We start from the raw sequence: 57,494 nt of genomic DNA, 5'->3' as shown, positions 1-57,494 counted from the left end.
ATGGACGCTTGGCTTGTGGGGAGCGGCGTCTGACACGCAGAGCGTTTTGCTTTGCCGGGTCAGCGCCAGGACATATGTGATATCGCGCTTCAAGCCAGCCACAGCAAGCGCCGGCGCGCAACGGGGCAGGGATGTCGAAGAGCAACAACGTCTACAAGGACGCTTACAACAGGGGTCTGCGGCTGCTCGATGAGACGCAGAGCCTGCCGTCGGAGCCGGAGCTGGGCACTTTGCTTGGCGTCAGCCGTACCACCGTGCGCACCATTCTGGCGCGCATGGAAGAGACCGGGCTGATCGCGTGGAACAAACGCAGCAAGACAGTGCTCAGGGCGCCGAAGCCGGATGATTTCTTCCCCGAGGAGGAGACAGACACACTGGCCCAGATCATCGAGCGGTCGTTTATGCGCAGGTTGCTGGCCGGCGGCGCCGAGGCCGGCATGCAGATCAACGAGCTCGAACTGGCGCGCGAGATCGGCGTCGGCACCACCAGCGTGCGCGAGTTCCTGATCCGCTTCTCCCGCTTCGGACTGATCGAGAAGCGGCGCAACAGCCACTGGGTGCTGAAAGGATTTACCCGTGCCTTTGCGCTCGAACTCACTGAAATCCGCGAAATGTTCGAGATACGCTCGGCGGCGGCCTTTGCCGCCTTGCCTGGGGATAGTCCGGTCTGGGCGGATCTCGACCGGCTGGAAGACGAGCACCGGCTTCTGGCCAGCGAAATCGCCATCCGCTTCAACGAATTCTCGGAGCTAGACGAGCGCTTCCACCGGCTGATCCACCGGGCGTCGCACAACCGCTTCATCGTCGATTTCTACGACGTCATCGCCATGATCTTTCACTACCACTACCAGTGGAACAAGGCGCAGGAGCGCGAACGCAACGAAGTCGCGGTTGGCGAGCATCTCGCCTACATCGCGGCGCTGAAATCGCGCGATCTCGGCAAGGTCGACGCCGCCTGCCGCAAGCATCTGAAGTCGGCACGCCACACGCTGTTGACGTCGATCCCGGAAATCGGCGGCCGCCCGGCTTCCTGAGCGCGACGTCCGAAGGGACGTTATGCGCACAAGATCTCTGCCTCATGCGTTATCCCAAACCGCTGCGCACTTTTGTGCGACATGGATCGAACGCGCCGCGTTGCCGCAGCGATGATTTGGCGATTTTCCGCCGACATGCCGCGTGCTAGATATCCACGCGTTGCTGCGTGAAGAGGCAGGTCTTTGGACTTCCGGCGTAAGAGATGGAGCATGACGGCCGCCTTTGTCGCGGCCTGTGTGCTGCTGCTCCAGTCGACGCTCGGCGTGTTTGCCTTCGGCATTGCGCCGGATGCCTCGCAACTCGACGCTTTCGGCAATGTCATCTGCAGCCATGAGGGAGCGGTCAAGCTTCCCGGCGGCGATCCGCACCAGCAGCATATGCCGGCGTGCTGCATGCTCGGCTGCAGCATGGCCTCCGTCGCCTATGCGCCGCCGGCAGGCGTCGGCCTGGCGCCGGTCAGCCAGTACTTGGAAACAGTCGCTTTTGCCCCGCCGGCAGTCAGGCATCCCGACGTCACGCGCGAGCGCTCTCCGGCCAATCCGCGCGCGCCGCCGCTTGCGGGCTGAAAACCGCCGCTCGCTTTGCGTAACCTGCGCAGGCGATAATCATCCAATGACAAACACGTTCGCAGCCCGACAACGGCGCGACCTTATATTCATGGAGCCTACCCATGTTCCGTTTTCTTCGTGCCGGCGCGTTGCACCGCAGCACCCGTTTATTCAGCACTATCGAGCAGCGTCTCGGCAGCGCCCTGTTCGCCTTTGCACTGTTGTTCGTCGGCTCCCATTCCGTCCTTGCGCATGAATTCAAGGCCGGTGACATCGAGATCGAGCATCCCTGGTCGCGCGCCACGCCGGCCGGCGCCAAGGTTGCCGGCGGCTATTTCACCATCGTCAACAAGGGCAGCGCGCCAGACCGGCTGCTATCGATTTCCTCCGACATTTCGGGCAAGGCCGAACTGCATGAAATGGGGGTGAAGGATGGCGTCATGACCATGCGCCCGGTCAGTGCTGGCCTGGATATCCCGGCGGGCGGCAAGGTCACGCTGGGTCCCGGCGCCTACCACGTGATGTTCATGGATTTGAAGCAGCCGCCTAAAGAAGGCCAGATGTTTGCCGCCACGCTGACTTTCGAGAAGGCCGGAACCGTGACCGTCGAGTTTGCCGTGCAAGCCATAGGCAGCGCGCCACCCCTCGAAGACAACGACTGACCAATCAATTTGCCAACCGATTTTTCGAGAGGGACCATCATGAACAAGTATCTTTTGCCGGCCGCTGCATTTCTTGTCCTGGGGACGAGCGCTGCCTTCGGCCATATCACGCTCGAAACCCAGGAAGCGCCGGTCGGTTCGACCTACAAGGCCGTGCTGCGGGTGCCGCATGGCTGCGACGGCAAGGCGACGATTGCCGTGCGCGTGCAGATCCCGGAAGGGGTGATCGGAGTGAAGCCGATGCCGAAGCCGGGCTGGACGCTGCAGGTCAAGAAAGGCAAGTACGAGAAATCCTACCAGCTCTATGGCGAGGCGGTGACCTCGGGCGTCAAGGAAGTCGACTGGAGCGGCGGCAGCCTGCCGGATGAATTTTATGACGAGTTCGTCTTCCGCGGCACGTTGGCCGCCGATCTGCCGGCCGGGCAAAAACTCTATTTTCCGGTGGTGCAGGAATGCGATGGCGCCACCGCGCGTTGGATAGAGATTCCGGCGGCTGGTCAGGATGAGGATGCGCTGGAAGATCCGGCGCCCGGCCTCAACCTGCTGCCGAAGAAATGATGCATTGGCGGCGCGCTGCTTCGAAGCGGCGCGCCACTGTTTTGGTGGATGGCATGAACGTGGCCTGTTTCCAGCGGATAGAACGGACAGCCGGCAGGTGCTTCGGCTTGCTGGCCGCGATCCTGCTGCTTGCCGTCCTTGCCACGCCAAACCAGGCCTTTGCCCATGCGGCGCTGATCAAGGCCGAGCCTGCCGACGGCGCGGTTCTGGAGCGAGCGCCGACGCAATTTTCGCTGACCTTCAGCGAGCCTGTGTCGCCGCTGGTGCTGACCTTGGTGCGGCCCGACGGTACGCCTGTCGCTTTGACCTCGTTTCGGTTGAGCGACCAAACGGTTGAGATCGACAATCCACAAAAGCTCGGGCCGGGCACCCAAGTCTTGAGCTGGCGGGTGATTTCCGCCGATGGCCATCCGGTCGGCGGCTCGGTGCTGTTTTCCGTTGGCGCGCCAAGTGCGGCGCCGGCGGTGGGGGAAGCTGTCGATATAGATTTGCGGTCAGCGATCTGGACCGGCAAGGTTCTTCTCTACATCGGGCTTTTCCTCGGCATTGGCGGCGCCTTCGCGCTGACATGGCTGGCGCAAGGCCAGCGCTCAGGCCAGCGCTTCGTCATTGCCGCCATCCTGTGCGGGCTGGTCGCAGCACCCCTGTCGCTCGGGTTCCAGGGGCTGGACGCGCTGGGCGCGCCACTCGCCCGGCTGGCGCAACCGGTGGTCTGGCGGACGGCGCTTGGCACCAGCTTCGGCTGGACGGTGCTGATTTCGCTGGCGGCGCTCGGGCTTGGCCTGCTGTCGTTGGTCGGATCGCGTGCTGGCGCCAGGCCGTTGGCGCTCGCCGGGCTGGCCGGTGTGGGTGCAGCCCTTGCCGCCAGCGGCCATGCCAGTGCAGCCGAACCGCAATGGCTGACGCGGCCTATGGTGTTCCTGCATGGCGCCGGCATCGCTTTCTGGGCTGGAGCATTGCTGCCGCTCGGCCTGGCGTTGAGCAGCCAATCGGTGGAAACCGGGGCGTTCCTGCGGCGGTTTTCGCGCGCGATCATGCCCGTGGTGGTAGTGCTTGCCGCCGCCGGTGTGGTGCTCGCCATCATCCAGGTGCAGACACCGGCGGCACTGGTCAACACCGCCTATGGCCGGCTGCTGCTGATCAAGCTGGCGCTGCTGGTGTTTCTGTTCACGCTGGCGGCGGTCAATCGATGGCGGCTCACCGCCTTGGCCGAGGCCGGAGCGACGGAAGTGCGGCGACGGCTTAGCCGCTCGATCTCAGTCGAAATGCTGATCGTGCTCCTGATCTTCGGCGTTGCCGCCGGCTGGCGCTTCACGCCGCCGCCACGGGCCCTGGCAATCGCCGCGGCACAACCGACGTCGACCCATATCCACACTATGAAGGCGATGGCCGACATCGACATCACGCCCGGCCATACCGGGGAGGTCACCGCCTCCATCGTCATCATGGATGGCGATTTCGGCCCGCTCGACGCCAAGGAAGTGACGCTGGTGCTGTCCAAGCCCGATTCGGGGATCGAGCCGATCAAGCGTCCGGCGACCAAGCCAGGCGACGGCACCTGGCGGGTCGATAATCTCGTCATTCCGATTCCAGGCCGCTGGACGGCGCGGCTCGATATTCTGGTTTCGGATTTCGAAGTGATAAAGATCGAAGCGCCGATCGATATCCGCGCCGAGTGATATTCAGCCCGCCCGCGAAGGACGCTCAGCCGAGTTCCTGGGCTAACCCGATGAGATGCCCTTCCGGCCCGCGGATGTAGCAGAGCCGATACACGTCCTGGTAACGGACGACTTCACCGACCAGCTGCGCGCCACGCTTGCGGAGCCTTTCAAGCGTGTCGTCGATGTCGTCCACGGTAAACATGACGCGCAGGTAGCCCAGGGCATTGACCGGGGCGTTGCGGTGATCGGCAACGACAGGCGGCGTGAGGAAGCGGGAGAGCTCGAGCCGGCTATGACCGTCCGGTGTGCGCATCATGGCAATCTCGACGTGCTGATCGCCGAGCCCGGTGACACGTCCGGCCCACTCGCCTTCGATCGTCGCCCGCCCTTCCAGTTCGAGGCCGAGCTCGCGAAAGAAAGCAACTGTCTCGTCGAGGTCCTCGACGACGATTTCGACATTGTCCATCCGTTTGACTGCCATATGTCCAACCTATCGCCATATGTTCGATCGGCAAGGCGTCGCCTGGTCACCAACTGACCCTTCCTGACTCGGTCTGACACAACGCAGACGCAACACAATTCGGCGAGGCGGTTGACGTGGCGCGAAAGGCCCGTCAATCATCTCGCCGAAAAATGGGCATCCCGAAAAACGCGGCCTCAACAAAATCCGAAAGCAGGGAAGAAACGATGGAAAAAGCCGAAATAGGCCTGATCGGCCTTGGCACAATGGGCTCCAACCTCGCGCTCAACATTGCCGAGCACGGGCACCGCATCGCCGTCTTCAACCGCACCAAGGCGCGCACCGATGCCTTCCTCGAAGGCGCCGGTTCGCTCAGGGACATGGTGGTGCCCTGCTACAGCCTGGAGGAACTGGCAGCTGCGATCAAGCCGCCGCGCCCGGTCATCATCATGGTGCTGGCCGGCAAGCCGGTCGACGAACAGATCGAAGCGCTGCGCGGCGTGTTGTCTGACAACGATATCGTCATCGATGCCGGCAACGCCAATTTCCGCGATACGATGCGGCGCTTTTCGGAACTGTCGGGCTCAGGTCTCACCTTCATCGGCATGGGCGTATCCGGCGGCGAGGAAGGCGCGCGCCATGGACCGTCGATCATGGTCGGCGGCACCGAAGACTCGTGGAAGCGCGTCGAACGCGTGCTGACCGCGATCTCGGCCAAGTTCAAGGATGAACCGTGCGCTGCCTGGCTCGGCACAGACGGCGCCGGGCATTTCGTGAAAACCATCCACAACGGCATCGAATATGCCGACATGCAGATGATCGCCGAGATCTACGGTATCCTGCGTGACGGTCTCGGCATGGGGCCGAAGGAGATCGGCAAGGTCTTTGAGAACTGGAACAAGGGCCGGCTCGATTCGTATCTGATCGAGATCACCGCCAGGGTGCTGGCCGCCGACGATGCAAAGACCGGCAAGCCGGTGGTCGACATCATCCTCGACCGTGCCGGCCAGAAGGGCACCGGCAAATGGTCTGTCATCGAGGCGCAGCAGCTCGGCATTCCGGCGACGGCCATCGAGGCGGCGGTGGCGGCCCGCGTGCTGTCCTCGATCAAGGATGAGCGGCAGGCGGCCGAAAAAGCCTATGGCAATATCGGCGTCACCAAGATCTCCGGCGACAAGGCGGCATTTCTGAAAGATCTGGAGCTGGCGCTGCTCGCCGGCAAGATCGCCGCCTATGCACAAGGTTTCGCGGTGATGAGCGCCGCCTCGAAGGAGTTCAACTGGAACTTGCCGATGCCGACCATCGCCAAGATTTGGCGTGCCGGCTGTATCATCCGCTCGCAGATGCTCGACACCATGGCGGAAGCCTTCGGCTCGGGCGGCGCGTCCACCAACCTTTTGATGGCGCCGGCTTTCACCACCATGATGCAGGAGGCGCATCCGTCGCTTAGGCGCACCGTTGCCAAGGCATCGGAAGCAGGCTCGCCGGTGCCTGCACTGGCGTCGGCACTTGCCTATTTCGACAGCTACCGCCAGGGCCGCGGCACCTCGAACCTGATCCAGGCGCAGCGCGACTTCTTCGGCGCGCATGGCTTCGAGCGCATCGGCGAGCAGGGCGCTTTCCATGGGCCATGGGGCAGCGGCGCTGCCGGCTAGGGTCAGGTGAGGCGGACCTCTCAGGTCGTGCCAGTCAGCCCTGATACGCGACGACGTCGCCTGGCTTGACCACAGTCTGCAAAGAGCCAGGTGCCGCGCCGCCTATCCAGCCCAGCACGGCGCGGGCAAGCTCGGTGCCGGCGAGGCGGAAATCTTCGTTGACGATCAGCAACTCCCGGCGGAACAGATGCAGCAGTTCCGACGATTGCTTGGACACGACATCGACGTCGCGGCCGAGTTTCAGGCCGGCATCCTCGATGCCGGCGACGATGGCCAGCGTTGCTGCGGCGGCGCTGCTGACGAAACCGTCCGGCCTGACGTCGCGGCGCATCAACTGCGCGGTCCGCGTCCTGATCTGATCGATCGACTGGTCGATCGAAACAGCGTTGAACGGCACTTCGCTGGCGTCGACCTCGCTCAGTGCGTCGGCAAAGCCATTGACCGTGTGGTCGTAATAGGTGAGCCCGACCGGCGGCGCTACCAGCGCCAGCCGGCGCCGGCCGACGCTGGCCAGATGGCGCACCGCTTCGGCGGCGAAGGCGTAATTGTCGAAGTCGTGATAGGGGTGGACAAGCCCCATATCGGTGCGGCCATGCGTGGCAAAGGGTATGCCACGCTCCAGCATGTAGCGGGCGCGCGGATCGTTGGGCTGCGTGCGTGAGATGATGACGCCATCGGCCGAGCCGGACTCGACCAGATACTTTACCGGGTCCAGCGGATCCTGCGAGCGCGAGTAGGGCGTGACGATCAGGTGATAGGGTGTGTCGGCAATGACCTCCGAGACGCCGTAGATGATGTCCGAGACAAAGCTCATGATCTCGCGCTCGGTATTGAGCACGAGGCTGATAACATTGGTCTTGCCGGTCCGCAGGCGCACGCCGGCGCGGTTCGGCCGGTAGCCGATCTGCCTGGCGACGAGTTGAACCCGCCGCCTGGTCTCGGCGCCGATCTCGGGTGCATCCTTGAGCGCGCGCGAGACGGTGGTGACGCCGAGCCCGGTCATGAAGGCAAGCGTTTTCAGCGTCGGCCGCTCATGCGCCGACGCCTCGTCGTCCTTCTCCGTCTGGTCCCTGTCCATTCGTCCCGCCCCGTCAGGCGCATAGCAGCCGCCGGACCAGCCGACAATCGCTTCGATGACGATGTGGCACGGTTCTTCGCCGTCAGGCCTCAATATACTGAAACGTTACAGATTTCCAACATCGCAGCGCGTGGGTCTCTCAAGCCATGGTTTTGGCAGGGTTTTGGCGGCTAGAAACGTTGCGCGACAATCAGGTTCGAGACGGTTTTCTTGCGCTGCAGCATGATTTTGCAGCGCAGCACCCGGTTTTGCGCGGAGTTTGCCGGTTTGCACGCAACGAATTTGTTCGCGCCTCGAAAAAACATTCGAGCGCGTTTATCTCAGGGGTTGCACGCACCGCATAATTGCCGTATCGAAAATCTGTAACGTTTCAGATTCTGGGAGGAACCGAAATGCGCTATAGACTTTTGACCGCTGCCCTTGCCGCGACGGCCGCGCTTCAGCTTGCCGGCCCGGCGGCCGCCACCGACCTGGAAGTCACCCATTGGTGGACGTCGGGCGGCGAGGCGGCGGCGGTTGCGGAATTCGCGAAGGCTTTTGACGCGACCGGCAATCACTGGGTCGACGGCGCCATTGCCGGATCCGGCGGCACGGCACGGCCGATCATGATCAGCCGCATCACCGGCGGCGATCCGATGGGCGCCACCCAGTTCAATCACGGCCGGCAGGCCGAAGAACTGGTGCAGGCCGGCCTGATGCGCGACCTCACCGATGTCGCCACCAAGGGCAAGTGGACGGAAATCGTGCGGCCGAAGAGCCTGCTCGACAGCTGCACCATCGACGGCAAGATCTATTGCGTGCCGGTCAACATCCACTCCTGGCAGTGGTTGTGGCTGTCGAACGAAGCCTTCGAGAAGGCCGGCGTGCCGCTGCCGAAGGACTGGAATGAATTCGTGGCGGCAGCGCCCGCCCTGGAAAAGGCGGGCATCATCCCGCTCGCTGTCGGCGGACAGGCCTGGCAATCTTCCGGCGCCTTCGACGTGCTGCTGGCGGCGGTCGGCGGCACCGACGCGTTCCTCAAGGTCTACAAGGACAAGGATGCCAAGTTCGCCGCCGGGCCCGAGATCGCCAAGGTCTTCAAGGCCGCCGACGATGCCCGCAAGATGGCGAAGAACACCAATGTGCAGGACTGGAACCAGGCAACCAATCTCGTCATCACCGGCAAGGCCGGTGGCCAGATCATGGGTGACTGGGCGCAAGGCGAGTTCCAGGTTGCCGGCAAGGTCGCCGGCAAGGACTATGCCTGCCTGCCGGGCCTCGGTCTGAACGAAGTTATCGCCACCGGCGGCGACGCCTTCTATTTCCCGCTGCTCAAGGATGCCGACAAGTCCAAGGCGCAGGAGGTGTTGGCAGAGACGCTGCTCGACCCCAAGACTCAGGTCGCCTTCAATCTCAAGAAGGGCTCGCTGCCGGTGCGCGGTGACGTCGATCTCAATGCGGCGAACGACTGCATGAAGAAGGGTCTGGCCATCCTCGCCAAGGGCGCCGTCATCCCGTGGACGGACCAACTGCTTTCGCAGGATACCCAGAAGCAGAAGGAAGATCTCTTCGCCGAATTCTTCGCCAAGCCGGACCTGACCATCGAAGACGCGCAGAAGCGCTTCGCCGACCTCATCGCTTCGGCAGACTGACGTTGGAGGCAATACACCTCGCTCCCGGCCTTGCGAAAGCAGGGCCGGGATCGCACCGCCCTTACCCAGCCGGCTGACGAGATGAGCAAGAGCGAACGCCCCAACCCGCTGTTCCGCAACATCAATGCGAAGGTCGCCTCGATCCCGATGATCCTCACCGCGTCGGTGGTTTTCGTCGGCGGCACCGTCTGGACGGTGTTCTATTCCTTTACCAATTCGAAGCTGCTGCCACGGCTGAATTTCGCCGGGCTCGACCAGTATTACCGGCTGTGGGCGACGCCGCGCTGGCTGATCTCGATCGAGAACCTTTTGATCTACGGCGCGATCTCGCTCGTGTTCTCACTGGTCATCGGCTTCCTGCTTGCAGCGCTTCTCGACCAGAAGATCCGTTTCGAGGACACGTTCCGCACCATCTTCCTCTATCCGTTCGCGCTTTCCTTCATCGTCACCGGCCTGGTCTGGCAGTGGCTGCTCAATCCGGATTTCGGCATCCAGCATGTGGTGCGGGACCTCGGCTGGACGAGCTTCAACTTCGACCCGCTCTACAATTCCAGCATCGTCATCTACGGCATTTCGATTGCGGCGCTGTGGCAAGGCACCGGGCTCATCATGTGCCTGATGCTGGCCGGCCTGCGCGGCATCGACGAGGACATCTGGAAGGCAGCGCGGGTAGACGGGATCCCGATGTGGAAGACCTATCTGTTCATCGTCATCCCGATGATGCGGCCGGTTTTCATCACCACGCTGGTCATCATCGCGTCGGGCATCGTCAAGGTCTACGACCTCGTTGTCGCCCAGACCAGCGGCGGCCCCGGAATCGCCTCCGAAGTGCCGGCCAAATATGTCTATGACTACATGTTCTTCGCACAGAATCTTGGCCAGGGCTTTGCCGCCTCGACCATGATGCTGCTCTCGGTGGTGATCGTCGTCGTGCCGTGGGCCTACCTTGAATTTGGAGGCAGGAAGCGTGGCTGACCCGGCCGTCCCTTTGCCCGCCAGCGCGGGTGCCGCCGAGCGCGAAGCCTCCGGGCCGCGCGGGCCGAAGCCGCGGCATGTCTTCTCGCGCCGCAATATCTTCCTCTATGGCACGCTGATCGTGGTGGCGGTCTACTATCTGCTGCCGCTCTACGTGATGGTGGTCACCTCGCTTAAGGGCATGCCCGAGATACGGATGGGCAATATCTTCTCGCCGCCGCTCGAAATCACGTTCGAACCGTGGGTGAAGGCGTGGGCGACCGCCTGCACCGGCCTCAATTGCGACGGGCTTTCGCGCGGCTTCTGGAATTCGGTGCGCATCACTGTGCCGTCAGTGCTGCTGTCGATCGCGATCGCCTCGGTGAACGGCTATGCGCTGGCCAACTGGCGCTTCAAGGGCGCCGACACATTCTTCGTCATCCTGATCGTCGGCGCCTTCATCCCTTATCAGGTGATGATCTATCCGATCGTCATCATCCTGCGCGAGATCGGCCTCTACGGCAGCCTCAGCGGCCTGGTGATCGTCCATTCCATCTTCGGCATGCCGATCCTCACGCTTTTGTTCCGCAACTATTTTGCCTCGATGCCGGAAGAGCTGTTCAGGGCGGCACGGGTCGACGGCGCCGGCTTCTGGGGCATCTTCCTGCGGATCATGGCGCCGATGTCGCTGCCGATCTTCGTAGTCGCCATCATCCTGCAGGTGACCGGCATCTGGAACGACTTCCTGTTCGGCGTCGTCTACACCCGCCCCGACACCTATCCGATGACGGTGCAGCTCAACAACATCGTCAATTCGGTGCAAGGCGTGAAGGAGTACAACGTCAACATGGCCGCCACCATCCTGACCGGGCTCGTGCCGCTCATCGTCTACTTCATTTCCGGCAAGCTTTTCGTGCGCGGCATCGCCGCCGGTGCGGTGAAAGGGTGATGGCGATGATGGCAGCCAACGGCACCAGCGTTTCGATCCAGGACCTGTCCCTGAATTTCGGCTCTGTATCGGTGCTGCAGACCCTCAATCTCGAGGTCGCCGAGGGCGAGTTCATCGTGCTGCTCGGTCCTTCGGGCTGCGGCAAGTCGACCTTGCTCAACTGCATCGCCGGGCTGCTCGATATTTCCGAAGGCCGCATCTTCATCAAGGGCAAGAACGTCACCTGGGAGGAGCCCAAGGATCGCGGCATCGGCATGGTGTTCCAGTCCTATGCGCTTTATCCGCAAATGACGGTGGAGAAGAACCTGTCGTTCGGCCTGCGCGTTGCCGGCGTGCCCAGGGATGAGATCGCCAAGCGCATCGCACGCGCCGCCGAGATCCTGCAGATCGAGCCGCTTTTGCAGCGCAAGCCCGCGGCCTTGTCCGGCGGCCAACGCCAGCGCGTGGCGATCGGGCGGGCGCTGGTGCGCGACGTCGATGTCTTCCTGTTCGACGAGCCACTATCCAATCTCGACGCCAAGCTGCGCTCGGAACTGCGCGTCGAAATCAAGCTTCTGCATCGCAAGCTGCAGAACACCATGATCTACGTCACCCACGACCAGATCGAGGCGATGACGCTGGCCGACCGTATCGCGGTCATGCGCGGCGGCGTCATCCAGCAGCTCGACGCGCCGCAGACGATCTACAACCGGCCGGTCAACCGTTTTGTCGCGGGCTTCCTCGGCTCGCCGGCGATGAATTTCCTCGAAGGGGAGCTGGAAGCCGGTGCTGCTCCGGCGTTCAGGACCGACGGTGTTTCGGTGCCGCTCGACCGCTATACCTTTGACGGCACGGAGCGCCCGGCCGGCGCTTGCGTGCTGGGCATACGGCCTGAACACATCGCTTTCGGTGACGCTGCAAAGTCGATGCCGTTTTCCGCCGGCGGTTCGGTCGAGATCGTTGAGCCGATGGGTTCCGACACGCTGGTGTGGACCAAGCTTGCCGGCCGCAACTTCTCCTTCCGCGTCGAAGCGGAACGGACGCTGCGCAGCGGCGATCCGATCCAGTTCGGTTTCGATCCGGCGCGCGCCTCGCTGTTCGACGCTGCGACCGGCAATCGCCTGTGACCCTCTAGAATCATCCGCAAACCATCCTCCCAAGAACGATCCCCCTAAAACGATCTCGCGAAACGATCCCCCGAAAACATCCCCAAGCCTTAACCACCCAAGAAACGGACAGAGACGATGAACTGGTCATTCCAACTCTACAGCGCCCGCAATTTCCAGCCGTGGGACGGCATCCTGAAAATGCTCGGCAAGCTCGGCTACAAGGAAGTCGAAGGTTTCGGCGGCGTCTATGACGACCCCACGGCGTTCCGCGCCGAACTCGACAAGAACGGGCTTTCGATGCCGACCGGACATTTCTCGATCGATGCGCTGGAGAATGATTTCGACGGCGTACGCAAAACAGCCGACGCACTCGGCATCACGCTCGTTATCTGTCCCTATCTGCTGGCCGAGCAGCGGCCGGCCGACGCTGCCGGCTGGCGCGGCTTTGGCGAGCGTCTGGCCAAGGTCGGCGAGATCGCAAAAAAAGCCGGCTACGGCTTTGCCTGGCACAACCATGATTTCGAGTTCAAGACACTCGCCGACGGCTCGGTGCCGCAGGATCACATCCTGTCGGCTGCGCCCGACATCGGCTGGGAGATGGACGTCGCCTGGGTAGTCCGCGGCGGCGTTGATCCGCTGCCGTGGATCGAAAAGCACGGCAAGCGCATCAGCGCCGTCCATGTCAAGGACATGGCCAAGTCAGGCGAAGGCCTTGACGAGGACGGCTGGGCGGATGTCGGCCACGGCACCATCGACTGGGCCGGCCTGATCAAGACACTTCGGGCGAAGAGCGCGGCCAAATATTACGTCATGGAACAGGACAACCCCAACGACATCGAGCGCTTCGCCAGCCGCTCGCTCGCATCCGTCAAGGCTTACTAGGAACAATCATCATGGCAAAGAAACTGGGTATCGGCGTCATCGGCTGCGGCAACATCTCGAAAGCGTATTTCTCGCTGGCGCCTCTGTTTCGCGGCATCGAGATGCGCGCCTGCGCCGACATCAACATGGACGCGGCAAAGGCACGGGCGAAGGAGTTCAAGCTGCGCGCCGAGACCGTCGAAGAACTGCTCAAGGATGACGAGATCGACATCATCGTCAACCTCACCATCCCGGCGGTGCACTACGGGGTGTCGAAGCAGATCCTCGATGCCGGCAAGCACGTCTATTCGGAAAAGCCGTTCGTGCTGTCGGTCAAGGAAGGGCTCGACCTCAAGAGCCGGGCCGAGAAGAAAGGGCTGCGCATCGGTTCGGCTCCGGACACTTTCCTCGGCGGCGCGCACCAGCTGGTGCGCAACCTCATCGACACCGGCGCGCTCGGCAAGATCACCAGCGGCACCTGTCATGTGATGGGCCACGGCATGGAGCACTGGCACCCCAATCCCGATTTCTTCTTCCAGCCGGGCGCCGGGCCGGTGCTCGACATCGGGCCCTACTACATCACCAACCTGATCCAGCTGATCGGGCCGGTGAAGCAGGTGGCGGCCTTCGCGACAACGCCTGCCAAGGAGCGCACGATCTCGTCGAAACCGCGCGCGGGCGAGAAAATCCCGGTCAACACGCCGACAACGATCCACGGCCTGCTGGAGTTCGAGAACGGCGCCGTGATCACGCTCAACACCAGCTGGGACGTCTGGGCGCATGGTCACGCGCCGATGGAACTCTATGGTGAGACGGGCACGGTGTTCGTGCCGGATCCGAATTTCTTCGGTGGCGACGTGCGCATAACCAAGGCGGCAAAACCGGTGAAGAAACTGCCGAAATGGCAGCATCCGTTCGGCGTGCCCAACGAAATGCACGGCCAGGGCATGATGGCCAACTACCGCACCGCAGGCCTTGCCGACATGGCGCTGGCGATCGCCGAGGGCCGGCCGCATCGTTGCTCGATGGAGCTCGCGCTGCATGCCGTCGACGTCATGACCGGCCTGTTGCGGTCGGGCGAGACCGGCAAGTTCGTCGCCATGCAGACCAGCTGCGAGCGGCCAGCTGCACTCGGCGTCAAGGACGCAAAAGGACTGTTGGCGAAGCAGAAATGAGGTAGAAGGGTGTCGGCGCGCTCGCGCCGACACCCTTACAATCCAGGATCTGTACCCATGCGCTGGCAGCCGGCTGAAAACCGCTATGAGAAAATGCTCTACAACAGGTGCGGGCGATCCGGCCTGAAACTGCCGGCGATCTCGCTCGGCCTGTGGCACAATTTCGGCAACGACACGCCACACAAGACCAAGCAGGCGATCGCGCGCAAGGCCTTCGATATCGGCATCACCCATTTCGATCTTGCCAACAATTACGGCCCGCCGCCGGGCTCGGCCGAGATCGCCTTCGGCGAGATATTGCGCACCGACTTCGCCAGTTATCGCGACGAGCTGATCATCTCGACCAAGGCCGGCTATGAGATGTGGGCAGGGCCTTACGGCGAATGGGGCAGCCGCAAATATGTGCTGGCGAGCCTCGACCAGAGCCTGAAGCGGATGGGGCTCGACTATGTCGACATCTTCTATTCGCACCGCTTCGATCCGGATACGCCGCTTGAGGAAACGATGGGCGCGCTCGACCATGCGGTGCGTTCTGGCAAGGCGCTCTATGCCGGCATCTCGTCCTACAATTCGCAGCGCACGCGCGAGGCGGCCGACATATTGAAGCAGCTCGGTACGCCCTGCATCATCCATCAGCCGAGCTATTCGATGCTCAACCGCTGGGTCGAAGAGGACGGACTGCTCGATACGCTGGAAGGGCTCGGTGTCGGATCGATCGTGTTCTCGCCGCTGGCGCAAGGCATGCTGACCGACAAATATCTCGGCGGCATCCCCGAGGGTAGCCGCGCCAGCCAAGGCAAGTCGCTGCGGCCCGCCTTCATCAACGAAAAGACCATCGCTAACATCCAGGCGCTGAACGCGATCGCCGGCAAGCGTGGCCAGACGCTGGCGCAGATGGCGCTGACCTGGGTGCTGCGCAAGGGCCGGGTCACCTCGGCGCTGATCGGCGCCAGCCGGCCCGAACAGGTCGAGGACTGCGTCGGCGCGCTCAAGGTGCTCGAGTTCAGCGATGCCGAGCTCGCCGAAATCGACACTTACGCACGCGAGTCCGACATCAATCTGTGGGCGGCGTCGGCCGAGCGCAAAGGCCCGCCGCGGAAGTAAGCGGAACAGCCGGCACCGGACATGAATCAAAACGGCGGGAAAGATCCCGCCGTTTTGCGTTTATCAAGCTTCGGGCCCGTTCAGGGCTTCTTGGCCGTGCCGAGACCGGCCTTGGGCGCCGCCGCGGCTGCCGGAGCCGGGGTCTTCATCTTGGCTTCGATCCAACCCGTATAGTTGGCCAATCGCGTGTAGATGCCATAGGCATTCTTGTGGCCGCAAGCGGCGGTGCCGTCGGACGGACCTTCGCCCCAGGAGACGACGCCGACCTGGACCGGACCGTTGGCGCCGGTCATGAACAGCGGACCGCCGCTGTCGCCGTTGCAGGCGTCGCGTTCGCCGCTGTCGGTGCCGGCGCAGATCATGTTCTTGGTCAGCGGATCCGACATATCGGCGGCGATCGCATTGGCGGCGGCATCGATGCCCTTTTCCGAATAACGCATCCGGTGGGAGAGATCGCCAAGTGCCGCCTTTAGGTCATGCGCATAGATCGACTTGATGCCGCTGTTGCAGGCAGCGCTCGGCTCGAGATCGAGATCGGCCACCATCAGCGCGGTCGGGAAGGTGCCGTCCTGCATCTTGCCCCAGCCGATGACCGTGGTCTTGCCGCTGTCTGGCGTCGGCTCATTGGTGATCTTGATGACCGGCGCATCGGCGGGCTCCGCCAGCCGGAGCAGGCCGAGATCATTGTCCAGCGTCTGTTCGCTGTAGCCCTCGTTGACGATGACCTCGACCACCTTGTAGCGCTTGCCTTCGGTAAGATCGGTGGCGCCGGTCAGCACGGTCACCGTGTCGGGCGAAATCGGCCGGCCCTTGTCGTTGAGGCAGTGCGCCGCCGTCAGCACCCATTGCGGAGCAATCAGGCTGCCGCCGCAGAATTGCGCGTTCGGCTGCGAGGCCGGGCTGGGGTCCAGCCGGGCGCTGGTCAGCAGCGCCACCTGGAACGGATAGGCCCCTTTGTCGGCTTCCTTGCCGCCATAGACGCGGTCGGCCCCGTCGGGATTCTCGGCCTTGGCCTTGTCCCGGGATTCGGCGACGCGCTGCATCGGCGAGACCGCCGCTTCCGGCCTGGCGGCGTCGTCGGCTGCATAGAGCGCGTCGACAGCGGGGAAAGCGGCCGCGATGCCCAGCAGCGATGCAGCGGCAAGCGGCCTGAACCGATGGATAATGTTCACCTTGAAACCCTCCTGAGATGAAAAATGCCGAGCCATGCCGCCATGACGCATAACCAACAGAAGCGGTACCGGTACCTCGATCGCCTTCTGCCAGAACGAACGACATCCGCGCGGTCATAAAACCGAAATACGACTTTTGCTAATCGTGCCCCATCGGGCAGAGCCCACCCAAACCCTATAGCCCCCCACGGGCTACGTGGAAGCGATTTGTCATTGCCAATGTTGGATTATTTTAGGCAGTATATCGACGCGGGTGCGTTTGGCGGAGGGCTTTAACGAGGCCGCCCGGACCGATGATCCGATACGGGCGGGTAACCAAACTAATTTTTTAACTCCACCACGATCTCGACAATATTTCTGTATTTTGCTCCACTCCTTGCTGACTTTTGGGAGAGTCTCACCATGACGAAACTGACAAGCACTATCATTGCGTCCGCACTGCTATCCACCGCACTGTGGGCGATGCCTGCCTTCGCCGCCGATCCCGGCTCAGCGAATGCCGGCAATGGCGAAAGCATGCGCGATCTCGGAACGGGCGACTACCAGCCCGGCCGGGCAAAGCCGATCGCTCCGCCGAAACTGACCGAAGATGAAGCCAGCCGGGCAGCGCCGCTGACCGACGAGGGCACGGCGGTCAAATCCTATGGCATCGTCGGACGTTCCGCCGATGGCAAGGACATCAAGATCGATGCCGGCGAGACGCTGAAGGACCTTGTCATCAAGGAACTGAATGCGCCCGCTAACGCACCAGCGGCCAACAAGACCGGGCTGACGGGCGGCGACGAAGCCGGCCGCCAGGTGTTCGGGGCCGACGACCGCGAGCAGATCAAGAACACCAAGACCTACCCGTTCACCGCGATCGGCTATATCGAAGGCAAAGCCAAGAGCGGTTACGGCAGCTGCTCGGGAACCCTGATCGGTCCGCGCACGGTGCTCACCGCCGCGCATTGCCTCTACAGCAATGAAGACAAGGCCTGGCTCGACGACGTCATCTTCGTGCCGTCGCTCAACGGCAACACCGCCGACGATGCACCGTTTGGCGCTTTCAGCTACGAGAGCGTCTATATCCTGCAGGGCTTCATCGACAATTATCAGGGTTACTACGGCTCGGTCATTCCGTGGGACCTCGGCATCATCACGCTGAAGCAGGATGTCGGCACCAATCTCGGCTGGCTGGGTTATGCCAACTATGAGAACCTCGGCGATTTCACCGCAAACATCGTTGGCTACCCCGGCGACAAGCCGATGGGAACGATGTGGAAGGCGACCTGCGAAGTGAAAGCCGAAAACGTCGGCGCGGAGTATTTCCAGTACGACTGCGACACCTATCCGGGGTCGAGCGGCAGCTCGGTCTACGCCTATGACAATGGCGCCAAGCAGCGCGTCGTCACCGGCGTGAACGTGGCCGAAAGCCCCAACGCCAACACTGCGGTGCGCCTGAACGCTGCCAACGTGGCGTGGATCAACAGCCTGTACAAATAAGGCCCGATCTTTCGCCGGCAAACAGCGGCGAAAACCAGCAATACCAAACCGGCGGCGGGACGTTCCCGCCGCCGGTTTTTTGTATCGAAACACCTCTCTTGCACTGTGTTACAGCGGTGCTTACGCTAGGCGATCCAAGGGGTTGGGTAATAAGATGGCGCGGGCAAGAATGATCTTCGGGGTCAAAGCGATCGCGGCTGCGTCCACGCTGGCCGCACTGACATGCTTTTCCGCTATGGCCGATCAAGGCGGTGCCGCACCCGATGGCACCTGGGCCGAGCGGGTGCAAATCCTCTATCAAAGCGAAACACGTTCGGTGCTGCGCAAGAATGTACGGGTCTGGGATTCCCACCCGGGATTGGGTCTTGATTTCACCTGGGAGCCGGCAGCCGGCGTGTCGCCGGACCGCACCGTCGCAGCCGACGGCACCGTCAACGGCAAGGGCAGGCTGGTCTGGCGCGTACGCGGCTCGGCGAGCTACGACCCCAAGACGATCTATTCCAGCTATTTCGGCGAGATCAGGAATGGCCGCCCCGAAGGACAAGGCCGGCTGGAGCTGCGTTCAGGCGAGATTCTCGACGGCCGTTGGGTCGCCGGCCAGCTCGACGGCCATGCGATCCATGTCGATGCCGACGGCAATCGCTATGAAGGGCAATTCAGGGCCGGTGTGCCGAATGGCGAGGGCAGGCTGGAGACGAAGACAGGCAAGATATTCGTCGGCTCTTTTGCCGATGGGCTGAAGGACGGCAAGGGCCGCACCCGGTTGCCCGGCGGCACCGTCTACTGGTCGCAATGGGCGATGGGCAAGGAGATCGGCGGTGCGCGCCCCGATGTGCTGGCCGATGCCAGAGTGGGCGGGTTGCTCAAGGCGCAGACCGGCGGCGGTTCCGCCGACAAGGTCGAGATCGGCATTGCCGTCGACCAGCGCATGACGCAGCAGGCCGACATGCAGTACCAGCATCTCGTGCGCGACGAAGACATCGCGATCTATCCGGTGTCGGACCAGTACAATGATGCCTGGAACGGCACCGCAGAGATTCGTACCGGCAATGTCTATGAAGGCATGGACTGGGAGACGGCGCCGGCCTTCGCCGAAGTCGACCTCAAGACCACCGACCAGTCGAGGGTCAAGATCGACAGCCTGGAAATGAAGGTGGCCGCGAGCGAGGCCTACCGCAAGCCGATGCTGTCGATCAGCGAGCATTATGGCTGCGTCGGCTTCCGCCCCGACTTCTCGATCGTCAACAATGGCTGGGGCGAAGTGAAAGACATGAAGATGTCGATCCAGTTCACCAGGACCGACGAGGAGGACAACGCGACCGGCGAGCCGAGCCGCACGTTCACGAAGGACATCGGCACTTTCGGCGACGGCGTCGACGTCTCGATCAAGAACGTGCTGATTGAAGCCGGCGTCGACACAACCACGCTCGAGACCGAGCGCTTCACTTGCCCGTCAAGGGACAGCCTGGATGTCTGCCGCGCCCAGGTGGCCAACAAGGTCAAATTCGGCGACGTTGCCGATTACATCAGCGGCAGCGTCGAGAAAATGAGCGTGACCGGGATTGGCAAGCTCGATTATTCCTGGGCGGACGATCAGGGCGCTGTCTACCAGCAGAGCGAGCCGTTTCGCGTCATCGTCTCGCTGGTCAGCATCGAGGTCCCAGAATCGCTCGCCGAATGCGGCGATGGCGGCGGCGCGTCGCCCGAAGCGCTGCGCTACCAGAACATCGAATTTCCGATCGGCAAGACCGATTACAGCATCCCCATGCCGGTGCGCGGCAACAAGAATCTCAGCGCCTACACGGCACGGCTGAAAATGTGGTCGTCAATGTCGTCGATCCATCGCTTCAGCATCGCCGCCCATTTCGCCGATGGCAGCACACGCGAGAGCAAGCCGGCCACGTTCTTCTATTTCAGGCCGAAGCAGTCGCTGTTCGAAACCAGCACCAAGCCGGCGGTCTGCTATCTGCCGGAAGATCTGCAAGGCTGTTGAGGTCCTGTCACGTCCTTTCGGGAATCGCGTCATTTCGAGCCCATCTCGAAAAAATTGGGCAGCGGGATCAGCCGGGCAAAGATCGTGCCCTGGCTGAACACCCTGAGTTCCAGCATCGACCCGGACGATCGTTCGGCTTTCTGGTCGAACAGGAAATTGCCGAGCGAATAGATCTCCGCAACATCGCCACCGCCGAGCGGCAGGATCGCCTCGCTCGATACATGTGGATGACCGCCGACGATTGCCGTGACACCGCGCAGCCGCATCTGGTCGGCAAGCATCTCCTCGTGCGGCGACGGCTCCGTCTTGTACTCGCGGCCCCAATGGACGAAGGCAATCACCGGCCGCTCGGCATTGTCGTGCAGCAGCCGGTCGAGCAAAGCAGGCGTCAGAAGGTCGGTGTTCCTGGAGCCGTTGGTATCGATGTCGGTCAGCCCGACCAAGTCGAGATCGGCAAGCGCCAGCGTCTCGCCCTGGCCGAAATGGGCGATGCCGGCCGCATCGAGTGCGGCCAGCGTCTCGGCATAGCCTGACGGGCCGAGGTCGTAGGCGTGATTGTTGGCGAGGCTGACAGCGGCGACATGCAATTTCTTGAGCATGTCGATGGCGAGGTCTGCGGGCATGGCCAGCGTCATGTCGTCGATCGCCTCAGGGACGTTGGGCAGGATCACGCCTTCGAGATTGACGATCAGTGGCCGCGAGCGGGTCAGGGCCAGCACGCTTTCGACGATCTTCTCGGCAACACCGTCGCGGACCAGGATCTTCTTCATGGCGCGGCCGAAATTCACGTCGCCCGCGAAATAGTAGAGCTTGTCGTCGGGACGGGCAGGATTGTTGATGCCGGGGCCGAAGGCGCCGAACAGCGCCACGACATAGCTGGTGGTGCGCTCGACATAGTCGCTTGAATGCGCCTGCGAGTTCTCGTTGGCGACGACCAGCGGCGCAGCACCGAACAGTTCGCGCTGCAGCCTGGTCTGGATATAGAGCGCACCGACCGAATCGGCGTGATCCGGCTGGCGCAGCGCCGTGATGCCGTCGAGCGAACCGGCGGCGAGCATGTTCAGCGTCTGCTGGTCGAAACGCCTGGCTTCGTGCTGCGGCAGATAATGTGAGAAATCGGTGGATTCGACGATCAGCGTGTCCTTGTCGACGATCGCTTTCAGCGCCTGCGCCAGCCGGTCCCAGTCGCCGCGCTTCGCCTTGACCGACATCGCCACCGGCACGATGGTTGCCTCGGGAAAATAATGGTGCAGGAAGGGCAGCATGGCTTGAACGCCGTGCTCCTTGGCGAAGAGGCAGGAGTCCTCGACCATCTCGCTGTTCGCCTGGATAAGGCGCAGGGCTGCCGTGTCGGCCAGGACCGGGCCAAGCACAGTGTCGAAGCCGCGCGTCGTGGTGGCGAAGAGTTTCTGCGTCTTATGGAAATGGTCCGGCGACAGGATGACGATGCGCTTGTAGCGGAAGCCGGACGCGGCGTGGAAACCGAGTGCGACGAGATCTGCGACGAGCAGGTGGTGGGGGACTGTGATGCCGGTGAGGCGTTGGTTGGACGGCTCGATTCTGGCGACGGCGGCGATGGCGTCGGTGAAGAGTGTGGGGTCGGAGTAGAAGGACGGGAAGTTTGTGTCGCCGGGCGGGCAGGTGATGGGGGCGGCAGACGCTTGAAGCACTGAGAGGATAAGCAAGGCGGTGGCAAAGATCAGAATGCTGGTCCGTGCCCAGGCACCCCCCGCTGTCCTGCCGGACATCTCCCCCGCAAGGGGGGAGATTGGATGTCGCCTCGACTTTCGCCAATCACCAACCTTGAAAATAGATCTCCAGCAATGAAGAGACTGATCTCCCCCCTTGCGGGGGAGATGGCCGGCAGGCCAGAGGCGGGTGCCTGGGTGCCGACCTCTCACGGCTCAGCCAGCACAATGTTCTCCACGCCGCCGACATAGTAGAACGGCTTCTGCTTGGACGCGGTCAGCCGCAGCACTTCGCGCGAGATGTAGTCGGCGAGGCCGAACAGCGTCACGCCGCCGTCGGAGGTCTTGGCCCGGCCGCGCAGGCCTTCGAGGATCGAATAGGTGAAGACGCCATGGCCGAGCTCGGGCAGTTCGGCGGCGGTGTTGTTGGCAGCGGTGGCCGAGAAGACGACGATGCGTGCGTCCTGCGCGTCTTTTTCCAGGCGCGGGTTGAAGGCGTTGGCGGCGTGGCAGGTGTCGAGCAGCATGAAGCGCATGCCCTTGGCCCGCTCAACCGATTTCTGGATGTCGCCCCAGTCGACCAGCGAGGAGCGCTTCCAGCGGTCGGCATCCTGTTTGCGGCCGTCCGTGGGGATGAAATAATAATCTTCGTCGATGTTGATGCCGTGACCGGCGACGAAAATGATGGTGGTGTCGTTCTCGCCGGGTCTGTCGAGAAAGTCGGCGAGCTGGTCGTTGATCGTGTCGGAATCCGGTTCCAGGATGGTGTCGGCGCTGGCGACCTTGAACACGTCCTTGCCGGAATCGGGCGCCTCATCCAGCGCTTCGCGGTTGACCAGAACCAGCGTCTCCATCGCCGAAAACAAGGGCGCGGATTTCTGCGAGATCACCTTGAGGAATTCGGTGGCGTCATCGACGGGGTAGCGCAGATCGCAGGCACGGCCGGCGCAGGCATCGGTCAGGAAGGGATATTTATCGACGCCGATCACGGCGACGTAGAGCTTGCCCTTGTTGGCAGGCTTCTCGGTTTTCCGCGCCAAGGCTGTGACGCTGCGCTCGGTCAGGTAGCCGAACTCATTGGTGCCGGTGATGCGGATGGTGTTCTCGCCATTCTCGACCGGCACTTCGACGATGGTGCTCTTGCCGCCATCGGCCGAGCGTGCGGTGACATCGCCGACATTGCGGCTGTTCGACAGGATCGAAAACCCGGCGACATCGGCGCCGGCTTCCTGCGCGCCTGTGATCTCGACGGCGACATAGCCGTCGCGGACATTGCTCTGGTCGGCGGCAAGCTTGATGCCGAATTCAGGCGGCTTGCGCTCAAGCAGCTTTTCCAGCTCCCGGTCGACGCCGGGCCGCATTTCCTGGACGGCCTGTTCGGCGCTGCGCAGGACAATGGCCCGGCGCACCATTTCCGGGCTCCAGAGATACTTTTTCAGCTGGCCGGCACTGATGAAACGCCCTTCGTGGTCGCGACCCTGATTGACGTGCCAGCCTATCAACTTGTCGCCATCGGCCGAGGAATAATAATAGCCCTGCGGCATCCAGGCGATCCATTCGGAGCCGGCAAAGAACATCGACACGATCAGTTTGTGGGTCTTCAAATTCCACAGCCGCAAGGTCTGGTCGGCGCTGCCGGTGACCAACAGCCCTTCCTTCTCGGCGGCAACCATGGCGTTGATCTCGCCGGTGTGGCCGGTGAATTCACCCGATAGCTCGGCGGTCGCGGTTTTGTATTCCAACAGCGTGCCGTCGCTGCCGCCGGTGATCAGGCCAAGCCCATTGCCGATCAGCGTGTAAGCCGAATGGACGAAGCCATTGGTGGCGGCATTCTCGATGCTGTGCATCACCTTTCCGCCGCTCGCGATTTCGAGCACGGCATTCTCCAGGCCGTCCTTGCCGCCGGGGGCAGCACGGAGCGACCACTCACCCTCTGCGAGTGCCGCGCGGGCATAGGCGCCCTGTTCCGCAAACGCCACCGGGTCCTCGAAGAACCGCTCGGCCGTCGGTAGCGCCAGCACCTTGTCCAGCGTGCCCTGGAGTTCAGGACAGGACACGCGTTCGGGGCAGGGGTTGGCATTACCCCAGGCAATAGAGCTGCTCGCCGCATCGATCCCGATCGCCGCCACCGGTTCGCCGACCCCTTGCAGCAGCGCCTTGCGCTCGCCGGTCACGGGGTTCCAGACCTGGATGGCGTTGCGGGCGCCGCCGGCTGTCGCCACCAGCGAACCGTCGGCATTGCTGGCGCCGGCAAACACCGTGCCGTCATGGCCGCCATAGTCGAGCATCGGATCGCCGCTGTCCGTGTTCCAGACCACCGAGCGATGCTTGTCGGCGCAGCGATAGCTGCAGGATGCGACCAGCCGGGAACCGGTGGCGAAGCTCAGCGCGCCGATCTGGAAATCCTGCTTGGGCATGGCGCGAACGAACTTGCCGTCGCTGGTCTGCCAGAGCTGGACACCGCCGTCCTTGCTGCCGGTGGCGAACAGCCTGCCATCCAATGACACGGCGAGTGCGGCGACGCCGACATCGCGCAGCGGTTCGGCCTCGGCGGGCAAAGCGATTTCCTCTGACTTGGCGACGTCCCAGAGCCGGATGCCATTGTCGGTGGTCGTCGCTGCCAGCCGGGTTCCCGCAGCGGCGAAGGCGAGCTTTTCCACACGCCAGGAATCGGCATCGAATTTTTCCGCCAGCGTCCAGCCCGACGCGGATTTGTCGTCCGCCCGCCAGAGGTAGACGAAACCATCGCCACCGCCGGCGGCGAGCGTGTTTCCGTCGGGTGAAAAGGCGACATCATAGATGGCATAGTCGGCGGCCTTGAGCACGGTTTTGATCCTGCCGGTGGCGAAATCGAACAGCCTGATATCGCCATAAGGGGGCTTGTCGCCGATGCCGGCGCCGAAATAACCGCCGGCGGCGATCGTCTTGCCATCCGGCGACACGGCAATCGCAAAGACCTTGCCGTCATTGCCATTGCCAAGATAGCCGCGAATGGTGCGCAGCGTCACCCCGCTCTGCCAGTCCCAGATGCGGATGGTCTTGTCGTCAGATGCGGAGACCAGTTCCTCGCCGTCCGGCGTGAAGGCAAGGTCGGTGACCCTGGCGCTGTGGCCGCCGGTGTTGAGATCGAGGTGGAAATCGAGGTCCTCGGCACCGGCGGTTGACGTTAACGCCAGAAGACCGACCAGGATTAGCCACCGGATAGCACGCAAGGGATGGGAGCTGCCCGGCACCTTGTTGCGCCGCTATTTGGAGTCGGCGGGCGGCGCCGACCCGTGACGCACATAATTCTCGATCGCCTGGGCATAACTGGCGGAACCGGCCTTGCGCTCTTTTTCGATGTAGCCGGCAAAATAGCTCCAGAACGACACCGCATAGTCGCGGAAATAGGCATCGGCGACATCGCGCGAACAGAGCTTGCCCTCAACGCAGATGGAGAGACGATTGAGGAAATAGACGATGCGATCAAAATTGTCGTTGAAATCGGCGATCGGCATGGTGCCGCCGCCGGCAGTCATCGCCTCAATGCCAATGCGTTGCCGGAAGACCCGTTCCTCGGTCGGCGACGGCGTGGCGCTGAGCAGATTGTCGTATTTGGCGTTGAGCGACGAGAGGCGCTCCTTGAGCGCGCGCTGCGCCTGCTGAAAATCCTTGCTTTCCCAAAGCTCGACCAGCGACATCGTCTGCTCGACGCGCTTCTGTTCCTGGTTTGCCAGAAACTGGAAGACCGAGAAGCCCAAGGTGAAGACGATCGCCAGGCGCACGGCGAGACCCGACCAGGCATAGATCAGCATGCGCCAGTCGCGGTCGGTGAACGGGTTGGCTTCCTTCTTGATCTCGTGACTGCTCGGCCACGGAAAGCCTTCGGTGGTTTCGGGCAAGGTCGCCGGCTTCTTGGCCGGTGCCGGCGCCGATGTGGCTGGCGATTTTTGCGTTGCAGTGCCCCCCGGCTTTTTCATCCGCAGCTGTCCAGTCGGATAATGGCGGTGGGATCGAGCACGATGCCGGGTGTCTCCAGCTTCTTTTTCAGGCAATCGAGCTGCGTGCGCGAAATCATGAACTGCACGTCCGGTTCGGCAGCCGCCTTGCTGGGTGACGGCAAGGGCTCGACCACGCCGCGCGAGGCGCAGCTGGAGAGATCGACGACAACGGCCGTGTTGCCGGTCTTGGCGATCTGGTCGTACTGGTCGAGAAAGCAGGTGGCGAGCTCGGAGTTGGTGACGATCTGCTTGGCGCACAGGCCGCAATTCTCGTCCGCCGAGGCGCTGGCAACCAGCAACAGGCTTCCGGCAAGGCCGGCCGTCGCTGCACGCCAGGAGAGCACGGGGATAGTCACTGATGTCCTCATCTGTTGCATTCAGCCGCGGCGCATAGAAGTGTCGCGAGCCGGGAATGTTCATATATCACGCCGGCAAGAGCCGGCGAAGCGATGTCAGGTCAGGCGCGGGGCACCGTCTCCATCGGGAAGATCATCACCGCGCCTTTGGGACCGCTCTTGTCGGCAAGCCGCATCACCGAGCGCGTCGCCGGCGCCATGCCGATGTCGGCCAGCATGTCGGAAAAACCAGGCGTTCCCGATGCGGCACGCGTCACGGCGCGCACGCCTTCCTGGGCAAGAAAGCTCAGATCCTCTTTCTCGCTCTGCGGCGGCGCCTCGGTCAGCACGGCAATCATGCGCTCCATGCCGAAGCTGGTGTCGGTGAAGGCGAGCAGCCCTTCCTTCAGGCCCTGATCGGCCTGCTGGTTGATCGGCGCCAGCCGCTCGGCGACGATATGGGTGATCGAATAGTCGCTGCCGATGTAGAGCACGTTGATGTCGACGAACTCGTCGGACCCGTTCTTGGCCGCAATGTGTACCTGATCGCCCGGCGAAACGCGCGGCACCGTCGAGGATTCGATCGGCTCCAGCACATCGCTGTCCTGGCGCTTGATCAGGAACTGGACGCTGACCTCGTCCGGCCGGTAGTCGGACGCCGCGGCGAGCCGCGACAGGCCGGTGGCGCGGAAGATCGTGGTCAGGTTCTTGGCTGTGTTTTCCGCAAGCTTGTCGCGGCCATCCTGATGGATGACGATGCGCGGCGGCTTGCTGCCGTCCTTCAAGCTGATGTCGCCGGACGCCGGCAGGAACCACAGCGCCGGTTCGTCGCTGGCGTTGGCGGCAGCGCCGTCCATGGATTTTTCGCGCAGCACCGCAAGCCGCAGATCGGCGCTCTTGCCGGGCTCGACCAGCGCGATGTGGAAGCCGGACTTCGGCTTCGCCACCAATTCGTCCAGAACCGAATTGACCAGCTCGGTTTCTTTATCGAGCCCTGCGGTCGGCGCCGGCTTTGCCACCAGCAGCTTGTAGTCGACTGCGAGTTCGGCAACGCGCGCATAGGCGCCGGCGGGCACCGCCGTCGGCGCAAGCGCCGGCTTGCCGTCGAATTCGACCGGTGCGAGCTGGCTTTCGAGGTTTTTTGCCAATTTCACTTCGAGATAGCCGACGGCGTCGGAGAGCTTCGACAGCGCCGAAGGCAAAATGGCGAGCTTGCTGCCGGGGGTCAGACCCTGCAGCAGCCCGGCGCCGATCGCGACATCGCCGTCCTTGACGGCAATCGGCCATTGCATGACGGCGTCGGTCTTGTCGGTGCCGAACACGCGGGCGTCCAGTTCGCCCTCGAACAGGGGCGTCGGCCTTGTGCGGCCGTCGGCCGAATATTGCTGCAGCACGGCCTGGCCGAGCTGGCGATAGGTGACGTTGGGGTTCTCGGCCAATTTCGACAGGATGGTGAAGGTGAACAGGCCGAAGCGCGGCGCGTCGGGCGTGCCCTTGGGCAGCGGCATTTCCGGCGTCGTCTCGACCGTCTGCGCGGCATAGAAGGCGACCAGCTTGCCCCTGGCGATCGGCTCTGCGCCGGTCGGCGTCAGGTTGAAGGCCGGCTTGCGGCCGCCATTCTCGTCGAAACCGCGCGATGCGCTTGCCGAGATGTCGTCATAGGCCTTCACCGCCGCTGCTCTCGCCGCGTTGTCGCCGCCGACGAGGTCGGCGAACTCGACCTTGCGCTCCAGTTCGTCATCGACTTCCGCGGCGCGCGTCGCGGTGCCCGAATGGCAGCAGTCGAACACCACCCAGACAAAGGCGCCCTTGTCGCGGATGGCGTCGAGTGCGGCGCCGACCTCGTTGTCGACCAGCGCGTTCGGCACGCCCTCTTCGCGGTTGATCCATTTGTCGATATCGGACGGCAGGAAAATCTCGTCGAGGCCGTCGGTCTCGTCACCGGCCTTGGCTTGCGGCTGCTGGGCGCCGTGGCCCGACAGATGCAGATAGACGAAATCGTCGCGTTGCACCTTGCCGGCGAGGTCGGCAAGAGCGGCCTTGATCGCCGCATGCGTCGGCGGGCCGTTGGCGCCTTCGACGTCCTTGGCGAGCAGGATCACGTTCTCGGCCGAGAACTTCACCGGATCGGGCGTGTTCTTCAGGAGATAGTCGCGCACTAGGCCGGCATCGTTCTTCGGCCCGATCAGCCAGTTCTTCTGCGGCAGGTTCGGATAGTCGGTGCAGGCAACCAGCAGCGCGTGATAGGTGCGCGAGGCGGCGAGGGCGCGGAACGAGACCGTACCGGCAGCCACAAGCGCCGACGTGCCGACGAGCAGCGTCCGTCGTGTCAGTTTGATCATAATTGCTTCCCCAAGCCCGATCGAATTTGCAAGTGCGGCACCTTTCGTCGCGAATTTTGTCAGTATTTTGAATGTGGTCGGTGCCGTCAATCGGCGGTGGTGGTCATGGTGTCGATGGCGATAACGGAAACAGTGGCAAAAAGCCCGCTTCATCGCTATCTCAAGGGAATTGAGACCGTCGCATGGCAGAAATGATTTGCGAGCGGCGCTGGATCAAACAGATAGAACATGATGTCGTCCGAGAACCGCTCCACACTTTTCGGCATCATGCTCTAAACGATCGGAAAACGGGATCATGGCGGCAAGGGATGTGCTGACGAAGAATCAGCTGAGCGTGCTCGAAAAGCTCGAGGCCGCCAGCGGACCGCTCAGCGCCTATACGCTTCTCGACCAGCTGCGCGAGCGCGGTTTCCGCGCGCCGCTACAGGTTTACCGGGCGCTCGACAGCCTGGTGAAGTCAGGCTTCGTGCACCGGTTGGAAAGCCTCAACTCCTTCGTCGCCTGCGCCGAACCGCACGACCATACGCATTCGATGACAGCCTTCGCTATCTGCGACACATGCGGGCAGGTGATGGAGATGTCCGACCATGACGTCGACCATCGGCTGGACGAATGGGTGCGCTCGACCGGGTTTGCTGCGAAGAAGGCGGTGATCGAGTTTCGAGGGACGTGTGCCAAGTGCCTGGCTGAGGCTGCCTAACGTTTCGACGCTGGCGGGACAGCACCCCCCTCTGTCCTGCCGGACATCTCCCCCGCAAGGGGGGAGATTGGCAGTTCAAGCGCTGCGCCCATTGCAGCAACGTCGGAGATTGGCGAAACCGGAAGTGGCGGCTGATCTCCCCCCTTGCGGGGGAGATGCCCGGCAGGGCAGAGGGGGGTGTGAAGGATCGCGGCGTATCCGGCGCTAATGCGCCTCGTCCCAGTTGTTCGCTGCGCGGGCATCGACATGCAGCGGCACCGACATCGAGATGGCCGGCATCGGCGCGTTCTCCATCACCCTGCGCACCACGGGGATCGTCGCCTCGACTTCCGCTTCAACCGTCTCGAAGATCAATTCGTCATGCACCTGCAAGAGCATGCGGGCGGACAGGCCGGCCTTTTCCAGCGCCTCGTCCATATGCACCATGGCGCGGCGGATGATATCGGCAGCGGTGCCTTGCAGCCTGGCGTTGATCGAGGCGCGCTCGTTGAAGGCACGGATCGACGGGTTTGACGACCGGATCTCAGGATAGTGGATGCGGCGGCCGAAGATGGTTTCGACGAAGCCATGCTCGCGGGCATAGGCTTTTGTTGCCTCGATATAGTCGCGGATGCCGGGGAAACGCTCGAAATACTTCTTGATGTAGGCGCCGGCCTCCTCGCGCGGGATCGACAGCTGGTTGGCGAGCCCAAAGGCCGAGATGCCGTAGATGATGCCGAAATTGATCGCCTTGGCGCGGCGGCGCACTTCGGAAGGCATGCCTTCGACCGGCACGTTGAACATTTCCGAGGCGGTGATGGCGTGGATGTCGGCGCCATCGGCGAAGGCCTGCTTCAACTGCGGGATCTCGGCGACGTGGGCAAGCACGCGCAGTTCGATCTGGCTGTAGTCGGCCGAGACCAGTTTCTGGCCCTTGTCGGCGATGAAGGCCGTCCTGATCTTGCGTCCCTCCGCGGTGCGCACCGGGATGTTCTGCAGATTGGGATCGGAGGAGGACAGCCGGCCCGTCGTCGTTGCGGCCAGCGCATACGATGTGTGCACGCGCCTGGTGTCGGGATGGATGAAGCCGGGCAGCGCGTCGGTGTAGGTCGATTTCAGCTTGGTCAGCTGACGCCAGTCGACGATCTTGCGCGGCAGTTCGTGGCCTTCGGCGGCGAGGTCTTCCAGAAGCTGCGCGGAGGTCGACCATTGCCCGGTCTTGGTCTTGGAGCCGCCGGGCAGGCCCATGCGGCCGAACAGGATGTCGCCGAGTTGCTTTGGCGACCCGATGTTGATGCGCTCGCCGACAAGGCCGTAGATTTCCTCTTCCAGCCGTGCGGCGCCTTGCGCCAACTCGCCGGAGAGCCGCGACAGGATCTGGCGGTCGACTGAGATGCCGCGCTGTTCCATCCGCGCCAGCACCGGCACCAGCGGCCGTTCCAGCCGCTCATAGACCGAAACCAGGCCCTTGGCGGCAAGTCGCGGCTTCAGCACCTGCCATAGCCGCAACGCTACGTCGGCATGGCCGGCGGCGTAGGCGGTCGCCCGGTCGATGTCGACCTGCTCGAACCCGACCGAGCTTCTGCCGGAACCGGCGAGATCCTTGAGCGGCGTCGTGGCATGGCCGAGCCATTTGTCGGCAAGCGAGGACAAAGTGTGGTGGCCGGTGCCGGCGTCGAGCACATAGGAAATCAACATCGTGTCGTCGAAGGGTGCGATATCGATGCCGTGGCGGCTCATGACGACGATGTCGTATTTGGCGTCCTGGGCGATCTTGAGCACCGATTTGTCTTCCAGCAACGGCTTCAGCAGCGCCAGCGCCTCGCGGACCGGAATCTGGTTCTCCAGCGTGCCGCCGCCGAGCAGGTCGCCAGCGCCGCTCTTGTGGGCGAGCGGCACATAGGCGGCGCGGCCGGGGCCGATCGCCAGGGAGAAACCGATGAGGTCGGCCAGCATCGGATCGGAAGACGTGGTTTCGGTGTCGAAGGCGACGGTTCCGGTCTCCTTGGCTTGGGCCAGCCAGGTCTTGAGCGTTGCCGTGTCGCGGATGGCGACATAGGCGGCAGGATCGATTTTGGCCGCGGCGGCCGTTTCCAGGCGAAGTGCGGCAAGCAGCGAAGGCGCGTCCCCGGCCCTTGCGGTTTCGGATTTGGCTTCATCCTGTGTTGCCGCAGGCACCGGTGTGCCGGAGCCGACATCGGGGCCGTGCGCGGTGTCGGCGCGCTCGACGGTGACGGCGACAGCCTGCACATCGCCGGCTTCGGTGCTGGTCGCCTCGGCCACACGGCGGGTCAGCGAGGTGAATTCCATGGTTTTGAGAAAGCCGATCAGCTTCGGCCCATCCGGCGCATGCAGCACGAAATCGTCGAGCCCGTCGGTCACCGGCACGTCGTTCTTCAGCGTCACCAGCTGGCGCGATATGCGCGCCTTGTCGGCATTGGCGATGATGGATTCGCGCCTCTTGTCCTGCTTGATCTCGCTGGCCCGGGCGAGCAGCCCGTCAAGGTCGCCGAACTGTTCCAGAAGCTGCGCCGCCGTTTTCGGCCCGATGCCGGGTACGCCCGGCACATTGTCGACGGAGTCGCCGGTCAGCGCCTGCAGGTCTATCATCTTTTCCGGCGGCACGCCCCATTTCTCGATGACTTCGGGGATGCCGATCTGGCGGTCCTTCATCGGGTCGTACATGCCGACCGTGGGTCCGACCAGCTGCATCAGATCCTTGTCAGAGGAGATGATAGTGGTGTCGCAGCCGGCCTCGCACGCCAGCCTGGCATAAGTGGCGATGAGGTCGTCGGCCTCGTAGCCTTCGATCTCGATGCAAGGCAGGTTGAAGGCCACGGTTGCCTGGCGGATCAGACCGAATTGCGGGATCAGGTCTTCGGGCGGTGCGTTGCGGTTGGCCTTGTATTCCGGGTAAAGATCATTGCGGAAGGTTTTCGACGAATAATCGAAAATGACCGCTAAATGCGTCGGCACGATGCCTACATCGGTGTTGCGGGCGTCCTGCATCAGCTTCCACAACATGTTGCAGAAGCCGGAGACCGCGCCGACCGGCAGCCCATCGGATTTGCGGGTCAGCGGCGGCAGCGCATGATAGGCGCGAAAGATGTAGCCGGAGCCGTCGATAAGGAAGAGATGGTCGCCTTTTTTCATGCCGGCAGGGATAGCGCGGCAGGACGGCGCGGTCCATGGCAAAGGCGGGCTTCCAACAGGTGTTGCGGCGACATGCTGACAGAGCCTGCCTGCCGATAGGTCCTGCTGCTGTTTGCCTCGGCGCTCACGGCTATGTTACAAAAGTGTAATTTTTGTGCCCTTGAAACGCCACGATCCGAGACACAAATAAAGGTCATCGGCAGTTTTCGCCGAGTCCGGAGCAAGGCCCGTCCCCCGCCTATCCCGGACAATTGCGGCAGCCTATCCCCCCTCTCCGGGCTGCCGCATCGTTTCGAGTAAAAGACCGCCGTGGTTCCCCTCCACCACGGCGGTTCTTTTTTGCCTTCTGACAAGTGTTTACGGTCCGTGGTCCAACGATCGCGGGCTTTTCGTTTTGATGCGCTGCCTTTACGGTCCCGGCACCGAAAAGAAAGGCCCGCAGTAATGTCCACCATTTCCTCCGTCCTCGACCGTCTCGACAAAAATCTCGACCAGAGCCTGGAGCGCCTGTTCGGCCTGCTCCGCATCAAGTCGATCTCGACCGATTCCCACTATGCCGCCGACTGCCGCAAGGCCGCCGATTGGCTGGTGGCGGACCTCAAGCTGATCGGCTTCGACGCTTCGGTGCGCGACACGCCGGGACACCCGATGGTGGTTGCGCACCATGAAGGCCCCGCCGGTTCGCCGCATGTGCTGTTTTACGGCCATTACGACGTGCAGCCGGTCGATCCGATCGAGCTTTGGGAGAACGACCCGTTTGCGCCGGCGGTCAAGGAGATCGAGCCCGGTCACAAGGTAATCACCGGCCGTGGCTCGGCCGACGACAAGGGGCAGCTGATGACCTTCGTCGAGGCCTGCCGCGCCTGGAAGCAGGTGCATGGCAATCTGCCCTGCCGCATCACCATCCTGTTCGAGGGCGAGGAGGAGTCCGGTTCGCCGTCGCTCAAGCCGTTCCTCGAGGCCAATGCCGATGAGCTCAAGGCCGATTTCGCTCTGGTCTGCGACACCGGCATGTGGGACCGCGAAACGCCGTCGATCTGCGTTTCGTTGCGCGGAATGGTCGGCGAGGAGGTCACGGTCAAGGCTGCCGATCGCGACCTGCATTCGGGCCTCTATGGCGGCGCCGCCGCCAACCCGATCCGCATCCTGGCGAAAATCCTCGCCGACATCCATGACGAGAACGGCCACATCACCATTCCCGGCTTCTATGACGGGGTTGAGGAAACGCCGTCGCAGATCCTGAAATCATGGGAAACTCTGGGCGAGACCGCCGAAACCTTCCTCGGACCGATCGGCCTCTCGATCCCGTCGGGCGAAAAAGGCCGCTCGGTGATGGAACTGACCTGGGCGCGGCCGACGGCCGAGTTCAACGGCATCATCGGCGGCTATACCGGCAAGGGGTTCAAGACGGTGATCGCGGCGGAAGCGTCGTCGAAAATCTCCTTCCGCCTCGTCCACAAGCAGGACCCCGAGAAGATCCGCGCCGCTTTCCGGAAATTCGTCGAGGCGCGCATTCCCGGGGACTGTTCGGTCGAATTCCACCCGCATGGCGGCGGGCCGGCAATTCAGCTTTCCTACGACTCGCCATTCCTGGCCAAGGCCAAGAATGCGCTGTCGGATGAATGGCCGAAGCCCGCTGTGACCACGGGCGGTGGTGGTTCCATTCCGGTGGTCGGCGACTTTCAGACCTATCTCGGCATGGAATTGCTGCTGGTCGGGTTCGGGCTCGACGACGACCGCATCCACTCGCCCAACGAGAAATACGAGCTGACCTCCTTCCACAAGGGCCAGCGCTCCTGGGCGCGCATTCTCGATGCGCTGACGCGCTGAGGAGGCTGGGAAGTTTTCTTGTTGATTTTTCAGCGGATCGCGGCGAGGACGAGTTACGCCGCGATCCGGAGAAAACCATGCCCGACATCCGCTTCCACAAGAACGATCTGCCCGACCTCGCCCACTACAATGTCGACGCGGTGGCCATCGATACCGAGACGCTGGGGTTGAACCCGCACCGCGACCGGCTGTGCGTGGTGCAGATCTCGCCCGGCGATGGCTCGGCCGACGTGATCCAGATCGCGCCCGGCCAGAAGAAAGCGCCGAACCTCGTCAGCCTGCTCCGCAACCGCGGCATATCGAAACTGTTCCACTACGGCCGTTTCGACCTCGCCGTGCTCTACAACGCCTTCGGCGTCATGCCGGAGCCGGTGTTCTGCACCAAGATCGCCTCGCGGCTGACCCGCACCTATACCGACCGGCACGGCTTGAAGGACATCTGCTTCGAACTGCTTGGCGTCGGCCTGTCGAAGGCGCAGCAATCGTCGGACTGGGCGGCCGAGACCCTGTCGCCCGAACAGCTCGAATATGCCGCTTCCGACGTTCTCTATCTGCACCGTCTGCGCGAGGTGCTGGCTGGACGCCTGGCGCGGGACGGGCGCACCAAGGAAGCCGACGCCTGCTTCCGCTTCCTGCCGACGCGTGCCAAGCTCGATTTGATGGGTTGGGACGAAGAGGATATTTTTGCCCACAGCTGATGGCCTTCGGATAACGCTTCCGGCAGCCTTGCAACCAGACACGCGTCGTGGCGTTCTGTCGACTCAATGAGGGGGATGACGTGGCAGACCGCAAACCGATAGCGACCGCCCCGACGGATGGATCCAAGGTCACTGTTCTGTGGAAGGACGGCGCCGGCGTCGTCAGCGAATCCGTCGGGCAATATCGCGACGGCGCCTGGTGGGTCTACACCGACAGCGATACCCAGAAAAAGGTCGACCCGACCAGCTGGCGGCCAGTCTCCAGCGACGATGACGACGATCAATGAGCGCCGCTGGCGGGTGCAACTGCTTTCGCATAGCCTGAAGTCGTTGATATCGAGGCCGATTCGGGGCCTTCCGCTCCGTAGCCTCTCTTCCTGGAGGAACGCGTCATGGGCATCGAAAGCCTTCTCATCTTCATCATAATCGGCGCCATTGCCGGCTGGCTCGCCGGCCTCATCGTCTCGGGCTTCGGCTTCGGCCTCATCGGCAACATCATCGTCGGCATTATCGGCGCCCTGATCGCCGGCTGGCTATTTCCAAGGCTCGGTTTCGCTATCGGCGGCGGCATTCTGGCTGCCATCATCAACGCCACGATCGGCGCCGTCATCCTGCTGGTGCTGGTCAAGGTTCTGAAGCGAGCTTGACGCTCTAAGTTTCATTCAACGCAATTCCTCAGGAGAAAGCCTGTGCTTTCCTGGAATTGCTGCCAAAGGAGCGCGCCGTGAAACAGAACACTCTCTATCTCCTTGTCGGCGCGCTCGTTGTCGTGGTCATCGCGCTCGGTGCATATGTCTATCACGAACAGACCAAGCCCAAGGGCGTCGAACTGAAGATCGACGACAAGGGCATTTCGATCCAGCAGAATTGAAATATTCGGGGTAGCCAAGGCCTCTGCCTTTTGCGGCAGACAGGCCGCGAGGATGCGGCTTTCGGACCCAGTTGGCGGCAGCGGATTTTAGAAATTCTTAAGGAATTTCAGAAGGGTGCATAAACCCTGCTTTAACGCGCCCTTAAACCGCCGCATCTACCCTCCAACCCGAGCGCCATTGACACCGGGAAGACAGCGCAACGCATGGCGAACCGCAGAGACAGTCGCATCGAACCCAGCTTCGAGGGATCGCCAAAGGCGAAATCCGCGGCCGGTTTTTCGGTGAACGAGGAGGATCGGGTCGTGCCGGCCAATCGCAAATCATCTTCGGCGCGCAAAACCTCCAAGGCAAAATCATCGTCACGCGGCAAGCGCGGCAAACCCCGGCGCGGGCTGTTCGGCGTGATGGCGCGGATGTTCTACTGGTGCTTCGTGCTCTGCATCTGGGGCGGCATCGCCGTGGCCGGCATTGTCGTCTATTACGGCGCCAAGATGCCGGCGGCCACCACCTGGTCGATCCCCGACCGCGCGCCCAACATCAAGATCGTCTCGGTCGACGGGCAACTGCTTGCCAACCGCGGCATGAGCGGCGGGGAGGCGGTCGGCCTGCACGAAATGTCGCCCTACATTCCGGAAGCCGTCATCGCCATCGAGGATCGCCGCTTTTATTCGCATTTCGGCATCGACCCGATCGGCCTATCGCGCGCCATGGTGACCAACGTTCTGGGCCGGCGTTTCTCGCAGGGCGGCTCGACGCTGACCCAGCAGCTGGCCAAGAACCTGTTCCTGAAGCCCGACCGCACGCTGGAGCGCAAGGTGCAGGAAGTGCTGCTGTCGCTCTGGCTGGAGCACAAGCATACCAAGGACCAGATCCTCGAAATGTACCTCAACCGGGTTTATTTCGGCTCCGGCGCCTATGGCGTCGAGGCGGCCTCGCGTCGCTATTTCGGCAAGAGCGCGCGCGATGTCACTCTGTCGGAGGCGGCCCTTCTCGCCGGCCTCTTGAAGGCGCCGTCGCGACTGTCGCCGGCGCGGGATCCGAAGGCGGCGGAGGAGCGCTCGCAACTGGTGCTGGCCGCCATGCGCGACGAAGGCAAGATCAGCGCCAAGGAACTGGCCTCGGCGATGAGCGCGCCGGCAACGCGCGCGCCATCCTATTGGACCGGCTCGGAAAACTATGTCGCCGACACCATCATGGAAGAGCTGCCCGATTTGATTGGTGACGTGCGCAGCGACATCGTCGTCGACACCACCGTCGACCTCAACCTGCAGAAGCTCGCCGAACAGTCGATCCGCCGGCTGATCGACGAGAGCGGCAAGAAGCTCAATGTCAGCCAAGGCGCGCTGGTCTCGATCGACAATTCCGGCGCCGTGCGCGCCATGGTCGGCGGCTACGACTATTCGACCAGCCAGTTCGACCGCGCCTCCGAAGCACGCCGCCAGCCGGGCTCGGCTTTCAAGCCGTTCGTCTATATGGCCGCGCTGGAAGCCGGCCGCACGCCCGACAGCGTGCGCAACGACGCACCGATCAAGATCGGCAAGTGGACACCGGACAATTACGGCGGCAAGTATTTCGGCAAGGTGACGTTGGCGACCGCTTTGGCGAAGTCGCTGAATTCCGTCGCGGCGCAGCTGACCATGGAGGTCGGCCCCGACGCGGTGGTCGAGGCGGCGCACCGCATGGGCATCCAATCCGATCTGATCGCCAACACCTCGATCGCGCTCGGCACTTCGGAAGTGACGCCGCTGGAGCTGACATCGGCCTATGTGCCGTTCGCCAATGGCGGCTACAAGCCCGACATCCATTTCATCCGCCGCATCACCACGACCGAAGGCAAGGTGCTCTATGACGACAATGGCGGCAGCGCGCCGCGCGTCGTCAAGCAGAACATTGTCGGCATGATGAACTCGATGATGACCGGCACGGTCGAGATCGGCACGGCCAGGAAGGCGGCCTTCGCCTGGCCGTCGGCCGGCAAGACCGGAACCAGCCAGAATTCGCGCGACGCCTGGTTCGTCGGCTACACCGCAAACCTCACCACCGGCGTGTGGTTCGGCAATGATGACGGCACGCCGATGAAGAAGGTCACCGGTGGCGCGCTGCCGGCACAGGCCTGGCACGAGTTCATGGTGGCCGCGCATGAAGGTGTGCCGGTCCGGCCGCTGCCCGGCACCTGGAAGTCGACGCCGCCCGACACCATCGTGCCCGACGATATTCCGTCAGTCGATAACAATCAGGCGGCGCCGTTGCCTGCCGTGGCCGTCAGCCGTTCTGAGCCTGCTGCCGCGCCGGCACCTGCTGCTGTACCCGCACAAGCACCGGTCCGCCGTCCGGCCGAAACCGTCGATGCCGACGGTTTCGACATGCCGGGCGACGGCGGCACCACGGCCTCGATCAAGCATCCGGTACCGCCGGGCAGCGTCGGCGGCCCGACCAAGAAGCGGAAAACCTCAATCCTGGATATTCTCGGCGGCGGCTGAGCGGCTCGTCATTCTGGCTTCAAACCAATGGCGAGCTGGCAATCCGTTCCTCATATGAGAGCTGAGTTGACAATTCGGCCTCTCGCCACCTCCGCCGCATTCGGCTACATCTCCGGCCGGAGTGACAGACATGGCTGAGACCGACACCAGAAAAACCATCGTGCTGACCGGAGCCAGCCGCGGCATCGGCCATGCCACGGTCAAGCGCTTTTCGCGTGAGGGCTGGCGGGTCATCACCTGTTCGCGCCAGGCTTTTGCCGAGGATTGCCCGTGGCCGGCCGGCCCAGAGGACCACATCAAGGTCGATCTCGCCGACCAGGAGGATGTCGGCATCGCCGTCTCGGAGATCCGTCACCGGCTGGAAGCGCATGGCGGGCAATTGCACGCGCTGGTCAACAATGCCGGCATTTCGCCGAAGCTCAAGGACGGCAACAGCCGCATGGATTCGATCGACACGCCGATGCATGTCTGGCGCGATGTGTTCCAGGTGAATTTCTTCGCGCCGATCATGCTCGCGCGGGGCCTCTTCAAGGAGCTTGCTGCAGCGAAAGGTTCGATCGTCAACGTCACCTCGATCGCCGGCACGCGCGTGCATCCTTTCGCCGGCACCGCCTATGCGACCTCGAAGGCGGCGCTCGGCTCGCTGACGCGCGAGATGGCGCATGATTTCGGCCCGCACGGCATCCGCGTCAATGCGATTGCGCCGGGCGAGATCGACACCGCGATCCTGTCGCCTGGCACCGACAAGATCGTCGAGACGATCCCACTCAGGCGCCTTGGCGCCACCTCGGAAGTCGCCGACATCATCTTCTTCCTGTGCTCGCAGCAGGCGTCCTATGTGACGGGCTCGGAAATCCACATCAATGGCGGCCAGCACGTCTGAGCACTGACAGACTGCTCATTCGGCGATGGTGAGAACAGCCTTGCCGCTGAAGCTGCGCTGTCGCAGGGCGTCCAGAGCCTGGGCGATGTCTGTCCACGGCACGGTCATGGACACACGGGTTTCCAGCCGGCCAGCCGCGACCAGAGCGAGCAGCGAGGCGATGTCCGCGCCAATGGCTGGACCGGATGTGTAGTAGGCGAAAGTCTGAAGCCTCGCTCCCTCATGGCCCGGAACGAACTGTCTGAAGCCAACCGGCGTGAGTTCGCCGCTGCTCGAACCGAACATGACGATGGTGCCGCCGGGGGCGACGCGGTCGATGGCATGGGCGAGGCTTTGGCCGCCGACCGACTCGGTGATCAGAGAGAATGGCCCTTCGGCCAGTTCGATCGACTCGACGACCTCGTGAGCACCAAGACCGCGGAGATCCTCGGCGTGCCGGGCGGCGGCGATTGCAATCACCGCGGCGCCTTGCTCGCGGGCGATCTGGATCTGGAAACGGCCGACCGCGCCGCTGGCGCCGGTGATCAACACCTGCTGTCCCGCGAGGTCGCCGCCATGGCGCAAGACCCTGAGAGCCGTCGTGCCCGCGACCGGAAGCGTGCCGGCGGACCCGAAGCTGACCTCGTCCGGGATGACGGCGAGGCGGTCGGTCGGAACGGCGACCTGTTCGGCCCAGCCGGCCTCGTCGACCAAAGCCACAACCCGGGCGCCGACGGCAGGCCCGGAGCCATCGGCTGCCGCCCGCTTGATTACTCCAACCACGTCCTGGCCAGGTATCCAGCCTTCCGGGCGTATGGTGAGCAGGCGCAATTCACCGCGGTTCAAGGAGGTTGCGTGGACGCAGACAAGCGCTTCGTTGGGGAGGGGCCGAGGGTCCTCGACCTCGGCGAGACTGATCCGGGTGATGCTCTCGGGAGAGATGACAAGCGCGCGCATGGGAAGCCTTCCTGCCGGTTTGTGACATGCCAGCCACGAACCAGAGTCTATCGACTCCCCGCATCAAAGAATTTAGCTATCACGGCGAATAGTCGCTAAAAGCCATCAATCATGAGGCAGCCGCTCCGCTACCCCTGGGTCAATTTCGATGTCGATGATGTGCAGGCACCTGCGATTGCCGTGCGCGTCGATGTCACCGAAACCAAAGCGGAAGTCGCCGCCCATTGGCACCGCAAGGGCCAGCTCGTCTTCGCGCTCGGCGGTGGCGTCACTTGCCGCGTCCCGAGCGGCCTGTGGATGGTGCCGCCGCATTGCGGTGTGTGGATTCCTGGCAGTATGGAACACAGCAACATCGCGACCGCCAATGCGCGGATCTTCTTCGTCTATATCGAGCCGGGAGCCGCCGATCTGCCGGACCGGTGCTGCACGCTGTCGATCTCGCCATTGTTGCGCGAACTGATCATCGAGCTGGCCGATCGCGTGGAGGAAGATGAGGCGAGGGACGGGCTCTTGACCACGATCCTGCTTTCGGAACTGCCGCGCATGCCTGTCCAGCAGCTGCATCTGCCGATCTCCGCCGAGCCGCGCTTGCGGCGGATCGCCGAAGCGTTGGCGCAGAACCCTGCCGATCGCAGCACGCTTGCCGAGTGGGCCAACCGTGTTGCGCTCTCAGAAAGCAGCCTCGCCCGTCTCATCGTGAAGCAGACCGGCCTGAGCTTCGGCCGCTGGCGCCAGCAATTGCACCTGATCGTCGCCATAAGGGAGCTGGCCTCGGGTGCCAGCGTGCAGCAGGTTTCAGGCGATCTTGGCTATGGCTCCGTCACCGCCTTCATCACCATGTTCAAGAAGGCGCTTGGCAAGCCGCCGGCAAAGTATCTCGCCAGCGTCGCGCACAATGGCGGCTCCGCCTTCGTTGGATGATCGATGCGCCTGTGGCAAGCCTCAGGCCGGGGAGGGCTCAATGGCTTCGGGGCGCGGCATCGGCTTTTGCTCCAGCACTTCTTGCACGATGCCGCGGGCGATCTCGCGTTCGCCCATGATGACGGTGTCGGCGCCGAGCCCCATCAGGTGCTCGACCTCGGCATCGGAATGGGCCCGCGCTATGACGTTGATGCCGGGATTCGCGGCGCGTGCCCTGAGCACGATCTGCCCGGCCTCGAACGCGTTGGGGATGGCAAGGATCAAGCGTTTGGCCCCCTGCGGATTGGCGGCGGCAAACACGCCCCCATTGGCCGCATTGCCGGAGACGATTTCGACGCCGTCGTCTCTGAGCCTCGCCAGCGTCTTGTCGGCGTCCTCGATGACCAGGAAGGGCAGCGATGCCTGTTTCAGCGCCGCGCCGACCAGGCTGCCGACGCGGCCGTAGCCGATCAGGATGGTGTGGCCCGAAAGCGTTGTGCGTGGCGGTGGGCCATTCTCTTTTGCCGCGGCGGCCACCGAGGCCACTTGTCCGGGCTGCGTCGCCGGGCCGACCGGCTTGGCCTCTTCCGGTGGTGCTGCCTTGGCGGCGCGCGCGTCCAGCCATGGCTTCATCCAGTCGAGGGCGAGGAACATCAGCGGATTGACCAGGATCGACAGGATGGCGCCTGCCAGGATCAGGTCGCGTCCCTGTTCAGGCAACAGCTTCAGCCCGACGCCGAGCTCCGCCAGGATGAAGGAGAATTCGCCGATCTGCGCGAGGCTGGCCGAGATCATCAAGGCGGTTCCCAGCGGATAGCGGAAGGCGATGACGATAACGAAGGCGGCCAGCGACTTGCCGATGACGATGATGGCCAGCGTCGCCAGGATCGGCCAGCCATTGCTCATCAGGCTGAACGGATCGAACAGCATGCCGACCGAGACGAAGAACAGCACCGAGAAGGCGTCGCGCAGCGGCAGTGATTCCTCCGCCGCGCGGTGGCTGAGCTCGGATTCGCTCATGATCATGCCGGCGAAGAAGGCACCGAGCGCCAGCGAGACGCCGAACAGTTTGGCGGCGCCGAAGGCGACGCCGAGCGCGATCGCCAGCACCGCCAGCCGGAACAGTTCGCGCGAGCCGGTATGGGCGACGTAATGCAGGATCCACGGAATGACGCGGCGGCCAACCACCAGCATGACGATGACGAAGGCGACGACCTTGGCCAGCGTGAGGCCGACGACGCCCCAGATGCCGAAGCTGGCCGGCAGCGACAAAAGGCTCGCATGGTCATCGACCTGCGGCTGGCCGCCGAGCACGCCGGCCAACGCCGGCAAAAGCACCAGCGCCAGCACCATGGCGAGGTCCTCGACGATCAGCCAGCCGACGGCGATGCGGCCGCGCTCGGTCTCGATCAGCCGTCGCTCCTGCAACGCGCGCAACAGCACCACTGTGGACGCGACGGAAAGCGCCAGGCCGAAGACGAGGCCTGCGCCCATCGACCAGCCGAGCATCCAGGCAAGGCCGGCGCCCAGCGCGGTGGCAAAGCCGATCTGGACGATGGCGCCGGGTACGGCGATGGCGCGGACGGAGAGAAGATCCTTCAGCGAGAAATGCAGGCCGACGCCGAACATGAGCAGGATGACGCCGATTTCGGCCAGCTCATTGGCAAGACCGGCATCGGCGACGAAACCCGGCGTGTTCGGTCCAACCAGCACGCCGGCGACGAGATAGCCGACCAGCGGCGGGATGCGAAAACGGTTGGCGAGCGCCCCGAAGATGAATGCCAGCCCCAGACCGGCGACGATGGTGGCGATAAGGGGCGTGTCATGCGGCATTGTCTATGGAGCGCCTTTCGGGAAATGTCGGGTGTGCGCCGCCCGCAGCCGCCGCCTTTGCAATATGGTGGAGGGGGTGCGGGCGACGCAACCCGCGAGACGTAAATTGGTGGCCAGAGGCGCCGAAAAACGAAAGGCGCGCGCAGCGAAAACGCTGCGCGCGCGAATGATCTATGAGATAGCGTCAGGCTGCCTGCTGCAGCATGGCCTCGATGTCGATCAGCGGGCGGTTGGTCAGTGTCTTTGGGATCTCCGCCTGCACCTTGTCGGTGACTTCCTTGTGCAATTTCTTGCGCATGGTGCCGAGCACCAGCGGCGGCGCGACCAGCACGATGTCGTCGAAGATGCCGTGATGGGCGAGCTTGTAGAGCCGGTCCGCGATCTCTTCGGCAAAGCGTTCCTTGCCCTGCCGGTGCCAGTCGGTTTCCTCAACCGCGCTGCGATGCACGGAGGGGCCGTCATTGTAGCGGCCGGGACTGTCGCTGCCTTGTTCGCGCGTTGCCGGATTGTCCTGTTTCATCTCCTGGAAGAGCTGCAGGTTCGGATAGAGATTGTCGCCCTCGTTCTTCAGGAACAGCGCTTTCTCGCCATCGGCCACCATGACCAGAAGGCCATGTTTCAGGTTGATCTTGCTCATTTGCGGGCTCCTGTTTGAAGGTTCAAATCCAGCCGACGATTGTCTGTTACGGCAGGGGCAGAACGCGTGGCGAAGCGGGAACGTTCCACTTCGTTCGCCGAGATCGCACGCAGCCATACCAAGCCCGATCTATCGTCTATCGGAGCAATGTCCGAGGTGACGGCTTTAATCTACTAGATTGGTAGAATTTAGAAAAAATAATTTTGCAGCTTGGCCGGCTCCCGGATAAAAGAGCCGCAGAACAAAGTCTGCGGCAGCAGCTTGAATCCGCCTGATATGCGGATGTGGAATATTTTTCTCTTGGCCCTTTGGCTTGCGGAAAACCGATTGCCTCCCGTCAGGGGATGCGCGAGTGGGTTCCTTCAGCTTTTTCGCGTCCGCGCCTAAAACTGCCGAATTGTCCTGGAATCTGTTCGTCATGCCGCACACCAATCCCAAGCTCACCGCGTTCCCGGTCTTCATGCGGGTCGAAGGCGAAGCCGTGGCCATCGTCGGCGGCGGAGGCGAAGCGTTGGCCAAGGCACGGCTACTTGATCAGTCGAGTGCTGTGCTTCGCATCATTGCCGATGTTGCCGACGCCGAATTGCTGAGCTTCATCGCCACGACCGGCGCCATCCGTATCGACGCCCCCTACGACGCCGCGCATCTCGAAGGCGCGGTCCTGGTGTTTGCCGCCAGCGGCGACGAGACGCTCGACCGCCGCGTCGCCCACGATGCGCGCCGCCTTGGCATTCCGGTCAATGCCGTCGACCGGCCGGAGCTATGCGATTTCTTCACCCCGGCGCTGGTCAACCGCGCCCCGGTCGCCATCGCCATCGGCACGGAAGGCGCGGGTCCGGTGCTGGCGCAGATGCTGCGCAGCCGCATCGACCGCATGCTGTCGCCGTCGCTCGGGCCGCTGGCAGCGCTTGCCGCCTCGTTCCGGGGTGCCGCCGAAAAGCTGCTGCCGAAAGGCAACGCCCGCCGCCAGTTCTGGAGCAGTTTTTTCCAGGGTGCACCGGCGCGCGCCGTCGAAGCCGGCGAGCTTTCGCAGGCGCATGACGCCGCCGCTGATCTGTTGCTGTCGAAGGCTCCGGCTTCGGGCCATATCGCGTTGGTTGGCGCCGGGCCAGGTGCTGAGGATCTTCTGACGCTGCGCGCGCATCGGCTTTTGATGGAAGCCGACGTCATCGTCTATGACGCGCTGGTGCCGGAGGCGATCGTCGCCATGGGCCGCCGCGACGCCGAGCGGCTGCCGGTCGGAAAACGCAAGGGATGCCACACCAAGAGCCAGGCCGAGATCAATGCGCTGCTGGTCGATCTCGGCAGGCAGGGCAAGCGCGTCGTGCGGCTGAAGTCGGGCGACCCGCTGGTGTTCGGCCGCGCCGGCGAGGAGATGGCCGCACTGCGCGATGCCGGCATCGCCTATGATGTCGTTCCCGGGGTCACCGCCGCCTTTGCCGCCGCCGCCGATTTCGAGCTGCCGCTGACGCTGCGCGGCGTCTCCTCGTCGATGGTGTTCACCACCGGCCATGATCTGAAGGGCAATTCGCTGCCGGACTGGGCCAAGCTCGCCATTTCCGGCGCCACCGTTGCCGTCTATATGGGCCGCTCGGTCGCCGCCGAAGTCGCCGGACGGCTGATCGAGGCCGGCCTGTCGCCGGACACGGCGGTTGCCGTGGTCGAGAATGCCAGCTTGCAGAACCGCCGCCGTTTCCACGGCACGCTGGCCGATTTGCCGTCGCTGGAAGAGCGCGCCGACCTGGCCGGTCCTGTGATGACCATCATCGGCGACGCGGTTGCCGGCGCCAACTTTGAACGTTCCGAGCCGCTTGCGGCACATAACTATGAGGGCGCCGCCAACGCGGCCGACGCAGAGGTCGAGCCATGAAGATACTGACCGCAAACCGCCTCTCCGACGGCATCGTCGTCTGGTACGCCGATGGCGGTTGGGCCGAGACGGTCGACCATGCCGACCTTGCCCATGACCAAGCGGCAGAGGACAGGCTGGAAGCAATCGGCGCCAAGGCCAACGCCAACAATCAGGTTGTCGACGTCAATCTGATCGACGCTGAAGTCGTCAATGGCGTCGTCGTGCCGGTGCGGCTGCGCGAAAAGATCCGCGCCGCCGGCCCGACCATCCGGGAAGATCTGGGCAAGCAGGCTGCGCGGGCAGCTTAACAAAATACGGGCGGACGCGCCCTGAAAGACGAAACATGTACCGCTACGATGAGTTCGACCACGATTTTGTCCAGGCCCGCGTCGCCGAGTTCAGCGACCAGGTCGAACGCCGGCTGTCCGGCGAGATCACCGAGGATCAGTTCCGGCCGCTGCGGCTGATGAACGGCGTCTACCTGCAGCTGCACGCCTACATGCTGCGCATCGCGGTGCCCTATGGCACGCTGAACAGCGCGCAACTGCGCATGCTCGGCCACATCGCGCGCAAATACGACAAGGGCTACGGCCACTTCACCACGCGCCAGAACATCCAGTTCAACTGGCCGGCGCTGTCCGACATTCCGGCGATCCTGGCCGATCTCGCCAGCGTCGAGATGCATGCCATCCAGACCAGCGGCAATTGCATCCGCAACGTCACCGCCGATCACTTTGCCGGCGCCGCCGCCGACGAGGTCGCTGATCCGCGCCCCTATGCCGAGATCCTGCGGCAATGGTCGTCTGTGCATCCGGAATTCTCGTTCCTGCCGCGCAAGTTCAAGATCGCGGTGACCGGGGCCGAGCGCGACCGCGCCGCCATCCAGACGCATGATATCGGTCTGCATCTGAAGAAGAACGCCGCCGGCGAGCTCGGCTTTGCCGTCTATGTCGGTGGCGGCCAGGGCCGCACGCCGATGGTGGCGCGCAAGATCCGCGACTTCCTGCCGGAAGCCGACCTGCTGTCCTACTGCACGGCGATCCTGCGCGTGTACAACCTCTATGGCCGCCGCGACAACAAGTACAAGGCGCGCATCAAGATCCTCGTCCACGAGACCGGCGTCGAGGAAATCACCCGCCAGGTCGAGGCCGAATGGCAGGAGCTGAAGGACGCCGAGCTGAAGCTGCCGGAAGCCGACATCCGTGCCATCGACGCCTATTTCGCGCCGCCGGCACTGACCGCCCGGCCGGAAGGCGACGCGGCGATCAAGCTGGCGCGGCTCGATTCCAAAAGCTTCTCGGATTGGCTCGACCAGAATGTCGTGACGCATCGCCATCCCGACTATGCCGCGGTGACGATTTCGCTGAAAGGTATCGGCGAAGTGCCGGGCGATGCCACCGACAGCCAGATGGAAGCGGTCGCCGACATCGCCGAGAAATACGCGTTCAACGAACTGCGCGTCAGCCATGAGCAGAACCTGATCCTGCCGCATGTGGCGCGCGCCGATTTGAAAGCGGTCTACGACGCATTGGTCGACATTGGCCTCGCGACGGCCAATTCCAACCTGATCAGCGACATCATCGCGTGCCCTGGCCTCGATTATTGCGCGCTGGCGACAGCGCGCTCGATCCCGATCGCGCAGGAGATTTCGCTTCGCTTCGCCTCGCTGGAGCGGCAGCGCGAGATCGGCGAATTGAAGCTGAAGATTTCCGGCTGCATCAATGCCTGCGGACATCACCATGTCGGCCATATCGGTATCCTCGGCGTCGAGAAGAAAGGCTCCGAACTCTACCAGGTGACGCTTGGCGGATCGGCCGACGAGAACACCTCGGTTGGCGAAATCATCGGCCGCGGCTTCTCTTCGGAAGAGATCACGGACGCCATCGAGCAGATCGTCGACACCTATCTCGGCCTTCGGCTCGGTCCCAGTGAACGTTTTATCGACGCCTACCGCCGTGTCGGTCCCGCGCCGTTCAAGGAGGCGCTCTATGCTGGCGAAACCAAGGCCGCTTGACCGCATCGTCGACGTCGACGACAGCATCGCCGCCAAAGCGGCGGGCTTCGACGCGCTGTATGGACATCTGAGCCCGCTCGACATCATCGAACGCGCGGCGAGCGAATTGTTTCGTGACGAGATCGCCGCCGTGTCGTCCTTCGGCGCGGATTCCGCCGTCCTGCTGCATATGATCGCCAAGGTCGACCGCACGCTGCCGGTCATCTTCCTGGACACCGGCAAGCATTTCGAAGAGACGCTGGGCTATCGCGATGCGCTGGTCGCCGATTTCGGGCTGACCAACATCAGGGTGATCAAGCCCGAAGACGCGGCGCTCGAGCGGGTCGATCCGACCGGCAATCTGCACCAGAGCAACACCGATGCCTGCTGCGACGTGCGCAAGGTCGAGCCGCTGGCGCGCGGCGTCGCCCCCTTCCGGGCCTGGCTGACCGGCCGCAAGCGCTTCCAGGCGGCGACGCGAGCCGCGCTGCCGGTGTTCGAGGCGGTCGGCCCGCGCGTACGCGTCAATCCGCTGGCGCACTGGACGACATCCGACCAGGCTGACTACATGCGCGCGCATGCGCTGCGCGAAAATCCGCTGGTTGCGTACGGCTATCTGTCGATCGGCTGCTTCCCATGCACGCAGCCGGTGCAGCCGGGCGAGGATGCGCGAAGCGGACGCTGGGCCGGTCATGCCAAGACCGAGTGCGGCATCCATCTGTCGGGACTGGAAGTGTCGCTGACCGACGCATCCCTTTAAGCTATGGTGATATTCAGGTGAGGCTGGCCTGCGACGGCGGCTTCCGCTCGGAGGCCGCCGGTTTCGTGTGGACCGGCTTTCGCGGACTTTCGATTTTTAGGGCTTTAGGAATTTTCTATGACTGAACAGACCACAGCGGAGACCCGCCTCTGGAGCCCGACGGGTTTTCGCGAGGACGAGTGGACACATGCCGAAAGTGCGGATGCACTGACGGGCAATGGCCGCTTCATCCTGCCGTTGCAGGCATTTCTCGGCCTCAATGCCGAAGTGCGGCGCTCGGCCAAGGAGCGGCTGGGCGTCGCATTGCTGCCGGGCGACCAGCTGGAGAAGATTGTGGATCTGCTCGACCAGCTGTCGCTGGTGGCGCTGGCCTTCCCGGCCTTCAGCGACGGCCGCTCGTTTTCCAAGGGCGAATTGCTGCGCAGCCGCTACCATTTCGAGGGCGCGGTCCGCGCCACGGGCCAGGTGCTCGTCGACCAGCTGCCGCATATGCTGCGCCTCGGCTTCGACGAGTTCGAAATCTCCAACCCGGTTCTGCTGAAGCGCCTCGAAGAAGGCCGCACAGGCGGGCTGGGCCTTTACTATCAGCCGACCGAAGCGTCGGAGCCGAATGGGCCGAAATACTCCTGGCGGCGCGTTCGCAACAGCTGACGCGACGGTAATTCCGCCTGTCTTTACAAAGACTGTGATCGGGCCTTCTCCTGGCTGTCCGGACGGAAATATCCGCCGGGCGCGAGGGAGGAATCGGCGCTCATCGGCGGCAACACCAATGCACCGTCCATCATGATCGCCGAAAAGGCGCCTGACATGATCAGGGCTGCAAGGTCTGGATGCGCGAGGAGCGCAAGGCTGCCTGAGCCGGTTTTTGGGAGATGCCGCCGCGCCTTCGGTGCGGCGGTTTTTTTCTTTGTCTTACGGAATTCCCAAGCGAAAGCCCGGAAAACCGCCTCACACTTTGCTGGAATTGCTTTTAGGCCAAGGCCCGCGCTTCGCGAAACGAGATCAGCTTGCGGCGGTTCTCGTCCCACAACGCCAGCTTGACGCAGCGCAGGCTGTCGAGGAGCGTGACGCGGCCGATGCCGCGCAGTTCGGGATAGTCGCGCAGCACTTCCTGCAGCCGGTAGCCCGGCACCTTGGCCGAGAGATGGTGCACGTGATGGACGCCGATATTGCCGGTGAACCAGTTCAGCACCGGCGGCAAATCATAATAGGACGAGCCGTGCAGGGCGGCACGCTGGAATTCCCACTCTTCGTCCTTCGCCCATTCCGTCTCCTCGAACTGGTGCTGGACGTAGAACAGCCAGATGCCGGCCGATCCGGCCAGGATCACGATCGGCAAATGGACGATCAGGAAAGCGCCGGGGCCGACCAGCCAGATAAGCAGCGCTGCCGCGACCGCGATGCCGAGATTGGTGGTCATCGACGACACCCAGGGCGTCAGGCCGCCGCGCATCATGCCGACGGGCAGCCTCTGCTCAAAGATGAACAGCCAGATCGGGCCAAGGCCGAACATCACCAGGGGATGGCGGTAGAGACGATAGGCAAGGCGTCCCCGCCAAGACAGCTGCCGGTATTCAGCAACCGTCAACGTCCTGATATCGCCCATGCCGCGCTCGTCAAGATTGCCGGCGCTGGCGTGATGGGTGGCGTGCGCGCGCCGCCAGCAATCGTAAGGGGTCAGCGTCAGCACGCCGAGCGCGCGGCCGATCCAGTCGTCGGCAGTGCGGTTGGCGAAGAAGGAGCCGTGGCCGCAATCGTGCTGGATCATGAAGATCCGCACCAGAAAACCGGCGGCGGGAAGGATCAGGATCAAGCCCCACCAGTGGCCATAGGAATAGGCTGCCGAAGACAGCGCCCACAGCGTAACGAAAGGAATAAGGGTGATGGCGAGTTCAAGAGTGCTGCGTCGCCGGTCGGGCTTCTTGTAGCGCGCCAGGATCTTCAACCAGGCGCGCTTGCTGTTGGCGGCCGTCTCGGGGGAAATCATGTTCATCAGGAAGCATAGGCGGGGCGTCCCGCTGCCGCAAGGAAAAGCTCACGCAAAATTACTGCGCGTAATTGTCGCGCGATAGCATCGCTATTGACGGCGTTGGCCGCCGGCCATGCTGGCTTCTATGCCGTCCAGCCGGTCGAGCAGGTCCCGGAAACGGGCGGGAATGTCGGCCTCGGTGCGGAAGGCCGGCAAGGTGCGCAAGAAGCGCGTCGTCGCCTCGGTGCCGAACTGGCGCCTGATGTCGGCGGCGAGCTCTTCGCTTCTGTTGCCAGTATTGCGGTCCATTGTCTCAAATCCTGTGTCGGTTTCAAAACTCCTCCAAGCTTTGAATGGTTCCCCATAGCGGGGTATTGGCAAGCAAAGGCTGCCGTTACGGTAAAGTTTGAATTAATTTTGAACGTCCTTGCGCCCCGCACCAAGTCCGACGGGCAGCCCGCAACATTGCCTGCTGTGGGGCGTCCTCCTGGGCTTGCCCCTTGATTTTTGGCCGCCAAACCTCGATATCGGGCGCAAATCCAAACCATTCGAATGACGGGAAATGGCGATGAGCGACCAGACAAAAGACGAACGCGCGCCCGAGGATATCGAAACGGCCGAGGCCGAGCGCACGCAAGGCGGCATCGACGGCGACTATGAAGCGCTGGTGCGGCTGCTGAAGGAAAACGAGGAGCTGAAGGACCGCGCGCTGCGCGTCGCAGCCGAGATGGAGAATCTGCGCCGCCGCACCGCCCGCGACGTGCATGATGCGCGCGCCTATGCGGTGGCCAATTTCGCCCGCGACATGCTGTCGGTGTCGGACAATCTGCGCCGCGCGCTCGATGCTATCCCCGCCGAGGCGAAAGCGGCCGGAGATGCCGGCTTCAAGGCGCTGATCGACGGCGTCGAGATCACCGAGCGCGCCATGCTGTCGACGCTGGAACGGCATGGGGTGAAGAAGCTCGAACCGGAAGGTGAGAAGTTCGACCCGAATTTCCACCAGGCGATGTTCGAAGTGCCGAATCCCGATGTGCCGGCCAACACCGTCGTCCAGGTCGTGCAGCCGGGCTATTCGATCGGCGAGCGCGTGCTGCGGCCGGCCATGGTCGGGGTCGCCAAGGGCGGCCCCAAGATCGCGGCCACCGAAGCGCCGGTCGAGCCGGGGCCGGTGAACGAGCAGGCCGAGAAGGATGCGTGAGTAGGAATAGGCAGTAGGGGATAGGGGATAGGGAATAGGGAATAGGGAATAGGGAATAGGGAATAGGGAATAGGCAGGCGTATCAATCGCGCGGCTTCGTGTTATTCATTCTTTCCCTAATTCCCAATCCCTACTACCTCATGTCCCTGACACCCATCGACCTCCTCGACTATGCTGGCGTCGCCGTCTTTGCCGCGACCGGGGCGTTGGCGGCTTCGCGCAAGCAGCTCGACATTATCGGCTTCCTGTTTCTGGCCAGCGTCACCGGCATTGGCGGCGGCACGCTTCGCGACGTCATCCTCAACCTGCCCGTCTTTTGGGTCGCCAACTCCGGCTATGTGCTGGTTTGCGCGGCGGTTGCGGTGCTGGTCTTCTTCATCGCCCACCGCGTCGAATCCCGCTGGAAATGGCTGCTCTGGCTCGACGCCATCGGATTGGCGGCCTTTTCCGTAATGGGCGCGGCCAAGGGGCTGGCCATCACCGGCTCGCCGGTCGTCTCCGTTGTTATGGGCGTGTTGACCGCCACATTTGGCGGCATCCTGCGCGATCTGCTGGCCGGCGAGCCATCGGTGCTGCTCAGGCCCGAAATCTACGTCACCGCCGCACTCGCGGGCGCCGGCCTCTACACACTTGGCGATCTTGCCGGCCTGCCGCCGCTCGCCTCGGATATCGCCGGCTTCGTCGCGGCTTTCCTGGTGCGCGGCGGCGCGCTGAAATTCGGCTGGACCTTTCCGTCCTACAAGAGCCGCCCGGGACGGCGACCGGAGGATATTCCGTAGGGAGAGGGATTAGGGAATAGGGAATAGGGAATAGGGAATAGTCGGTAGTCAGCATTCGCGGCAGCCTTCACTACTGCCTACTGCCTACTGCCTCACGCCGCAAAGCGCTGCGCTTCCCCGCCATAATAGTTGACGTAGCGGGCGCCGATTTCCTTGACCGGCATCACCACGAACACATCGACGGTGGAGAACTCACGGTCGATGACGCAGCCGTCGCCGATGCGGGCGCCGACGCGCAGATAGCCCTTGACCAACGGCGGCATGGCCGCAATCGCCGCCTTGGCGTTGACCGCCTCGATCGGCATAAGGTCCATCGAGCAATAGCGCCCGGAGACCGCCCGCACATCCCAGGCGGAGTTGGTCCGGCAGTGATGGGCAAGGTAGGTGAGCGCCTCGGCATGCGCAGCCGGCACCGTGCCAGGGAACGAGGCACAACCGGTCATCACGCCGATCTCATAGTGGTTGATGTAGGCCCAGATGCCTTGCCACAGCGCCTCGATGGTGCGCTTCGAGCGGTATTCCGGCAGCACGCAGGAGCGGCCGAGCTCAAGGAAGCGCTGGCCAGGATGGCGGGCGATCAGCTTGGTCAGTTCGAACTCGCCTTCGGAATAGAAGCCGCCGGCGGTCGCCGCAATCTCTTGCCGCAGCAGGCGGTAAGTGCCGACGATGCGGCGATGCTCGGGGCCGGAGATCGAGGTGTCAAGCACCAGCAGATGGTCGCACAGCGGGTCGAAGCGGTCGGCGTCGCGCCGGTCCTGCGCCTGGAACAGGTCCTTCCTGGCGCCAAGCTCGTCATAAAACACCCGGTAGCGCACTTCCTGCGCGGCGGCGATCTCGGCCTCATTGCGGGCAAGCCGCACTTCGAGATTGCCGATACGGCCCAGCGGTGCGCCTGTTGCGACGGCATCGGCGTTCCGCGCGGCGAGCAAAGCGCCGCCTGCGCTGGGCCGAGTGTCACATTCCGGCATAACTGTATGCACGAGTGATTCTCCTTCGAGCCATCCCTCTTGGCACGGGGATACGGTGTAGGTGCAACAGGATTGTGACAGTACCGTGATACGGCGCGACGGGCAATACTTCGTCGGCTGGCGAAAACCCTCATTCGGCTACCTACGTGACGCGAGGATTGCGCCAGCGTCGCCTTGAAGCGCGTCGCGCTAGGACGATTTACGCGACGCGCTTCAAGTCTTTGTTTTGCATGTCGTCTTCTCAAAACCGGGGCCACTTTTGAGCGACATGAATTCAGGCGGCCACCTGGCCCTCGACGGCATGGACCAGCGCGTCGGGATCGAGCGGCTTGGTGACAAAGCCGCTGGCGCCATGGGCGAGCACGGTGTGGCGGGTCTTTTCCTGGCTGTCGGCCGAAAGCACCATGATCGGAACCGGCGGCACAGCCATTTCCTCCTCGTGGCGGCGGATGGCGGCGATCGCGTCCAGCCCGTCCATGACCGGCATGTGCAAATCCATCAGCACCACATCGAAGCGATTTTTCAGCCCGGCTTCGGTCACCGCCTCGACCGCGGCCTTGCCATTGCCGACCACTTTCACGCGATGTCCCGCCTTCAAAAGCGTGGCGCGGGCAAGCATGGCGTTGATGTCGTTGTCTTCGGCGATCAGCACCGACAAACCTTGCTGGCGCCCGCCATGGGCACGAAGCGAGGACGCGCCGGTCTTTTCCGGCTTGGGCGGCGGCAAGGCAGGGGCATGACTGGTCAGCAGCACGCGCAGCAGGGTTTCGCCGCGCACCGGCCTCGCCAAGAAGGTGGCGTAGCCGCTGGTGCGGAATTCGCCAAGCATGCCGCGGTCGGTCGGCGCGATCAGCGTGATCGCCTCGCAATCGGCAAAGCCACTCTGGCGCAGGCGCTTGAGCAGTCTGCCGTCGCCGTCCTCCAGGGCCGCGTCGATCAACAGCACATCGCAATGTTCGGCGAAGGGCGTCGCCTGGGAAGCGGTTGCGGCGACGTCGACGGCGCCGCCATGGGCGCGGATGGTGCGGGCGATGGCGTCCGCCTCGACGGCGTTCTTCGACACGATCACGGCGCGCCGGCCGGCGAGGATGTTCTGCCGGTTCTGCGGTGCTTCGGTTGCTCCTGCGGCCGGGATCTCGAAGACGAATTCCGATCCCTCGCCAAGCCGGCTCGACACCGAAATGGCACCGCCCATGGCGGTCACCAGCCGCCTTGAGATAGCAAGACCGAGGCCGGCGCCGCCATGGGTGCGGGTCGAGGTGCCGTCGGACTGTTCGAATTCCTCGAAGATGCGCTCCATGTCGTCTTCGCGCAGGCCAGGGCCGGTGTCGGCGACGGTGAAGCAGATGCGGTCGCTGGTCTCGGTGCGGGCCCGTGCAACCGAAACCAGCACGCCGCCGGTGTCGGTGAACTTGATCGCATTGCCGATCAGGTTGAGCAGCACCTGCCTGACTCTTCCCGGATCGGCCATGATCATCTGTGGCACGTCGGGCTCGACATGACAGCCGAGGCCGATGTTCTTGGCGAAGGCTTTGGCCGCCATCAGTTCGATGATGTTGTCGGCGATTTCGCGCAGCGATGTCGGCTGCGGCTCCGGGTCGAAACGGCCGGCCTCTATCTTGGAATAGTCGAGCAAATCCTCGATGAGCGCCAAAAGGGCGCTGGCCGAGGTCGAGACAGCGCCGACATAGGTGCGCTGCTCGGGCGACAGATTGGTGTCAGCCAGAAGCTTGGCCATGCCCATGATGCCGTTCATCGGCGTGCGGATCTCATGGCTGACGGTGGCGAGGAAGCGCGACTTGGCCTGGCTGGCATATTCGGCGCGCTCACGCGCGGTGATCAACGAGGATTCGGCGCGCTTGCGGGCGGTGATGTCACGGGCAATCGCCCGGTGCGAGACGGCGCCGCTATCCTTGTCGCGCACCGACAGTTCGATCCACGAGAACCAGCGCGGACCGTTCGGGGTACGTATGGAGACGTCGGTGGAACTCAGGCATTCATGATCGGAAAAGGCGGCGTCGGGAACGATACCGACATCGATGCCGAGGTCGGCCAGAGTCCTGCCGGCAAGGTCGCGCTGATCGGTTCCGACGAGGCCGGCGAAAACCATGTTCGCATAGACGATGTGGCCGTCGCGGTCGCGGTGGACGACGAGATCGCCGAGCGCATCGATCAGCCCGCGAAAACGCTCCTCGCTCTCCTGCATCTCCCACATGCGGTCGGCCAGCGTCTCGATCTCGGCGCGGCTACGGGCCGCGGTTTCGTCGAGCAAGGCCGCCGCGCGGCGGACGGTGCGCCGGCTGCGCAGGTGCATGGCGACGCCGGCAAGGCCGGTCGCCAGCAGACCGAACGTGATGAAGATCGGCGCGCCGGTGAGGTGAGACAGGCCCGCCAGCACGACGCTGGCGACGACCGTCAGGAACAGCAGGCCCTCGTGCGTGGCGCGCGGAAAATCCGGCGCCAGCGGCGGCGCAGCAACATGCTGCCGCTTGGGCGTCGCCGGGTTCGGCCCGTCGATGCTTTCGGCGCGGCTCTTCTCTTTCCTGGCGGACTCCGCGATCATGCGGAAATCCTTGCCAGATAGAGATTATGGAAAAGCGCGGCGGATCGTTCGAATTTTAGCGGTCATGCATTTTTGCCGCCCGTTCTGGCGGCTTCGGGGCCTCACATATCCACGACCATGCGCCCCCTGATCTTGCCCTCGACGATGTCGTGGGCGGCGGCGATGATGTCGTCGAAGCCGATGGTCGTCGACAGGCCGGCGAGCTTTTGCAGATCGAGATCGCTGCCGATGCGGCGCCAGGCTTCGAGGCGCACGGCCTTGGGCGCCATCACCGAATCGATGCCGAGCAGCGAGACGCCGCGCAGGATGAACGGGGCGACGCTCGACGGCAGATCCATGCCACCCGCCAGGCCGCAGGCGGCGACCGCGCCGCCATAGGCGGTCATCGACAGCACATTGGCCAGCGTGTGGCTGCCGACGGCATCGATGCCGCCGGCCCAGCGCTCCTTGGCCAGCGGCTTGGCCGGCTGGGAGAGTTCCTCGCGCGAAATCACTTCGGCGGCACCGAGGTCGATCAGATAGGAGCTTTCGGCGTTGCGGCCGGTCGAGGCGATGACGTGATAGCCAAGGCTGGACAGGATCGAGACCGCGACCGACCCAACGCCGCCGGCTGCACCCGTCACCACCACCGGGCCGCGATCCGGCAGGATGCCGTGCCGCTCCAGCGCCATGACGCTGAGCATGGCCGTATAGCCGGCGGTGCCGACCGCCATCGCATCGTGCGCGCTGATGCCGTCGGGCAACGGCACCAGCCAGTCGCCGTTGACGCGCGCGCGCCCGGCATAGGCGCCGAAATGCGTCTCGCCGACGCCCCAGCCATTGAGGATGACCTTGTCGCCCTTGCGCCAGTCGGCATGCGATGAGGAGAGGACGGTTCCGGCGAAATCAATGCCCGGCACCAGCGGCCAGCGGCGGATCACTGGCGCTTTCCCAGTGATGGCCAGCCCGTCCTTGTAGTTGACCGTCGTCGCCTCGACCGCGACAGTTACGTCGCCTTCCATCAGATCGGCTTCGCTGAAATCGACGATCTCGACCGATTGCTTCTTTTCGGCGTCGCGCGAAACGAGGATGGCTTTGAAGGTTTCAGGCATCTCTTCTCCTCGGCTTCGCAAAGGCTGGCGGTCGGCATTGGCTGGCTCTGGCCGAACTGTGCGGCGACCGTCCGGCGAGGTCAATTGGTCAAAAGAGTCGGGCCGTCAGGCTTCTGGGCCTTGCGGCTTGGCCTCGCGCCGCCAGCCGATGAACTCGTCGAAGACGACCAGCGCCGCGCCGACCGAAATGAAGGCATCGGCAAGGTTGAAGACGGCGAAGGACCATACCGGCGTGTGGAACAATATATAGTCGATGACGTGGCCGTAGACGGCGCGGTCGATCAGATTGCCGATCGCGCCGCCGATGATCAGGGCAAAGCCGATGCGGGCCAGCACATGGCCGGAGGGCGTGCGCGTCGCCAGATAAAGCACGAAGGCAACGACCACGACCGCGATGACGACCAGGCCGGTGTCGCCGAAGGACGAGAACATCGAGAAGGCGATGCCGGTATTGTAGGTGCGAAACAGCGCCAGGAATGGCACCAGGTCGAGCTTTTCCTGGAAGACGAGGCCGGTCTCGATCAGATGCTTTATCCACTGGTCGAGCGCGATTGCCACCACCACCAGCAGCGCATAGGGAGACCATGATTTCACGATGTGGCGTCCTCGGGGGCAAGTTTCAGCGCGCCGCGCCGGATCTCGAACAGCATGATTCCGGTGGCGACCGCCAAATTGAGTGAATCGGCGCGGCCGGCCTGCGGAATCCGCAGCAGCCGGTCGCAGCTTTCCGCCAGATTGTCGGGCAGGCCCTGCTGCTCATTGCCCATCATCAAGAGCACCGGTCCTCGGGAGAAATCGACCGAGCGGTAGTCGACCGCACCCTTCAGATGGGTGCCGACCACCAGGCCCGAGAAGCTGTTTCGCCAAGCCAGAAATGCTTCCGGCGTCGCCTTGGTCACCGGCACGGCGAAGATCGAGCCCATGGTGGCGCGCACGGTCTCGACAGAAAAAGGATCGGTAGTCTCGCCGACCAGGATGACGCCCTTGGCGCCGACGGCATCGACGGTGC

Annotated in this window: 51 protein-coding genes (1 of these 51 running past the window's edge); 31 read left to right on the top strand and 20 right to left on the bottom strand. The window is 63.4% G+C overall.

Annotated elements, in window-relative coordinates; translation table 11 throughout:
- Positions 1-131 precede the first annotated feature (131 nt).
- The 5 genes from AC3EML_RS30490 (at position 132) to AC3EML_RS30470 (ending at position 4,482) form a co-directional block, all read left to right on the top strand.
- Entirely contained in the window at positions 132-1,034 is a 903-nt protein-coding gene (locus tag AC3EML_RS30490; protein ID WP_352463286.1) for a GntR family transcriptional regulator, read from the top strand.
- A gap of 210 nt (positions 1,035-1,244) precedes the next feature.
- Positions 1,245-1,601, top strand: coding sequence for a DUF2946 family protein (locus tag AC3EML_RS30485; RefSeq protein WP_023728562.1), 357 nt, complete (start codon positions 1,245-1,247; stop codon positions 1,599-1,601).
- Between the two features lie 104 nt (positions 1,602-1,705).
- The gene (locus AC3EML_RS30480) at positions 1,706-2,245 is read left to right on the top strand and encodes a copper chaperone PCu(A)C (protein WP_352521596.1); all 540 of its coding nucleotides are present in this window, start codon (positions 1,706-1,708) and stop codon (positions 2,243-2,245) included.
- Between the two features lie 39 nt (positions 2,246-2,284).
- A complete protein-coding gene (locus AC3EML_RS30475; protein ID WP_352521595.1) occupies positions 2,285-2,803 on the top strand; it encodes a YcnI family copper-binding membrane protein in 519 nt (172 codons plus the stop codon).
- A gap of 53 nt (positions 2,804-2,856) precedes the next feature.
- Complete coding sequence (locus tag AC3EML_RS30470) at positions 2,857-4,482, top strand: copper resistance CopC/CopD family protein (protein ID WP_352521594.1); 1,626 nt, start codon at positions 2,857-2,859, stop codon at positions 4,480-4,482.
- Between the two features lie 25 nt (positions 4,483-4,507).
- Here AC3EML_RS30470 and AC3EML_RS30465 read toward each other — a convergent pair whose 3' ends face one another.
- A complete protein-coding gene (locus tag AC3EML_RS30465) occupies positions 4,508-4,945 on the bottom strand; it encodes a VOC family protein (protein ID WP_488505382.1) in 438 nt (145 codons plus the stop codon).
- A 206-nt stretch (positions 4,946-5,151) separates the two neighbouring features.
- Here AC3EML_RS30465 and gndA point away from each other — a divergent pair, with 206 nt between their 5' ends.
- Positions 5,152-6,579: an NADP-dependent phosphogluconate dehydrogenase gene (gene gndA, locus AC3EML_RS30460; protein WP_023735129.1), complete on the top strand. Its 1,428-nt coding sequence runs from the start codon at positions 5,152-5,154 to the stop codon at positions 6,577-6,579.
- A gap of 34 nt (positions 6,580-6,613) precedes the next feature.
- Here gndA and AC3EML_RS30455 read toward each other — a convergent pair whose 3' ends face one another.
- Positions 6,614-7,657, bottom strand: a complete 1,044-nt coding sequence (locus tag AC3EML_RS30455; protein WP_023683027.1) for a LacI family transcriptional regulator — start codon at positions 7,655-7,657, stop codon at positions 6,614-6,616.
- Positions 7,658-8,049: 392 nt separating this feature from the next.
- Between AC3EML_RS30455 and AC3EML_RS30450 the strand changes: the two genes are divergently transcribed.
- The 7 genes from AC3EML_RS30450 to mgrA all read left to right on the top strand — a co-directional run bounded on the left by AC3EML_RS30450 (position 8,050) and on the right by mgrA (position 15,419).
- Positions 8,050-9,288 carry an ABC transporter substrate-binding protein gene (locus AC3EML_RS30450; RefSeq protein WP_023683028.1) on the top strand — a complete coding sequence of 413 codons (1,239 nt, stop codon included), beginning with the start codon at positions 8,050-8,052 and terminating at the stop codon, positions 9,286-9,288.
- 81 nt (positions 9,289-9,369) lie between these two features.
- A complete protein-coding gene (locus AC3EML_RS30445; protein ID WP_023683029.1) occupies positions 9,370-10,263 on the top strand; it encodes a carbohydrate ABC transporter permease in 894 nt (297 codons plus the stop codon).
- Positions 10,256-11,191: a carbohydrate ABC transporter permease gene (locus AC3EML_RS30440; protein WP_023669802.1), complete on the top strand. Its 936-nt coding sequence runs from the start codon at positions 10,256-10,258 to the stop codon at positions 11,189-11,191. Before AC3EML_RS30445 ends, AC3EML_RS30440 begins: the two co-directional genes overlap by 8 nt.
- A 5-nt stretch (positions 11,192-11,196) precedes the next feature.
- The gene (locus tag AC3EML_RS30435; RefSeq protein ID WP_081726210.1) at positions 11,197-12,297 is read left to right on the top strand and encodes an ABC transporter ATP-binding protein; all 1,101 of its coding nucleotides are present in this window, start codon (positions 11,197-11,199) and stop codon (positions 12,295-12,297) included.
- A gap of 117 nt (positions 12,298-12,414) precedes the next feature.
- Entirely contained in the window at positions 12,415-13,161 is a 747-nt protein-coding gene (locus AC3EML_RS30430; protein ID WP_023712315.1) for a sugar phosphate isomerase/epimerase family protein, read from the top strand.
- Between the two features lie 11 nt (positions 13,162-13,172).
- Positions 13,173-14,315 (top strand): Gfo/Idh/MocA family protein, encoded by a 1,143-nt coding sequence (locus AC3EML_RS30425; RefSeq protein WP_023744075.1) that lies wholly within the window; start codon positions 13,173-13,175, stop codon positions 14,313-14,315.
- A gap of 57 nt (positions 14,316-14,372) precedes the next feature.
- On the top strand, positions 14,373-15,419 hold the full coding sequence (gene mgrA / locus AC3EML_RS30420; protein WP_352521591.1) for an L-glyceraldehyde 3-phosphate reductase: 1,047 nt from the start codon (positions 14,373-14,375) through the stop codon (positions 15,417-15,419).
- Between the two features lie 80 nt (positions 15,420-15,499).
- Here mgrA and AC3EML_RS30415 read toward each other — a convergent pair whose 3' ends face one another.
- Positions 15,500-16,591, bottom strand: coding sequence for a S1 family serine peptidase (locus AC3EML_RS30415; protein ID WP_023683034.1), 1,092 nt, complete (start codon positions 16,589-16,591; stop codon positions 15,500-15,502).
- Between the two features lie 402 nt (positions 16,592-16,993).
- On the opposite strand from AC3EML_RS30415, the gene AC3EML_RS30410 reads away from it, so the two are divergent.
- Complete coding sequence (locus AC3EML_RS30410; protein WP_023683035.1) at positions 16,994-18,073, top strand: trypsin-like serine peptidase; 1,080 nt, start codon at positions 16,994-16,996, stop codon at positions 18,071-18,073.
- A 154-nt stretch (positions 18,074-18,227) separates the two neighbouring features.
- Positions 18,228-20,066 carry an MORN repeat-containing protein gene (locus AC3EML_RS30405; RefSeq protein ID WP_352521590.1) on the top strand — a complete coding sequence of 613 codons (1,839 nt, stop codon included), beginning with the start codon at positions 18,228-18,230 and terminating at the stop codon, positions 20,064-20,066.
- A gap of 29 nt (positions 20,067-20,095) precedes the next feature.
- On the opposite strand, the gene amrB is transcribed toward AC3EML_RS30405, so the two are convergent.
- The 5 genes from amrB to AC3EML_RS30380 form a co-directional block, all read right to left on the bottom strand.
- Positions 20,096-21,814, bottom strand: coding sequence for an AmmeMemoRadiSam system protein B (amrB, locus tag AC3EML_RS30400; RefSeq protein ID WP_023751424.1), 1,719 nt, complete (start codon positions 21,812-21,814; stop codon positions 20,096-20,098).
- A 149-nt stretch (positions 21,815-21,963) separates the two neighbouring features.
- The gene (locus tag AC3EML_RS30395; protein WP_488505381.1) at positions 21,964-24,987 is read right to left on the bottom strand and encodes a caspase family protein; all 3,024 of its coding nucleotides are present in this window, start codon (positions 24,985-24,987) and stop codon (positions 21,964-21,966) included.
- 12 nt (positions 24,988-24,999) lie between these two features.
- Positions 25,000-25,713 carry a DUF4760 domain-containing protein gene (locus AC3EML_RS30390; RefSeq protein WP_023700125.1) on the bottom strand — a complete coding sequence of 238 codons (714 nt, stop codon included), beginning with the start codon at positions 25,711-25,713 and terminating at the stop codon, positions 25,000-25,002.
- The gene (locus AC3EML_RS30385) at positions 25,710-26,090 is read right to left on the bottom strand and encodes a hypothetical protein (RefSeq protein ID WP_245261352.1); all 381 of its coding nucleotides are present in this window, start codon (positions 26,088-26,090) and stop codon (positions 25,710-25,712) included. Before AC3EML_RS30385 ends, AC3EML_RS30390 begins: the two co-directional genes overlap by 4 nt.
- Before the next feature lie 101 nt (positions 26,091-26,191).
- On the bottom strand, positions 26,192-28,411 hold the full coding sequence (locus AC3EML_RS30380) for a caspase family protein (protein ID WP_023704223.1): 2,220 nt from the start codon (positions 28,409-28,411) through the stop codon (positions 26,192-26,194).
- 295 nt (positions 28,412-28,706) lie between these two features.
- Here AC3EML_RS30380 and AC3EML_RS30375 point away from each other — a divergent pair, with 295 nt between their 5' ends.
- Entirely contained in the window at positions 28,707-29,111 is a 405-nt protein-coding gene (locus tag AC3EML_RS30375) for a Fur family transcriptional regulator (RefSeq protein WP_023669789.1), read from the top strand.
- A gap of 204 nt (positions 29,112-29,315) precedes the next feature.
- On the opposite strand, the gene polA is transcribed toward AC3EML_RS30375, so the two are convergent.
- Complete coding sequence (gene polA / locus AC3EML_RS30370; protein WP_352521630.1) at positions 29,316-32,243, bottom strand: DNA polymerase I; 2,928 nt, start codon at positions 32,241-32,243, stop codon at positions 29,316-29,318.
- Between the two features lie 444 nt (positions 32,244-32,687).
- On the opposite strand from polA, the gene AC3EML_RS30365 reads away from it, so the two are divergent.
- The 7 genes from AC3EML_RS30365 to AC3EML_RS30335 all read left to right on the top strand — a co-directional run bounded on the left by AC3EML_RS30365 (position 32,688) and on the right by AC3EML_RS30335 (position 39,006).
- Positions 32,688-34,073: a M20/M25/M40 family metallo-hydrolase gene (locus AC3EML_RS30365; protein ID WP_488505379.1), complete on the top strand. Its 1,386-nt coding sequence runs from the start codon at positions 32,688-32,690 to the stop codon at positions 34,071-34,073.
- A 77-nt stretch (positions 34,074-34,150) separates the two neighbouring features.
- Positions 34,151-34,771, top strand: coding sequence for a ribonuclease D (locus AC3EML_RS30360; protein ID WP_023698188.1), 621 nt, complete (start codon positions 34,151-34,153; stop codon positions 34,769-34,771).
- Between the two features lie 80 nt (positions 34,772-34,851).
- On the top strand, positions 34,852-35,058 hold the full coding sequence (locus AC3EML_RS30355; RefSeq protein ID WP_023683046.1) for a hypothetical protein: 207 nt from the start codon (positions 34,852-34,854) through the stop codon (positions 35,056-35,058).
- Between the two features lie 105 nt (positions 35,059-35,163).
- Positions 35,164-35,418, top strand: coding sequence for a GlsB/YeaQ/YmgE family stress response membrane protein (locus tag AC3EML_RS30350; protein WP_023704219.1), 255 nt, complete (start codon positions 35,164-35,166; stop codon positions 35,416-35,418).
- A gap of 77 nt (positions 35,419-35,495) precedes the next feature.
- On the top strand, positions 35,496-35,642 hold the full coding sequence (locus AC3EML_RS30345; RefSeq protein WP_023686592.1) for a hypothetical protein: 147 nt from the start codon (positions 35,496-35,498) through the stop codon (positions 35,640-35,642).
- Positions 35,643-35,846: 204 nt separating this feature from the next.
- Positions 35,847-38,123 (top strand): transglycosylase domain-containing protein, encoded by a 2,277-nt coding sequence (locus AC3EML_RS30340; RefSeq protein WP_352521587.1) that lies wholly within the window; start codon positions 35,847-35,849, stop codon positions 38,121-38,123.
- Between the two features lie 130 nt (positions 38,124-38,253).
- On the top strand, positions 38,254-39,006 hold the full coding sequence (locus tag AC3EML_RS30335; RefSeq protein ID WP_023669777.1) for an SDR family NAD(P)-dependent oxidoreductase: 753 nt from the start codon (positions 38,254-38,256) through the stop codon (positions 39,004-39,006).
- A 15-nt stretch (positions 39,007-39,021) separates the two neighbouring features.
- On the opposite strand, the gene AC3EML_RS30330 is transcribed toward AC3EML_RS30335, so the two are convergent.
- Positions 39,022-39,942 carry a zinc-binding dehydrogenase gene (locus AC3EML_RS30330; RefSeq protein WP_352521586.1) on the bottom strand — a complete coding sequence of 307 codons (921 nt, stop codon included), beginning with the start codon at positions 39,940-39,942 and terminating at the stop codon, positions 39,022-39,024.
- 111 nt (positions 39,943-40,053) lie between these two features.
- Between AC3EML_RS30330 and AC3EML_RS30325 the strand changes: the two genes are divergently transcribed.
- Positions 40,054-40,863 carry an AraC family transcriptional regulator gene (locus tag AC3EML_RS30325; RefSeq protein ID WP_023754252.1) on the top strand — a complete coding sequence of 270 codons (810 nt, stop codon included), beginning with the start codon at positions 40,054-40,056 and terminating at the stop codon, positions 40,861-40,863.
- A 21-nt stretch (positions 40,864-40,884) separates the two neighbouring features.
- Here the strand turns inward: AC3EML_RS30325 and AC3EML_RS30320 are convergent, their stop codons facing one another.
- From AC3EML_RS30320 to AC3EML_RS30310, 3 genes are all read right to left on the bottom strand, one after another.
- Complete coding sequence (locus AC3EML_RS30320) at positions 40,885-42,675, bottom strand: cation:proton antiporter domain-containing protein (protein ID WP_023754253.1); 1,791 nt, start codon at positions 42,673-42,675, stop codon at positions 40,885-40,887.
- Positions 42,676-42,859: 184 nt separating this feature from the next.
- Entirely contained in the window at positions 42,860-43,312 is a 453-nt protein-coding gene (locus tag AC3EML_RS30315; protein ID WP_023700117.1) for a baeRF12 domain-containing protein, read from the bottom strand.
- 165 nt (positions 43,313-43,477) lie between these two features.
- On the bottom strand, positions 43,478-43,732 hold the full coding sequence (locus AC3EML_RS30310) for a hypothetical protein (protein WP_352521585.1): 255 nt from the start codon (positions 43,730-43,732) through the stop codon (positions 43,478-43,480).
- Here AC3EML_RS30310 and cysG point away from each other — a divergent pair.
- The 5 genes from cysG (at position 43,731) to AC3EML_RS30285 (ending at position 48,568) form a co-directional block, all read left to right on the top strand.
- Positions 43,731-45,182 (top strand): siroheme synthase CysG, encoded by a 1,452-nt coding sequence (cysG, locus tag AC3EML_RS30305; protein WP_023704213.1) that lies wholly within the window; start codon positions 43,731-43,733, stop codon positions 45,180-45,182. The two genes, AC3EML_RS30310 and cysG, sit on opposite strands and share 2 nt — an antisense overlap.
- A complete protein-coding gene (locus AC3EML_RS30300) occupies positions 45,179-45,472 on the top strand; it encodes a DUF2849 domain-containing protein (RefSeq protein ID WP_352521584.1) in 294 nt (97 codons plus the stop codon). Before cysG ends, AC3EML_RS30300 begins: the two co-directional genes overlap by 4 nt.
- A 35-nt stretch (positions 45,473-45,507) precedes the next feature.
- Positions 45,508-47,178: a nitrite/sulfite reductase gene (locus AC3EML_RS30295; protein ID WP_352521583.1), complete on the top strand. Its 1,671-nt coding sequence runs from the start codon at positions 45,508-45,510 to the stop codon at positions 47,176-47,178.
- On the top strand, positions 47,153-47,917 hold the full coding sequence (locus tag AC3EML_RS30290) for a phosphoadenylyl-sulfate reductase (RefSeq protein ID WP_023833677.1): 765 nt from the start codon (positions 47,153-47,155) through the stop codon (positions 47,915-47,917). Before AC3EML_RS30295 ends, AC3EML_RS30290 begins: the two co-directional genes overlap by 26 nt.
- 117 nt (positions 47,918-48,034) lie before the next feature.
- Positions 48,035-48,568, top strand: coding sequence for a DUF934 domain-containing protein (locus AC3EML_RS30285; RefSeq protein ID WP_352521582.1), 534 nt, complete (start codon positions 48,035-48,037; stop codon positions 48,566-48,568).
- Between the two features lie 319 nt (positions 48,569-48,887).
- Here the strand turns inward: AC3EML_RS30285 and AC3EML_RS30280 are convergent, their stop codons facing one another.
- A complete protein-coding gene (locus tag AC3EML_RS30280) occupies positions 48,888-49,910 on the bottom strand; it encodes a fatty acid desaturase (RefSeq protein WP_023691976.1) in 1,023 nt (340 codons plus the stop codon).
- Between the two features lie 84 nt (positions 49,911-49,994).
- Positions 49,995-50,195 carry a hypothetical protein gene (locus AC3EML_RS30275; RefSeq protein ID WP_023669766.1) on the bottom strand — a complete coding sequence of 67 codons (201 nt, stop codon included), beginning with the start codon at positions 50,193-50,195 and terminating at the stop codon, positions 49,995-49,997.
- A gap of 259 nt (positions 50,196-50,454) precedes the next feature.
- On the opposite strand from AC3EML_RS30275, the gene grpE reads away from it, so the two are divergent.
- The gene (gene grpE / locus AC3EML_RS30270) at positions 50,455-51,084 is read left to right on the top strand and encodes a nucleotide exchange factor GrpE (RefSeq protein WP_023691975.1); all 630 of its coding nucleotides are present in this window, start codon (positions 50,455-50,457) and stop codon (positions 51,082-51,084) included.
- Between the two features lie 146 nt (positions 51,085-51,230).
- The gene (locus AC3EML_RS30265) at positions 51,231-51,863 is read left to right on the top strand and encodes a trimeric intracellular cation channel family protein (RefSeq protein ID WP_023683056.1); all 633 of its coding nucleotides are present in this window, start codon (positions 51,231-51,233) and stop codon (positions 51,861-51,863) included.
- Positions 51,864-51,955: 92 nt separating this feature from the next.
- Here the strand turns inward: AC3EML_RS30265 and olsB are convergent, their stop codons facing one another.
- From olsB to AC3EML_RS30240, 5 genes are all read right to left on the bottom strand, one after another.
- Complete coding sequence (gene olsB / locus AC3EML_RS30260; protein WP_023683057.1) at positions 51,956-52,831, bottom strand: l-ornithine N(alpha)-acyltransferase; 876 nt, start codon at positions 52,829-52,831, stop codon at positions 51,956-51,958.
- Between the two features lie 274 nt (positions 52,832-53,105).
- Positions 53,106-55,394 (bottom strand): response regulator, encoded by a 2,289-nt coding sequence (locus AC3EML_RS30255; protein ID WP_023712330.1) that lies wholly within the window; start codon positions 55,392-55,394, stop codon positions 53,106-53,108.
- 101 nt (positions 55,395-55,495) lie between these two features.
- Positions 55,496-56,485, bottom strand: a complete 990-nt coding sequence (gene acuI, locus AC3EML_RS30250; RefSeq protein WP_023669761.1) for an acrylyl-CoA reductase (NADPH) — start codon at positions 56,483-56,485, stop codon at positions 55,496-55,498.
- A 105-nt stretch (positions 56,486-56,590) separates the two neighbouring features.
- Entirely contained in the window at positions 56,591-57,079 is a 489-nt protein-coding gene (gene lspA, locus AC3EML_RS30245; protein WP_023669760.1) for a signal peptidase II, read from the bottom strand.
- Positions 57,076-57,494, bottom strand: the end of a protein-coding gene (locus AC3EML_RS30240; RefSeq protein ID WP_352510275.1) for a TrmH family RNA methyltransferase. Its footprint extends 439 nt past the window's final position; the window shows 419 of its 858 coding nt (coding positions 440-858); the start codon falls outside the window, past its right edge; the stop codon is at positions 57,076-57,078. The genes lspA and AC3EML_RS30240 overlap by 4 nt, the downstream gene beginning before the upstream one ends.

The organism is Mesorhizobium sp. P170090 (assembly GCF_057786115.1).
The sequence above is the reverse complement of the archived record's forward strand: the minus strand, read 5'-3'. Positions and strand labels throughout refer to the sequence as shown.

Bases quoted from the DNA above. Each gene is read 5' to 3' on its own strand.
- olsB (WP_023683057.1), bottom strand. From the start codon at position 52,831: ATGCCGGAATGTGACACTCGGCCCAGCGCAGGCGGCGCTTTGCTCGCC.
- AC3EML_RS30365 (WP_488505379.1), top strand. From the start codon at position 32,688: ATGTCCACCATTTCCTCCGTCCTCGACCGTCTCGACAAAAATCTCGAC.
- AC3EML_RS30455 (WP_023683027.1), bottom strand. From the start codon at position 7,657: ATGGACAGGGACCAGACGGAGAAGGACGACGAGGCGTCGGCGCATGAG.
- AC3EML_RS30375 (WP_023669789.1), top strand. From the start codon at position 28,707: ATGGCGGCAAGGGATGTGCTGACGAAGAATCAGCTGAGCGTGCTCGAA.
- polA (WP_352521630.1), bottom strand. From the start codon at position 32,243: ATGAAAAAAGGCGACCATCTCTTCCTTATCGACGGCTCCGGCTACATC.
- AC3EML_RS30465 (WP_488505382.1), bottom strand. From the start codon at position 4,945: ATGGCAGTCAAACGGATGGACAATGTCGAAATCGTCGTCGAGGACCTC.
- AC3EML_RS30350 (WP_023704219.1), top strand. From the start codon at position 35,164: ATGGGCATCGAAAGCCTTCTCATCTTCATCATAATCGGCGCCATTGCC.
- mgrA (WP_352521591.1), top strand. From the start codon at position 14,373: ATGCGCTGGCAGCCGGCTGAAAACCGCTATGAGAAAATGCTCTACAAC.
- AC3EML_RS30295 (WP_352521583.1), top strand. From the start codon at position 45,508: ATGTACCGCTACGATGAGTTCGACCACGATTTTGTCCAGGCCCGCGTC.
- amrB (WP_023751424.1), bottom strand. From the start codon at position 21,814: ATGTCCGGCAGGACAGCGGGGGGTGCCTGGGCACGGACCAGCATTCTG.
- AC3EML_RS30490 (WP_352463286.1), top strand. From the start codon at position 132: ATGTCGAAGAGCAACAACGTCTACAAGGACGCTTACAACAGGGGTCTG.
- AC3EML_RS30255 (WP_023712330.1), bottom strand. From the start codon at position 55,394: ATGATCGCGGAGTCCGCCAGGAAAGAGAAGAGCCGCGCCGAAAGCATC.
- AC3EML_RS30450 (WP_023683028.1), top strand. From the start codon at position 8,050: ATGCGCTATAGACTTTTGACCGCTGCCCTTGCCGCGACGGCCGCGCTT.
- AC3EML_RS30470 (WP_352521594.1), top strand. From the start codon at position 2,857: ATGAACGTGGCCTGTTTCCAGCGGATAGAACGGACAGCCGGCAGGTGC.
- AC3EML_RS30390 (WP_023700125.1), bottom strand. From the start codon at position 25,713: ATGAAAAAGCCGGGGGGCACTGCAACGCAAAAATCGCCAGCCACATCG.
- AC3EML_RS30325 (WP_023754252.1), top strand. From the start codon at position 40,054: ATGAGGCAGCCGCTCCGCTACCCCTGGGTCAATTTCGATGTCGATGAT.
- AC3EML_RS30290 (WP_023833677.1), top strand. From the start codon at position 47,153: ATGCTGGCGAAACCAAGGCCGCTTGACCGCATCGTCGACGTCGACGAC.
- gndA (WP_023735129.1), top strand. From the start codon at position 5,152: ATGGAAAAAGCCGAAATAGGCCTGATCGGCCTTGGCACAATGGGCTCC.
- cysG (WP_023704213.1), top strand. From the start codon at position 43,731: ATGCCGCACACCAATCCCAAGCTCACCGCGTTCCCGGTCTTCATGCGG.
- AC3EML_RS30315 (WP_023700117.1), bottom strand. From the start codon at position 43,312: ATGAGCAAGATCAACCTGAAACATGGCCTTCTGGTCATGGTGGCCGAT.
- AC3EML_RS30330 (WP_352521586.1), bottom strand. From the start codon at position 39,942: ATGCGCGCGCTTGTCATCTCTCCCGAGAGCATCACCCGGATCAGTCTC.
- AC3EML_RS30425 (WP_023744075.1), top strand. From the start codon at position 13,173: ATGGCAAAGAAACTGGGTATCGGCGTCATCGGCTGCGGCAACATCTCG.
- acuI (WP_023669761.1), bottom strand. From the start codon at position 56,485: ATGCCTGAAACCTTCAAAGCCATCCTCGTTTCGCGCGACGCCGAAAAG.
- AC3EML_RS30485 (WP_023728562.1), top strand. From the start codon at position 1,245: ATGACGGCCGCCTTTGTCGCGGCCTGTGTGCTGCTGCTCCAGTCGACG.
- AC3EML_RS30480 (WP_352521596.1), top strand. From the start codon at position 1,706: ATGTTCCGTTTTCTTCGTGCCGGCGCGTTGCACCGCAGCACCCGTTTA.
- AC3EML_RS30310 (WP_352521585.1), bottom strand. From the start codon at position 43,732: ATGACGAACAGATTCCAGGACAATTCGGCAGTTTTAGGCGCGGACGCG.
- AC3EML_RS30275 (WP_023669766.1), bottom strand. From the start codon at position 50,195: ATGGACCGCAATACTGGCAACAGAAGCGAAGAGCTCGCCGCCGACATC.
- AC3EML_RS30360 (WP_023698188.1), top strand. From the start codon at position 34,151: ATGCCCGACATCCGCTTCCACAAGAACGATCTGCCCGACCTCGCCCAC.
- AC3EML_RS30435 (WP_081726210.1), top strand. From the start codon at position 11,197: ATGATGGCAGCCAACGGCACCAGCGTTTCGATCCAGGACCTGTCCCTG.
- AC3EML_RS30335 (WP_023669777.1), top strand. From the start codon at position 38,254: ATGGCTGAGACCGACACCAGAAAAACCATCGTGCTGACCGGAGCCAGC.
- AC3EML_RS30405 (WP_352521590.1), top strand. From the start codon at position 18,228: ATGGCGCGGGCAAGAATGATCTTCGGGGTCAAAGCGATCGCGGCTGCG.
- AC3EML_RS30445 (WP_023683029.1), top strand. From the start codon at position 9,370: ATGAGCAAGAGCGAACGCCCCAACCCGCTGTTCCGCAACATCAATGCG.
- AC3EML_RS30320 (WP_023754253.1), bottom strand. From the start codon at position 42,675: ATGCCGCATGACACGCCCCTTATCGCCACCATCGTCGCCGGTCTGGGG.
- AC3EML_RS30340 (WP_352521587.1), top strand. From the start codon at position 35,847: ATGGCGAACCGCAGAGACAGTCGCATCGAACCCAGCTTCGAGGGATCG.
- grpE (WP_023691975.1), top strand. From the start codon at position 50,455: ATGAGCGACCAGACAAAAGACGAACGCGCGCCCGAGGATATCGAAACG.
- AC3EML_RS30430 (WP_023712315.1), top strand. From the start codon at position 12,415: ATGAACTGGTCATTCCAACTCTACAGCGCCCGCAATTTCCAGCCGTGG.
- AC3EML_RS30380 (WP_023704223.1), bottom strand. From the start codon at position 28,411: ATGATCAAACTGACACGACGGACGCTGCTCGTCGGCACGTCGGCGCTT.
- AC3EML_RS30280 (WP_023691976.1), bottom strand. From the start codon at position 49,910: ATGAACATGATTTCCCCCGAGACGGCCGCCAACAGCAAGCGCGCCTGG.
- AC3EML_RS30410 (WP_023683035.1), top strand. From the start codon at position 16,994: ATGACGAAACTGACAAGCACTATCATTGCGTCCGCACTGCTATCCACC.
- AC3EML_RS30475 (WP_352521595.1), top strand. From the start codon at position 2,285: ATGAACAAGTATCTTTTGCCGGCCGCTGCATTTCTTGTCCTGGGGACG.
- AC3EML_RS30300 (WP_352521584.1), top strand. From the start codon at position 45,179: ATGAAGATACTGACCGCAAACCGCCTCTCCGACGGCATCGTCGTCTGG.
- AC3EML_RS30285 (WP_352521582.1), top strand. From the start codon at position 48,035: ATGACTGAACAGACCACAGCGGAGACCCGCCTCTGGAGCCCGACGGGT.